General features: G+C 73.5%; 52 protein-coding genes (1 of these 52 running past the window's edge). 21 read left to right on the forward strand and 31 right to left on the reverse strand.

Going from position 1 to position 56,078, the window contains the following annotated elements:
* Window positions 1-114 precede the first annotated feature (114 nt).
* Complete coding sequence (locus HZS56_RS15865; RefSeq protein ID WP_216721330.1) at window positions 115-1,323, forward strand: S8 family peptidase; 1,209 nt, start codon at window positions 115-117, stop codon at window positions 1,321-1,323.
* 155 nt (window positions 1,324-1,478) lie between these two features.
* On the opposite strand, the gene HZS56_RS15870 is transcribed toward HZS56_RS15865, so the two are convergent.
* From HZS56_RS15870 to HZS56_RS15910, 9 genes are all read right to left on the reverse strand, one after another.
* Window positions 1,479-2,555 carry a polyprenyl synthetase family protein gene (locus HZS56_RS15870; protein WP_216721331.1) on the reverse strand — a complete coding sequence of 359 codons (1,077 nt, stop codon included), beginning with the start codon at window positions 2,553-2,555 and terminating at the stop codon, window positions 1,479-1,481.
* Between the two features lie 132 nt (window positions 2,556-2,687).
* Entirely contained in the window at window positions 2,688-2,810 is a 123-nt protein-coding gene (gene ykgO, locus HZS56_RS15875) for a type B 50S ribosomal protein L36 (RefSeq protein ID WP_064731309.1), read from the reverse strand.
* A gap of 68 nt (window positions 2,811-2,878) precedes the next feature.
* Window positions 2,879-3,043: a 50S ribosomal protein L33 gene (gene rpmG, locus HZS56_RS15880; RefSeq protein ID WP_216721332.1), complete on the reverse strand. Its 165-nt coding sequence runs from the start codon at window positions 3,041-3,043 to the stop codon at window positions 2,879-2,881.
* Window positions 3,044-3,159: 116 nt separating this feature from the next.
* A complete protein-coding gene (locus HZS56_RS15885; RefSeq protein WP_216721333.1) occupies window positions 3,160-4,035 on the reverse strand; it encodes a phosphogluconate dehydrogenase C-terminal domain-containing protein in 876 nt (291 codons plus the stop codon).
* Window positions 4,035-4,835 (reverse strand): sugar phosphate isomerase/epimerase family protein, encoded by an 801-nt coding sequence (locus tag HZS56_RS15890; RefSeq protein ID WP_216721334.1) that lies wholly within the window; start codon window positions 4,833-4,835, stop codon window positions 4,035-4,037. Before HZS56_RS15890 ends, HZS56_RS15885 begins: the two co-directional genes overlap by 1 nt.
* Window positions 4,835-5,620: a triose-phosphate isomerase gene (locus HZS56_RS15895; RefSeq protein WP_216721335.1), complete on the reverse strand. Its 786-nt coding sequence runs from the start codon at window positions 5,618-5,620 to the stop codon at window positions 4,835-4,837. The genes HZS56_RS15890 and HZS56_RS15895 overlap by 1 nt, the downstream gene beginning before the upstream one ends.
* On the reverse strand, window positions 5,620-6,126 hold the full coding sequence (locus tag HZS56_RS15900) for a ribose-5-phosphate isomerase (RefSeq protein WP_216721336.1): 507 nt from the start codon (window positions 6,124-6,126) through the stop codon (window positions 5,620-5,622). Before HZS56_RS15900 ends, HZS56_RS15895 begins: the two co-directional genes overlap by 1 nt.
* 11 nt (window positions 6,127-6,137) lie before the next feature.
* Window positions 6,138-7,871, reverse strand: a complete 1,734-nt coding sequence (locus HZS56_RS15905) for a dihydroxyacetone kinase family protein (protein ID WP_216721337.1) — start codon at window positions 7,869-7,871, stop codon at window positions 6,138-6,140.
* A complete protein-coding gene (locus tag HZS56_RS15910) occupies window positions 7,868-9,235 on the reverse strand; it encodes an MFS transporter (protein ID WP_216721338.1) in 1,368 nt (455 codons plus the stop codon). The genes HZS56_RS15905 and HZS56_RS15910 overlap by 4 nt, the downstream gene beginning before the upstream one ends.
* 236 nt (window positions 9,236-9,471) lie before the next feature.
* Between HZS56_RS15910 and HZS56_RS15915 the strand changes: the two genes are divergently transcribed.
* Together HZS56_RS15915 and HZS56_RS15920 are read left to right on the forward strand one after the other, a co-directional pair.
* The gene (locus HZS56_RS15915) at window positions 9,472-10,230 is read left to right on the forward strand and encodes a FadR/GntR family transcriptional regulator (RefSeq protein ID WP_216721339.1); all 759 of its coding nucleotides are present in this window, start codon (window positions 9,472-9,474) and stop codon (window positions 10,228-10,230) included.
* Window positions 10,231-10,604: 374 nt separating this feature from the next.
* Window positions 10,605-12,488, forward strand: a complete 1,884-nt coding sequence (locus HZS56_RS15920; RefSeq protein ID WP_216721340.1) for a LamG-like jellyroll fold domain-containing protein — start codon at window positions 10,605-10,607, stop codon at window positions 12,486-12,488.
* A gap of 49 nt (window positions 12,489-12,537) precedes the next feature.
* Here HZS56_RS15920 and HZS56_RS15925 read toward each other — a convergent pair whose 3' ends face one another.
* Complete coding sequence (locus tag HZS56_RS15925) at window positions 12,538-13,956, reverse strand: FAD-dependent monooxygenase (protein WP_216721341.1); 1,419 nt, start codon at window positions 13,954-13,956, stop codon at window positions 12,538-12,540.
* 90 nt (window positions 13,957-14,046) lie between these two features.
* Here HZS56_RS15925 and HZS56_RS15930 point away from each other — a divergent pair, with 90 nt between their 5' ends.
* Entirely contained in the window at window positions 14,047-14,679 is a 633-nt protein-coding gene (locus HZS56_RS15930) for a TetR/AcrR family transcriptional regulator C-terminal domain-containing protein (protein ID WP_216721342.1), read from the forward strand.
* Window positions 14,680-14,756: 77 nt separating this feature from the next.
* Window positions 14,757-15,980: a cytochrome P450 gene (locus HZS56_RS15935; protein WP_216721343.1), complete on the forward strand. Its 1,224-nt coding sequence runs from the start codon at window positions 14,757-14,759 to the stop codon at window positions 15,978-15,980.
* An 18-nt stretch (window positions 15,981-15,998) separates the two neighbouring features.
* Here HZS56_RS15935 and HZS56_RS15940 read toward each other — a convergent pair whose 3' ends face one another.
* The 5 genes from HZS56_RS15940 to HZS56_RS15960 all read right to left on the reverse strand — a co-directional run bounded on the left by HZS56_RS15940 (window position 15,999) and on the right by HZS56_RS15960 (window position 20,474).
* Window positions 15,999-17,264, reverse strand: a complete 1,266-nt coding sequence (locus HZS56_RS15940; protein WP_216721344.1) for a cytochrome P450 — start codon at window positions 17,262-17,264, stop codon at window positions 15,999-16,001.
* Window positions 17,261-17,896 (reverse strand): GTP-binding protein, encoded by a 636-nt coding sequence (locus HZS56_RS15945; RefSeq protein ID WP_216721345.1) that lies wholly within the window; start codon window positions 17,894-17,896, stop codon window positions 17,261-17,263. Before HZS56_RS15945 ends, HZS56_RS15940 begins: the two co-directional genes overlap by 4 nt.
* Window positions 17,877-18,233, reverse strand: a complete 357-nt coding sequence (locus HZS56_RS15950) for a DUF742 domain-containing protein (protein WP_216721346.1) — start codon at window positions 18,231-18,233, stop codon at window positions 17,877-17,879. Before HZS56_RS15950 ends, HZS56_RS15945 begins: the two co-directional genes overlap by 20 nt.
* On the reverse strand, window positions 18,230-18,649 hold the full coding sequence (locus HZS56_RS15955) for a roadblock/LC7 domain-containing protein (RefSeq protein WP_216721388.1): 420 nt from the start codon (window positions 18,647-18,649) through the stop codon (window positions 18,230-18,232). Before HZS56_RS15955 ends, HZS56_RS15950 begins: the two co-directional genes overlap by 4 nt.
* Window positions 18,650-18,764: 115 nt before the next feature.
* Entirely contained in the window at window positions 18,765-20,474 is a 1,710-nt protein-coding gene (locus HZS56_RS15960; RefSeq protein WP_216721347.1) for an ATP-binding protein, read from the reverse strand.
* A 371-nt stretch (window positions 20,475-20,845) separates the two neighbouring features.
* Here HZS56_RS15960 and HZS56_RS15965 point away from each other — a divergent pair, with 371 nt between their 5' ends.
* Window positions 20,846-21,679 (forward strand): lysozyme, encoded by an 834-nt coding sequence (locus HZS56_RS15965; protein ID WP_216721348.1) that lies wholly within the window; start codon window positions 20,846-20,848, stop codon window positions 21,677-21,679.
* A gap of 28 nt (window positions 21,680-21,707) precedes the next feature.
* Here HZS56_RS15965 and HZS56_RS15970 read toward each other — a convergent pair whose 3' ends face one another.
* Window positions 21,708-22,430, reverse strand: coding sequence for an FAD binding domain-containing protein (locus HZS56_RS15970; RefSeq protein ID WP_216721349.1), 723 nt, complete (start codon window positions 22,428-22,430; stop codon window positions 21,708-21,710).
* 184 nt (window positions 22,431-22,614) lie between these two features.
* Complete coding sequence (locus HZS56_RS15975) at window positions 22,615-23,349, reverse strand: class I SAM-dependent methyltransferase (RefSeq protein ID WP_216721350.1); 735 nt, start codon at window positions 23,347-23,349, stop codon at window positions 22,615-22,617.
* Window positions 23,350-23,457: 108 nt separating this feature from the next.
* On the opposite strand from HZS56_RS15975, the gene HZS56_RS15980 reads away from it, so the two are divergent.
* Complete coding sequence (locus tag HZS56_RS15980; protein WP_216721351.1) at window positions 23,458-24,063, forward strand: flavodoxin family protein; 606 nt, start codon at window positions 23,458-23,460, stop codon at window positions 24,061-24,063.
* A 128-nt stretch (window positions 24,064-24,191) separates the two neighbouring features.
* Complete coding sequence (locus tag HZS56_RS15985; protein ID WP_061440672.1) at window positions 24,192-24,755, forward strand: Dps family protein; 564 nt, start codon at window positions 24,192-24,194, stop codon at window positions 24,753-24,755.
* Window positions 24,756-24,824: 69 nt separating this feature from the next.
* Here HZS56_RS15985 and HZS56_RS15990 read toward each other — a convergent pair whose 3' ends face one another.
* A complete protein-coding gene (locus HZS56_RS15990; RefSeq protein WP_216721352.1) occupies window positions 24,825-25,181 on the reverse strand; it encodes a PRC-barrel domain-containing protein in 357 nt (118 codons plus the stop codon).
* Between the two features lie 219 nt (window positions 25,182-25,400).
* Between HZS56_RS15990 and HZS56_RS15995 the strand changes: the two genes are divergently transcribed.
* The gene (locus HZS56_RS15995; protein ID WP_216721389.1) at window positions 25,401-26,246 is read left to right on the forward strand and encodes an RNA polymerase sigma factor SigF; all 846 of its coding nucleotides are present in this window, start codon (window positions 25,401-25,403) and stop codon (window positions 26,244-26,246) included.
* 194 nt (window positions 26,247-26,440) lie between these two features.
* Here the strand turns inward: HZS56_RS15995 and ku are convergent, their stop codons facing one another.
* Window positions 26,441-27,505 (reverse strand): non-homologous end joining protein Ku, encoded by a 1,065-nt coding sequence (gene ku / locus HZS56_RS16000; protein WP_216721353.1) that lies wholly within the window; start codon window positions 27,503-27,505, stop codon window positions 26,441-26,443.
* A 268-nt stretch (window positions 27,506-27,773) separates the two neighbouring features.
* On the opposite strand from ku, the gene HZS56_RS16005 reads away from it, so the two are divergent.
* Entirely contained in the window at window positions 27,774-28,895 is a 1,122-nt protein-coding gene (locus HZS56_RS16005; protein WP_216721354.1) for a lipid II:glycine glycyltransferase FemX, read from the forward strand.
* A gap of 24 nt (window positions 28,896-28,919) precedes the next feature.
* On the forward strand, window positions 28,920-29,618 hold the full coding sequence (locus tag HZS56_RS16010; RefSeq protein ID WP_216721355.1) for a type 1 glutamine amidotransferase: 699 nt from the start codon (window positions 28,920-28,922) through the stop codon (window positions 29,616-29,618).
* A gap of 17 nt (window positions 29,619-29,635) precedes the next feature.
* Here HZS56_RS16010 and HZS56_RS16015 read toward each other — a convergent pair whose 3' ends face one another.
* A complete protein-coding gene (locus HZS56_RS16015) occupies window positions 29,636-30,838 on the reverse strand; it encodes a GDSL-type esterase/lipase family protein (RefSeq protein ID WP_216721356.1) in 1,203 nt (400 codons plus the stop codon).
* A gap of 256 nt (window positions 30,839-31,094) precedes the next feature.
* Between HZS56_RS16015 and HZS56_RS16020 the strand changes: the two genes are divergently transcribed.
* The 6 genes from HZS56_RS16020 to HZS56_RS16045 all read left to right on the forward strand — a co-directional run bounded on the left by HZS56_RS16020 (window position 31,095) and on the right by HZS56_RS16045 (window position 36,344).
* On the forward strand, window positions 31,095-32,033 hold the full coding sequence (locus HZS56_RS16020) for a GlxA family transcriptional regulator (protein ID WP_216721357.1): 939 nt from the start codon (window positions 31,095-31,097) through the stop codon (window positions 32,031-32,033).
* Between the two features lie 111 nt (window positions 32,034-32,144).
* Entirely contained in the window at window positions 32,145-32,732 is a 588-nt protein-coding gene (locus tag HZS56_RS16025; RefSeq protein WP_216721358.1) for a DUF488 domain-containing protein, read from the forward strand.
* A gap of 94 nt (window positions 32,733-32,826) precedes the next feature.
* On the forward strand, window positions 32,827-33,774 hold the full coding sequence (locus HZS56_RS16030; protein WP_216721359.1) for a coiled-coil domain-containing protein: 948 nt from the start codon (window positions 32,827-32,829) through the stop codon (window positions 33,772-33,774).
* A gap of 189 nt (window positions 33,775-33,963) precedes the next feature.
* A complete protein-coding gene (locus tag HZS56_RS16035) occupies window positions 33,964-34,821 on the forward strand; it encodes a hypothetical protein (protein ID WP_216721360.1) in 858 nt (285 codons plus the stop codon).
* Between the two features lie 67 nt (window positions 34,822-34,888).
* Window positions 34,889-35,752, forward strand: coding sequence for a DMT family transporter (locus tag HZS56_RS16040; protein WP_216721361.1), 864 nt, complete (start codon window positions 34,889-34,891; stop codon window positions 35,750-35,752).
* A gap of 133 nt (window positions 35,753-35,885) precedes the next feature.
* Window positions 35,886-36,344, forward strand: a complete 459-nt coding sequence (locus HZS56_RS16045) for a hypothetical protein (RefSeq protein WP_216721362.1) — start codon at window positions 35,886-35,888, stop codon at window positions 36,342-36,344.
* Here the strand turns inward: HZS56_RS16045 and HZS56_RS16050 are convergent.
* The gene (locus tag HZS56_RS16050; RefSeq protein ID WP_216721363.1) at window positions 36,326-38,740 is read right to left on the reverse strand and encodes a glycoside hydrolase family 65 protein; all 2,415 of its coding nucleotides are present in this window, start codon (window positions 38,738-38,740) and stop codon (window positions 36,326-36,328) included. The two genes, HZS56_RS16045 and HZS56_RS16050, sit on opposite strands and share 19 nt — an antisense overlap.
* Window positions 38,737-41,127 carry a phosphoketolase family protein gene (locus HZS56_RS16055; RefSeq protein WP_216721364.1) on the reverse strand — a complete coding sequence of 797 codons (2,391 nt, stop codon included), beginning with the start codon at window positions 41,125-41,127 and terminating at the stop codon, window positions 38,737-38,739. The genes HZS56_RS16050 and HZS56_RS16055 overlap by 4 nt, the downstream gene beginning before the upstream one ends.
* A 406-nt stretch (window positions 41,128-41,533) precedes the next feature.
* Between HZS56_RS16055 and HZS56_RS16060 the strand changes: the two genes are divergently transcribed.
* On the forward strand, window positions 41,534-42,187 hold the full coding sequence (locus HZS56_RS16060) for a TetR/AcrR family transcriptional regulator (protein WP_216721365.1): 654 nt from the start codon (window positions 41,534-41,536) through the stop codon (window positions 42,185-42,187).
* Window positions 42,188-42,279: 92 nt separating this feature from the next.
* The gene (locus HZS56_RS16065) at window positions 42,280-43,851 is read left to right on the forward strand and encodes an MDR family MFS transporter (RefSeq protein WP_216721390.1); all 1,572 of its coding nucleotides are present in this window, start codon (window positions 42,280-42,282) and stop codon (window positions 43,849-43,851) included.
* A gap of 83 nt (window positions 43,852-43,934) precedes the next feature.
* Here HZS56_RS16065 and HZS56_RS16070 read toward each other — a convergent pair whose 3' ends face one another.
* The 7 genes from HZS56_RS16070 to HZS56_RS16100 form a co-directional block, all read right to left on the reverse strand.
* A complete protein-coding gene (locus tag HZS56_RS16070) occupies window positions 43,935-44,939 on the reverse strand; it encodes a twin-arginine translocation signal domain-containing protein (RefSeq protein ID WP_216721366.1) in 1,005 nt (334 codons plus the stop codon).
* A 26-nt stretch (window positions 44,940-44,965) separates the two neighbouring features.
* Window positions 44,966-46,246: a TRAP transporter large permease subunit gene (locus tag HZS56_RS16075; RefSeq protein ID WP_216721367.1), complete on the reverse strand. Its 1,281-nt coding sequence runs from the start codon at window positions 46,244-46,246 to the stop codon at window positions 44,966-44,968.
* Between the two features lie 3 nt (window positions 46,247-46,249).
* Window positions 46,250-46,870: a hypothetical protein gene (locus HZS56_RS16080; protein WP_216721368.1), complete on the reverse strand. Its 621-nt coding sequence runs from the start codon at window positions 46,868-46,870 to the stop codon at window positions 46,250-46,252.
* Complete coding sequence (locus tag HZS56_RS16085) at window positions 46,867-48,996, reverse strand: hydantoinase/oxoprolinase family protein (RefSeq protein ID WP_216721369.1); 2,130 nt, start codon at window positions 48,994-48,996, stop codon at window positions 46,867-46,869. Before HZS56_RS16085 ends, HZS56_RS16080 begins: the two co-directional genes overlap by 4 nt.
* 181 nt (window positions 48,997-49,177) lie before the next feature.
* Window positions 49,178-50,776, reverse strand: a complete 1,599-nt coding sequence (locus tag HZS56_RS16090; RefSeq protein WP_216721370.1) for an FAD-dependent oxidoreductase — start codon at window positions 50,774-50,776, stop codon at window positions 49,178-49,180.
* A 92-nt stretch (window positions 50,777-50,868) separates the two neighbouring features.
* Window positions 50,869-51,975, reverse strand: a complete 1,107-nt coding sequence (locus HZS56_RS16095; RefSeq protein ID WP_216721371.1) for a LacI family DNA-binding transcriptional regulator — start codon at window positions 51,973-51,975, stop codon at window positions 50,869-50,871.
* Window positions 51,976-52,180: 205 nt separating this feature from the next.
* Window positions 52,181-52,693, reverse strand: coding sequence for a GNAT family N-acetyltransferase (locus tag HZS56_RS16100; RefSeq protein ID WP_216721372.1), 513 nt, complete (start codon window positions 52,691-52,693; stop codon window positions 52,181-52,183).
* Window positions 52,694-52,998: 305 nt separating this feature from the next.
* Between HZS56_RS16100 and HZS56_RS16105 the strand changes: the two genes are divergently transcribed.
* Window positions 52,999-53,583, forward strand: coding sequence for a sigma-70 family RNA polymerase sigma factor (locus HZS56_RS16105; RefSeq protein WP_216721373.1), 585 nt, complete (start codon window positions 52,999-53,001; stop codon window positions 53,581-53,583).
* Window positions 53,583-54,335: an anti-sigma factor gene (locus HZS56_RS16110; protein ID WP_216721374.1), complete on the forward strand. Its 753-nt coding sequence runs from the start codon at window positions 53,583-53,585 to the stop codon at window positions 54,333-54,335. Before HZS56_RS16105 ends, HZS56_RS16110 begins: the two co-directional genes overlap by 1 nt.
* 86 nt (window positions 54,336-54,421) lie before the next feature.
* Here the strand turns inward: HZS56_RS16110 and HZS56_RS16115 are convergent, their stop codons facing one another.
* Together HZS56_RS16115 and HZS56_RS16120 are read right to left on the reverse strand one after the other, a co-directional pair.
* Window positions 54,422-55,237, reverse strand: coding sequence for a DUF1295 domain-containing protein (locus tag HZS56_RS16115; RefSeq protein ID WP_216721375.1), 816 nt, complete (start codon window positions 55,235-55,237; stop codon window positions 54,422-54,424).
* Window positions 55,234-56,078: the 3' portion of an SAM-dependent methyltransferase gene (locus tag HZS56_RS16120; protein WP_216721376.1), read on the reverse strand. The gene runs 478 nt beyond the window's last position; the window shows 845 of its 1,323 coding nt (coding positions 479-1,323); its start codon lies beyond the right edge, outside the window; its stop codon occupies window positions 55,234-55,236. The genes HZS56_RS16115 and HZS56_RS16120 overlap by 4 nt, the downstream gene beginning before the upstream one ends.

The following is a 56,078-nucleotide window of genomic DNA, read 5'->3' on the forward strand; positions in this document are numbered from 1 at the left end:
CCCCCCCCCCCCCCCCCCCCCCCCCCCCCCCCCCGCCCCCCCCCCCCCCCCCCCCCCCCCCCCCCCCCCCCCCCCCCGCCCCCCCCCCCCCGCCTGGAGGAGGACTCCCTCGTCATGGCACGACTGCGTAGCAAGAGACTCCGGTTCGCCGCACTGACCGGTGCCGCGGCCCTCGCCCTCACCGGCACGCTCACCGCCCTGCCCGCCCAGGCCGCCCCGGCCGAGGGCACCGTCCTGGCCGCCGGGTCCCCCACGGCCGTCAAGGACAGCTACCTCGTCACACTCGAGAAGGACGCCGGGCTGAAGGCCTCCTCGGGCGCCGGGAAGGACCTCGTCGAGGAGTACGGCGGCACGGTCCGCCGGACGTTCGGCAGCGCCCTCAACGGCTACTCCGCCACCCTCTCCGCCACCGAGGCCCGACGGCTGGCCGCCGACCCCGCCGTGGCCTCCGTCGAGCAGGACCAGCGTGTCCGCCTGGCCGACACCACCCAGTCCGACGCCCCCTGGGGCCTGGACCGCGTCGACCAGGCCTCGCTCCCGCTCTCCGGCACGTACACCTACCCGGACAGCGCGGGCGAGGGTGTCACGGCGTACGTCATCGACACCGGCGTCCGCGTCACGCACCAGGAGATCAGCGGCCGTGCCTCCTACGGCTACGACGCCGTCGACGGCGACACCACCGCCTCCGACGGCAACGGCCACGGCACCCATGTGGCCACCACGATCGCGGGCACGACCTACGGCGTCGCCAAGAAGGCGGAGGTCGTGGCCGTGCGGGTGCTGGACAACAACGGCTCGGGCACCACGGCCGGGGTGATCGCCGGCATCGACTGGGTGACCGCCAACCACTCGGGCCCCTCGGTCGCCAACCTGTCGCTCGGCGGCGGCGCCTCCACCACCCTGGACAACGCCGTGCGCGCCTCCATAGCCAGCGGTGTCACCTACGCCGTCGCGGCCGGCAACAGCGCGGCCAACGCGTCGTCCTACTCCCCCGCCCGGGTCACCGAGGCCCTCACCGTCGGCGCCACCACCAACACCGACGCCAGGGCGAGCTACTCCAACTACGGCGCGGTGCTGGACCTGTTCGCACCCGGTTCCTCGATCACCGCGGGCTGGAACACCGGCGACACGGCGACCAACACCATCTCGGGCACGTCAATGGCGACCCCGCACGTGGCCGGGGCCGCGGCGGTCTACCTCGCCGGCCACTCCTCGGCGACCCCGGACCAGGTGGCCGACGCGCTGGTGGACGGCGCGGCCGCCGACAAGGTGACCGGCCCGGGTTCGGGCTCGCCCAACCGTCTGCTGCAGCTCGTGCCGTGACCGGTGCGTGCCCGGTGACACCCGCGAGGCGCTGAAGCGCGGCGCGGTGCCCCGGAAGGCTCCGGCCTTCCGGGGCACCGTCCGGTCCGCGGTCCGCCCGGTCCGCGGTCCGCCCGGCCGCGGTCCGCCCGGTCCGCTCGGTCCGCGCTCACCGGTCAGGCGGCCCGCTCGACGCTCCACGACGGCAGGGCCGCGAAGAAGTCGACCGCCTCCGTACGCCACCGGCCGTGCCAGCCCTCGGCGACCAGCCGGGCCTGCCGGGCACACCGCCGCATGTCCGCCTCCAACGCGTCGGCCACACCGTGGCGTTCACCGATCGCGCGGATCGCGGCGACGGTCTCCGGGGTGCAGGAGCGGTTCCCGAGTGCCTCCTCGACGGCCGCGCGCTCCGGACCGGTCACGGCGGCCAGCAGCCGCGCGACGGCGTAGCTGCGGCGGCCCTCGCGGAGGTCCGCGCCCGTCGGCTTGCCCATGGCGGCCGCGTCCCCGAACAGGTCCAGGTAGTCGTCGCGCAGCTGCCCGCAGATGCCGACCAGCCGCGCGTACCGGCGCAACTCGTCCTCGTGGGCGCCCGGTCGGGCACCCGCCGCCAGCAGTCCCAGCCGCATCGGCGCGAGCACCGAGTAGCGGGCCGACTTGCGGTCGGCCACGTCGTGGAGGATGCCGGTGTCCGGCACCGCGGCGGTGAAATCGCGTTCGAGGTCGGCGATCTGGCCCACGATCGTGTCGGCCGCGGCCCTCGTCTGGACCTCGGCCATGGCCTGGCGCACCTCCACCGGCAGCCCGGAGTCCAGAAGCACGCGCAGCGAGAGGGCGAGCGCCAGGTCACCGGCGAGCACGGTCAGGCCGAGCGCCGCCCGCGGGTGCTCGGGGAACCGCTCCCGGTAGGCGTAGTAGGTGGTGGGGCCGCCTCGGCGGGTGGCGCTGTCGTCGATGAGGTCGTCGTGCACCAGGCCGTGGGTCTGCAGCAGTTCGACGCTCAGCGCGGCGGCGTCGAGCCCTTCGACGGGCCCGTCGGTGACCAGTCGGGCGGCTTCGTGCAGCAGGACGACCCGCATCCGTTTGCCGCCGCGCAGGGACAGGTCGCGCAGCAGCTCCACGCACTCGGGTGCGAACCGGCTGAACGAGGGCGTGTCCAGAGTCCTGCCCAGCGTGTCGAAGTAGTCGGCGAACAGCCGGTCGAACCGCTGCTGGTGGCGGACGAGCCGGTCCGGCGGCCGTTCGGTCGTCACGGGTCCTCCTCGGTGGGGAGCGGATGGCACGCCCGCAAGTCTGTCAGCAGGCCGTTCGGCTCCGGACACCGCCGAGGCCCGGCCCCGCGCGCGGCGGGAACGGGCCTCGTGGAGAGGTGACCCTCGCGGTACTCAGCCCTGGCGGGCCTTGAAGCGCGGGTCCTTCTTGTTGATCACGTAGGTGACGCCCCGGCGCCGCACGACCTGGGCCCCGGGCCTCGCCTTCAGCGAGCGCAGGGACTTGCGTACCTTCATGTGCTCTCTCCTCGCTCCGTCGTGCCGTTCGGCGGTACGCGGTGCTCCTCGGTGCTCCTCGGTGCTCCTCAGCGTTCCTCGCGGAACGGCACGTGTTCCCGCGCCACCGGGTCGTACTTGCGCAGGACGAGCCGGTCGGGGTCGTTGAGCCGGTTCTTGCGCGTCACGTAGGTGACGCCGGTGCCGGCCGTGGACTTCAGCCGGACGACCGGACGGGTGGTGCTGCGTGCCATGGGGTGACTCCTTCCGACCGCCATGCGGTGTCACTCTGACCCGCGCATGTCAGTCACGGGGTCAACGCCGGAAGGGACCGGCGCATTCCCCCGGCGCCGGCCGCCTCCGGCACCGGTCAGCGGCGGATCTCCTTGATCTTCAGCATCCGCGTGATGACCTTGTCCAGTTCCTCGTCCTCGAAGACCTTCTTCCAGTCCTCGCGCACGATGGACTCGCGGCCGTAGTCCATGGCGATCAGGCAGGCGTCCGAGAAGGGGTTGGAGCCCTTGAGGGTGTTGGCCAGGGCGACCTGGGTGTGGCCGAGGAGCATGGCGCGGGCGGCCTTCTCCGGGACGCCGACGGTGTGCACGGTCTCGTGCAGGGCCTCGGTCAGCAGGGCACCGACCATGCAGGCGATGGTCTCCACCAGGGTCGGCTCCAGCACCGCGAGCTGCTTGACGGTGACCCAGTGCACGTCGACGACCGGCGCGTACATCACGCGGACGACGGAGTCGGCGAGTTCCTGCTTGGCGGCGTCCCCGCCCTCGTAGGCGGCGACGACCTCCTGCGGGGCGGCGATGCCGCCGAAGGTGTCCTGCCACTCCTCCTGGGTGGTGCGCTCCAGGAACACCGAGGGGTGGCAGGGGTGGGCGCAGGCGTAGTGGATGTCCTCGCGGGCGAAGAGCAGACCGGCGTAGGCGGCGGCCGGGTCGAGGGTGAGGACGACGGTCCCCGGCTTCATCAGCGGCACGAGTTCCTCGGAGACCTTGCCGAGCACCACGTCGGGCACGGCGAGGATCACGACGTCGGCCTCGGCCGCGGCGGCTGCGGACTCGGTCAGCTCGCGGCCCAGGCCGCGGATCAGCTCCTGGCCCTGGGGGGACGCCTCGCTGAAGAGCACCCGGAAGTCGCTCTCGACCAGGTTGTTGGAGACGCGCTGGCCCATCTTGCCGGCGGCCCCGATGACGGCGACGGTCGTGACGTCGGTCCGGGTCTGGATCTCGGTGGCCATTACTTGCTCCTCAGGAGGGTGTTGATGCTGTGCTGCGTCCACTGGTGTTCGAGCCGGGCGGTGGCGTCGTAGCCCTCGTCCTGCCACGGGAGCCAGTGCTCCACGATCTGGTTGATGCCGCGCTCCCCGGGGCGGGTGGCGGCGATCATGCCGTCGTAGTCGAGGAGGCCCTCGCCGAGCGGGCAGCCCGCGTAGGTGAAGCCGACCCAGCCGTCACGGCGGGTGAAGGCGAAGTCCTTGACGTGGATGTTGACCGTGTACGGCGCGGCGGCGGCCACCACGTCCGCGGGGCGTTCCAGCCGGGCGACGCTGTTGCCGGGGTCCAGGACGACGCCGAGGTGCGGGTCGTCCACGGCGCGGACGACGCTCACGAGGTCGTCGGTGGCGACCTGCTCGTAGGTCTCCAGACCGAGCGTGACGCCCGCGTCCGCGTAGCGCGGCACCGTTTCCCTCAGGAGGGCCACGGCCTCGGCGGTGTCCGGCCGGTGGCCGGCGGTGTGCAGCATGGAGCGGACCAGGGTGACGCCCAGGGCGTCCGCGAGGTCGAGGTAGCGCCCGAGGTGCCCGGAGCGGATGCCGCGGGTGCCCAGTTCCAGGGTCAGGCCCAGGCCGGCGGCGGTGTCCCGGAGGTCGGCGAGGCGCGCGCGGTCGTAGGACTCGATCGGCGCGTAGTCGCAGATCTGGAAGACCTGGCCGCCGAGGTCCGCCGTGTCGCGCAGCATCGCGGGCAGGGACATCGGCTCCGGTGCGCGGGAGGAGATGCGCCAGAAGTAGGCATAGGTGCTGATGCCGTACGCCATCACGCCACCGCCGCCGGGACCGGGGCCGGGGAGTTGATCTCGTCGAGGACGGCCTCGACGTTCGCCGGGTCGTGGGCGAAGCGGCCGAGGAACAGTCCCTCGGCGGTGCCGGCCAGACGGGTCAGCAGGCCGGGCCCGGCGCTGCCGCCGTAGATGACGGTGGAGCCGGTGTGCCGGGGGTTGTCGTCGAGCCACTCGCGCAGGGCGGTGCACACGGTGGCGATGTGGTCGGCGGAGGCGGGCTCGGGGGCGCCGATGGCCCACTGCGGCTCGTAGGCCAGGACGACCGCGCCCCGCGCGCCGCTGAGCAGGCGTTCCGCCTCGGCGACCGTGCGGGCCGCGGCGTCGGCCGGGTCGGCCTCGTCGCGTTCGCCGACGCACAGCACGGGCGTGAGGCCGTTGCGGAGCGCGGCGGCGGTCTTGGCGGCGACGACGGTGTCGCCCTCGCCGTACAGGCGGCGGCGCTCGGCGTGGCCGACCTCCGCGTAGCGGCAGCCGATCTCCTTGAGGACGGGGCCGCCGACCTCGCCGGTGTAGGGGCCGCTGTCCTCGGTGGCGATGTCCTGGGCGCCCAGGGCGACGCCGTAGGGGGCGAGGATGCCGGTGGCGGGGACCAGGGTCGGGAAGGCCGGCAGGACGAACAGGCGGGCGGCGCCGGAGGTGACGGCCGGGTGGCGCTCGGCCAGGGCGGCGATACGGCGGGCCCAGTTGAGCGTCTGGTGGTGACCGAAGTACATCTTCAGGCTCACCCCCAGCAGTACGGGGTCCGGGGCGGGGGCGGACATCAGGCGGCCGCCCCGTCGCCGGCCGCGCCCTCGTCGCCCTCGTCGTCGGCGCTCTCGTAGTCGCTCATCAGCTGGACCTTGGCCGCCGACGCCGAGGTCTCGTCGAAGCGGTAGGTGAGCCACTCGGCGGCCAGGCGGCGGGCGAGTTCGAGGCCGACGACGCGCTGGCCGAAGGTCAGGATCTGGGCGTTGTTGGAGAGGACCGCGCGCTCCACGGAGAAGGAGTCGTGGGCGGTGACGGCGCGGATGCCCCTGACCTTGTTGGCGGCGATCGCGACGCCGAGGCCCGTGCCGCACACCAGCAGGGCGCGGTCGGCGTCGCCGCGGGCGACCAGCTCGGCGGCGGCGATGGCGACCCTGGGGTAGGCGGTGTGGCCGTCGGCGTCGACGCCGACGTCGGTGACCTCGCTGACCAGGGCGCTGTTCTCCAGGTCCTGCTTGAGGGCTTCCTTGTACTGGTAACCGGCGTCGTCGGAGCCGACGACGATGCGGAGCTTGTCGGTCATGGCGGCTTTCCTCAGTGGTGGTTGAGCAGTGCGCCGTGGACGGCGCGGGTGATCAGGGAGAGAGAGTGGGCGCCCGCGTCGGGGGTCCCGAGGGACTTCTCGGCGTGCGGGCGGGCCCGGCCCTTGCGGGGCAGCAGCCGGGCGGTGGCGGCGGCCGCGTCGGCGGCGGTGCCCGCGGCGCGGTCCCAGGCCTCGGTCAGCGGCAGGCCCTCGGCGGTGGCGGCGGCCAGCGCGTCGGCGAAGGGCACAAGGACGTCGACCATGGTCTTGTCGCCGACCTCGGCACCGCCGAGGCGCCGTACGGCGGCCGACGCCTCCGTGACTCCTTCGGCGACGCGCGGGGCGTCGGGGGCGTCCCGGTCGCCGAGGGCGGTGCCCAGCGAGCGCAGGACGGTGCCCCACAGGGCGCCGGAGGTGCCGCCCGCCCGGTCGGCCCAGGCGTCGGCGGCCCGGTGCAGGACGGTTCCGGCGCCCGCGCCGCGTTCCCGGGCGTCGGCGGCGGCCGAGCGGGCGGCGGTGGAGCCGCGCCGCATGCCGATGCCGTGGTCGCCGTCGCCGGCCACGGCGTCGATGCGGCCGAGTTCGTCGACGTGCGCCTCGACGATCCCGGCCACAGCGTCCAGTGCGGCCAGCACGGTGCCGGCGGCCGCGCGGGAGGCGTCGGAGGCCGGGGGCACGGCGGTGTCCTGGGCGTCCTCGGCGGGTGCCCTCCCGTCGTCCTCCGGCTCGGGGGCGCCGAGGGCCCCCTTGCGGTAGGCGGGGGTGTCGGCCGGGGCCCGCCACAGCTCCTCCAGGCCCTCGTCCAGCCAGGTCAGGGTGAGGGAGACACCGGCCATGTCGAAGCTGGTGACGAGTTCGCCGACCTCGGGGTCCACGATCTCCACCCCGGCCTCGCCGAGGAGCGCGGCGACCTTGCGGTAGACGACGAAGAGCTCCTCGTACTTGACCGAGCCGAGCCCGTTGAGGACGACGGCCGCGCGCTGCCCGTCCGGGGCCGCGACGTCCTCGGGGAGTTCCTTCAGCAGGGTCTCGACCAGGAGCCGGGCCGCGTCGTCGGCGGTGGGCAGGGCCTCCTCTCCGATGCCGGGCTCCCCGTGGATGCCGAGGCCGACGGCCATGCGGGCCTCGGGGACGGTGAACAGGGGGTGGTCGGCGCCGGGCAGGGTGCAGCCGGAGAAGGCGACGCCGAAGGAGCGGGTGCGCTCGCCCGCCCGTTCGGCGACGCGCAGCACCTCGTCCAGGGAGCGGCCCTGCTCGGCCGCGGCGGCGGCCGCCTTGAAGACGGGCAGGTCGCCGGCTATGCCGCGCCGTTTGGCGGACTCGTCGGGCGCCGCGCTGGAGATGTCGTCGGCGACGGCGTACGTGCGGGCCTCGACGCCGTCGGCGGCCAGCCGTTCGGCGGCCTGTCCGAAGTGCAGGACGTCTCCGGCGTAGTTGCCGTACATGAGCAGTACTCCGGCGCCGCCGTGCGCGGCCGTGGCGACGGAGCGGATCTGCTGGGCGGAGGGCGAGGCGAAGACGTTGCCGACGGCCGCGCCGTGCGCCAGACCGCGGCCGACCAGGCCGGAGAAGGCCGGGTAGTGGCCGGAGCCGCCGCCGATCACCACGGCGACCTGGCCCGCCGGGGTGGCCGCGGAACGTACCACGCCGCCGGTGACCGGCCGCACCCAGCGCCGGTGCGCTGCGGCGAAGCCCTCCAGGGCCTCGTCGGCGAAGGCGGCGGGGTCGTTGAACAGGCGGGTCATCCTATGGCCTCCTTGGCCTGGTGCTCGGCGGCGGGGAGCGGCTCGTCGGTGCGGTGGCGCACGGCGAGAAGGATCATCAGTGCGGCGGACAGCAGCATGAAGAAGCCGACGAGGTAGAGCGGTACGTAGTAGGCGCCGGTCCAGTCCTTGAGCCAGCCGGTGATGTAGCTGGAGGCGAACCCGGCGATGTTGCCCGCGGTGTTGATCAGGGCGATGCCGGCCGCCGCGGCGGCGCCGGTCAGGAACCGGGAGGGCACCGACCAGAAGACCGGCAGGGCGGCGAAGATGGCGCAGGCGGTCACGGTGATGACGGCGACGGTGGCGGTCGGGGAGCCCATGTAGAGGGCGAGGGGGATGGACACGCCGCCGACGACGGCCGGTCCGGCCACGTGCCAGGTGCGGGTGCCGTGCCGGGTGGCGTGGCGGGTCCAGAAGAAGAGGACGACCGCGGCGGGCAGGTACGGGATGGCGGTGATCCAGGCCTTGTCCATCACGCTGAACGTGGTGTCGTACTGCTCCTGGAAGCCGTTGATGATCGTCGGCAGGAAGAAGGCGAGCGCGTACAGGCCGTAGACGAAGCCGAAGTAGACGGCGGCGAGGATCCACACGCGTGCGCTGCTGAAGGCCTTCTTGAGGTCGCCCTTGGCGTGCTTGCTCTCGTGGCCGGTCTTCTGGGCGTTCTCGGCGGCGAGTTCGGCGGTCAGCCAGTCGCGTTCGGCCGGCGTCAGCCACTTCGCGTCGGCGGGCCGGTCGATCAGGTAGAACCAGGCCACAACGCCGAGGACGATCGCGGGCAGCGACACGAACAGGAACATCACGCGCCAGCCCTCGAGGCCGAACAGGCCGTGGCGGCCGATCAGCCAGCCCGCCAGCGGGGCGCCGAAGACGGTGGTCAGCGGCTGGGCCAGGTAGAACAGGCCGAGGATCTTGGTGCGGTGACGGGACGGCACCCACTGGCTCAGGAAGAGGATCGCGCCGGGGAAGAAGCCGGCCTCGGCGACGCCGAGCAGGAAGCGCAGCGTGTAGAGCTGTTCGCTGCTGCTCACCCAGGTGAAGAGCAGGGAGACGATGCCCCAGGTCACCATGATCCGGGCGAGCCAGCGGCGGGCCCCGAAGCGGTGCAGGGCCATGTTGCTGGGGACCTCGAGCACGATGTAGCCGAGGAAGAAGATCCCGGACGCGAAGCCGAACTGGGCCGCGGTCAGAGCGAGGTCCTGTCCCATGCCGTTCGGTTCGGCGAACGAGACGGCCGTCCGGTCCAGGTAGTTCACGAAGAACATCAGGGCCACGAACGGTACGAGGCGGACTGAGACCTTCTTGATGGCAGTTCTCTCGACTGCCGCGGATGGCGCTTGGGCACTCATGGCGACTCCTCGGCTCGCCCGGACAGCTCCGTCCGGGGTGGGTCACACCAGGGGGTCCGCCACGGGGGCGGCCGACCGGTTCGCGTTCACGCTAAGCCTCCGACCCCAAATTGGTCACCAATTTACCAGTGTGGCGAGGGTCATAGATCGTTCCATGACCCAACTCTTGACAAACCACACCCGAAAAGGCGATGAACTGCCTGGTCAGCCGCGTGTGCGCGGCATCTGGTTGACTGGTGACCGTGACCAGTCAGCCTGATCAGCACTCCGCCGACGCGCCCGACCTCGCGCAGCTGTTGCGCCCCGTGGTGCGCGAGTCGTCCGTCAGCGAGGTCGCCAAGCGGCTCCTCGACCACCTCTCGGCCGGCGACATCCGCCCCGGCACCCGGCTGCCCGCCGAGCGGCAGCTGGCCGAGGCGCTCGGCGTCGCCCGGTCCAGCGTGCGCGGCGCGCTCTCCGCCCTGGACGTGCTCGGCATCATCGAGATCCGCCCGGGCTCCGGCTCCTACGTGCGCGAGGGAACCTCGGAGTTCCTGCCCCGGGCGATCAACTGGGGTCTGATGCTGGGCCAGCGTCGCACCCAGGACCTGGTCGAGGTCCGCACGTACATGGAGGGGGTCTCCGCCCGGCTGGCGGCCGAGCGCGCCAGCGACGAGGACGTGGCCCTGCTGGAGCGGCACCTCCGGCACATGCGGGACGCGGGCGGGGACGTCACGGCGTTCATCGACGCCGACATCGCCTTCCACCTGGAGACGGCCCGCATCGCCCGCAACACCGTTCTCAGCGACATCCTGCACAGCATCCGGGCGCTGCTCCAGGTCTGGATGGAGCGCGTCAGCGACATCGAGGGCACCGTCAGCGGGACGCTGTGCGAGCACGACGCGGTGCTCGCGGCGATCCGGGCGCGCGATCCGGAGGCCGCGGACCGGGCGATGGCCGAACACATGCGGATGGCCAGCGCCCGGCTGCGCGCCTCCGTCGACGGCGGACCCTGACCGCACACCGGCACCGCCGGCTCCGGCACGATCCGACCTGCACCGTCGGCTCCGGCACGGTCGGTTCCGGCACACTCGGGTCCACCACGATCGGCTCCGGCACACTCGGATCCGCCACGCTCGGATCCGGGCATCGCTGGCTCCGGCCCCCGGCACCGCTCCCGGCACCGGGGCGCCCGCGCCCGTCACCGCGGGGCCCGCGTCCTCGCAACCGGGCCACCCTGCCGCCCCACCGCTCCTCTTCAGTGGCCCGCGGCCCGTCCCTCCAGTGGCCCGCCGCCCACCATGCGGCGTTCAGCTCACCGTCAACGTCCGGCCACGGCCGCTGGCCAGCGTGAGCCGCGCACGGTGAACTGCACGCTCCTGGAGGTCGGATGAGCACGGCGGAAGAACAGAACGGCCCGGTCAGACGTACGCTGCTGAGAGCCGCGGTGGCCGGCGGCGCCGTCACGGCGGCCGCCGCGGCCACGGTCACGGCCACCGCGGCGACCCCCGCACAGGCCGCCGAGGCGGCCGGCGGCCGGCGCTTCGACTCCGGCAGTCCGCGTTTCGCGCTGGCCGTCCTGCCGGACACCCAGTACCTCTTCGACGCCGACAGCGCCGACCCGGCACCGCTGCGGGAGACCTTCCGCCACCTCGTCGCCGACCGGTCCGGGGCGAACATCGCCTTCATGACGCACCTCGGCGACGTCACCGAGCACGGCACCGAGGACGAGATCCGGCGGGCCGCCCAGACCTTCCGTACGCTGCACGGCAAAGTGCCGTACAGCGTGCTGGCCGGCAACCACGACATCGCGTCGTCGACGGACGACCAGCGCGGCGACTCCGCGTACCTGCGGGAGTTCGGGCCCCGGCGCTACGCCTCGATGCCCACCTTCAAGGGCGCCTCGCCCGACGGCTACAACAGCCACCACGTCGTGCGCGCCGCGGGCCGCGACTGGCTGATCCTCGCCCTGGACTGGCGGATCTCCGACAAGGGACTGGCCTGGGCACAGGGGGTGCTCGACGCCCACCCCACCCTGCCCGCCGTCCTGACCACGCACGACCTCGCCCTCCCCGAGGGCGACGGCTCGGCACGGCTCTCCGAGCACGGGCAACGCCTGTGGGACGGGCTGATCCGCGCCAACGACCAGATCTTCCTGGCGCTGGGCGGACACTACTGGCCGCCGGGGCGGACGGTGCTCACCAACGACGCCGACAACGATGTCCACATCCACATCACCAACTACCAGGACCGCTACTACGGCGGCGCCGGCATGATCCGGACGTACGGCTTCGACCTCGCCCGCCAGGTGATCGACGTCGAGACGTTCGCACCGTGGTTCCTCTCCCGGGACCCCGGGCGGCGCACCGCGCTGGAGGCCGAGACGGTCGAACTGACCGGCCCCGCCGACCGGTTCAGCCTGAGCATCGACTTCGACGAGCGCTTCGCCGGCTTCGCCCCCGTCGTGCCGCCGAAGCCGCGGCCCGCCTCCGCAGTGATGCCGCGCGGCACCCTCGCCTACTGGCGGTTCGACGCCTCCGGCACGGCCGCCGTCCCGGACGGCGGTCCGGTCGCCGACGGTGCCGTGGTGCGCGACCTCTCCGGCCACGGCAACGACCTCACCGTCGCCCGGCTGCACGACAGCGGGTCCGAGGCGCTCACCTGGTCGCCCGACCACCATCCGGGGCAGCCGGCCCACGCCAGTCTCCGCTTCGACGGCGGCAAGGACCCGGACCGCGGAGCCGTCCTGCGCACGGGCGCGCGGGCACCCCTGAACAGCGAGAAGTTCCAGCGCGGGTACACCGTCGAGACCTTCGTCAGGCTCCCCGAGCCCTTCACGGGCGACCACAGCTGGATGGGCATCCTGAGCTGGGAGGGACGCAACGGGGACGCGGGCAAGACCACCGGCTGGTCCCCGCTGGAGCCGACGTGCAGCCTCAACCTGTCCCCGGAGCGGTTCCTCCAGTTCGTCGTGTACCCCCACCGCCAGGACGCGGACCCCACGTCGTGGAGCCATGCCGTGCCGGTGGGGCGCTGGATGCACATCGCGGTCGTCAACGACGGGCACCGCACCACCCTGTACGTGGACGGCTCGAAGATCGCCCGCAACCCCACTCAGGCGTCGACCGGCATCGCCACGCTCGGCAAGCCCTTCGTCCTGGGCGCCACCCAGTTCGACGAGGCCTTCGGGCAGGGCTTCTACGGCTGGATCGGCGACACCCGCATCGTCGGCCGGGCGCTGCGGCCGAGGGACTTCCTCACCCCCTTCGGCTGAGGGGCCGTCCGGCCTGTGCCCCGGGTCCCGGCGCGGCACGGCCCGCGGGTCAGGCCACGTGACCGTCCGGCCGGATCAGCACCCTGCGCACCTCGCTCCACCGCGCACCGGCCGCCACGGGGCGGACGGTGTGCCGGCGGGTACCGTGCGGCAGGGGGCGCCCGGCCGGCACCGCGTCGCCGCCCCGGTGGCCGTCGAGGTCGAGCAGCAGGTGCCTGCCGTCCCGCAGCAGGGAGAACAGCCGGGTGCCGTCCGCGAAGGCCAGGTCCGGGGCGCGGCTGCCGGTCAGCGGGTGGGCGGCGGGGTCGGCCGCCGGGTGGCGGACGTCCAGGGCCGAGAGTCGCTCGGCGAGCGCGCGGGAGAACTCGGGGACGGTGTCGATGAGTTCGGACAGAATCCCGCGCAGCGCCTGTCCCTCGGGCGAGTAGCCGGTCATGAGGGCGGTCTGGGCCCGGGTGGAGGCCAGGAGATCGGCGCCCACGGGGTGGCGTTCGGCGTGGTAGGTGTCCAGCAGGCCCGCGGGGGCGGTGCCGAGGGCCGTCGCGGCCAGCTTCCAGCCGAGGTTGGTGGCGTCCTGGAGGCCGACGTTGAGGCCCACGCCGCCGGCGGGGAAGTGCATGTGCGCCGCGTCGCCCGCGAGCAGGACGCGTCCCTTGCGGTAGGCGGCGGCCTGCCGGGTGGCGTTGCCGAAGCGGGAGAGCCACCGGGGGTCGCGCATGCCGAAGTCGTCGCCCACGACGCGCCGGGTCCGCTCGCGTGCCTCCTCCAGAGTCAGCTCGCCGGGGTGTCCGGCGCGCCGGTCCTCGGGCGCGTGTCCCACGAACCGGGTGACCCCGCCGGGCAGGGGCACCGCCATCAGCCCTCCGTCCGGCCCGGAGGCGCTCAGGGGCAGCGCGGGCGTCCGGTCCAGGACGACGTCGGCGAGCCAGCCCCAGACGGTCGCGTCCGTGCCGGGGAAGTCGATGCCGGCGGCACGGCGGACCAGGCTGCGGGTGCCGTCGCAGCCCACGACGTAACGCGCCCGCAGCGCGTACGGCCCCTCGGGGCCCTCCGCCTCGATCCGTACGGCTTCCGGCCCCTGCTCCAGTCCCGTGACCCGGTGCCCGCGCAGGACGCGGGCGCCCCGGGAGCGTGCGTGCGCCTCGAGGACGGCCTCGGTGCGGGCCTGTGGCAGGAAGAGGGTGAACGGGTAGGGCGTGTCGAGGACCCGGAAGTCCATCCGCGACTCGAGGGAGCCGAAGTGCCCCGTGGGCACGGGCACGCCCTCGCCGAGGAAGGCGTCCGCGAGGCCGCGCATGCCCAGGATCTCCAGGGTCCGGGGGTGGAGGGTCAACGCCTTCGAGTGCGGGTCCCGCTCCGTACGCGTCTCCAGCACGGTCACCGGGACGCCCTGCAGCCGCAGTTCCGCAGCGAGCCACAGCCCGGTGGGGCCGGCTCCGGCCACGACGACCTCTTCGGTCCCGCTCATGGCCTCTGTCCCCCTCATGATCTCCGTCTCGCTCACACTCCACCTCTCTTGGTCAGCGACCAATCAACTGTCCTGCACTAAACTAGGTCAGTGACCAAAAAGCAAACGGATCCCGCTCCGCGTCCCCGGCTGACCCCCGCCGCCGTGGTGGCCGAGGCCCTGCGCCTGCTCGACGAGTCGGGCCTGGAGGCCGTCACGATGCGTGCGGTTGCCGACCGGATCGGTGTACGGATGAACACGGTGCTGTGGCACGCCAAGAGCAAGACGCGGCTGCTGGAGCTCATGGCGGACGCCGTCGCCGGCACGATCGGCTACGAGCGGCTGCCCGACGACGCGGGCGAGCGTGCCCGTGAGCTGATGCGCCGCTACCGCCGCTCGCTGCTCGCCCACCGCGACGGCGCGTTCCTGGTGGCCGGGACCTACGCCCCCGACCCGCACACCCTGCGCTTCGCCGACGCCCTCGTCGCCGCACTGAGCGACCACCACGACACGCCGGAGACGGCGGCCTGGACCGCCTACGCCCTGGTCTACTTCGCCCTCGGCCTCACCCAGGAGGAGCAGGCCGCGGACCAGACGGACGCCCACCGTCTGCGCGAGGCGGTCGCGGCCGGCCCGTACCCGGCGCTCGCCGACGCCCTGCCCGCCCTCACCCGGCACGACTTCGACGCCCGGTTCGAGGACGGCGTCGACCGCATCCTCGGCGGCGGGCACCGGAGCGGATAGCGGCACACGCGGTCTGTCGGGGGCGCCGCGCCGTCAATAGCCTGGAAGAGCCAGGCCGTTGTCGACCGAGGAGTCCCATGCCCACCGCGCAGCAGGTACCCGACATCCTCTCCCCCGAGTTCGCGGCGAACCCCTACCCGGCCTACCGGGCGATGCGGGACAGTGCGCCGCTGATCTGGCACGAGGCCACACAGAGCTGGATCGTCTCGCGCTACGAGGACGTGGAACGCGTCTTCAAGGACCGCGGGGGTCAGTTCACCACCGAGAACTACGACTGGCAGATCGAGCCGGTGCACGGCCGGACGATCCTCCAGCTGAGCGGCCGGGAGCACGCGGTCCGGCGGGCCCTGGTCGCGCCGGCCTTCCGCGGGGCCGAACTGCAGGACCACTTCCTGCCGGTGATCGAGCGCAACTCCCGTGAGCTGATCGACGCGTTCCGGCACACCGGGCGCGCCGACCTGGTCGCCGACTACGCGACCCGCTTCCCCGTCAACGTCATCGCGGACATGCTGGGCCTCGACAAGGCGGACCACGACCGGTTCCACCGCTGGTACACGTCGGTCATCGCCTTCCTCGGCAACCTCTCCGGCGACCAGGAGGTCGCCGCCGCCGGCGCCCGCACCCGTGTCGAGTTCGCCGAGTACATGATCCCGATCATCCGGGAACGCAGGGAGAACCCGGGCGACGACCTGCTGTCCACCCTGTGCGCCGCGGAGGTCGACGGGGTGCGGATGAGCGACGAGGACATCAAGGCGTTCTGCAGTCTGCTGCTCGCGGCGGGCGGCGAGACCACGGACAAGGCGATAGCCGGCGTCTTCGCCAACCTGCTGGCCCACCCGGAGCAGTATGCGGCCGTGCGGGAGGACCGGTCCCTGGTCCCCCGCGCCTTCGCCGAGACGCTGCGCTTCACCCCGCCGGTGCACATGATCATGCGCCAGTCGGCGACCGAGGTCGAGCTGAGCGGCGGCACCATACCCGCGGGCGCCACCGTCACCTGCCTCATCGGTGCGGCCAACCGGGACGGGAGCCGCTACCGCGACCCGGACCGTTTCGACATCCTCCGCGAGGACCTCACCACGACGACCGCGTTCTCCGCCGCCGCCGACCACCTCGCCTTCGCGCTGGGCCGGCACTTCTGCGTCGGGGCGCTGCTGGCGAAGGCCGAGGTCGAGACCGGAGTCAACCAACTCCTGGACGGTCTGCCGGACCTGCGGCCGGACGACGGGTTCGACATCGTCGAGCAGGGCGTGTTCACCCGGGGTCCGGCGTCGCTGCCGGTGCGGTTCACACCCGCGGCGTGAGCGGCCCCCCGAGGACCGTCAGACCACGACGGGGGTGAACACGGCCGGCAGGGCGGTCAGTCCGCGCATCCAGATCGACGGACGCCAGGTCAGTTCCTCGGGCTCGACCGCGAGGACGAGGTCCGGGAGGCGCTCCAGCAGGGTCTCGACCGCCGTGCGGGCCATGACGTCGGCGAGCAGCGGGGCCGGGTACGGGCAGCGGTGCTCACCGTTGCTGAAGGACAGGTGCGCCGAGTTCTCGGCACCGACGTGAGCCTCGGGCCACAGCTGCGGGTCGGTGTTGGCCGCGGCCAGGCCGAGGACGACGCAGTCACCGGCGCGGATGTGCCGGCCGCCGAGCTGGGTGTCGTTGACGGCCCAGCGGCCGATGAAGTTCTGCGTCGGCGTGTCCAGCCACAGCACCTCGTTGAGCGCCTCGCCGACGCTGAGCCGGCCGCCGGAGACGTTGAGGGCGAAGCGTTCGTCGGTGAGCAGCAGCCGCAGGGTGTTCCCGATCCAGTTGGCGGTGGGCTGCTGGGCGGCGGCGATGACCGAGATCAGGTCCTGCACGACCTGCTCGTCGGTGAGCCCGGCCGGATGGGTCAGCATCCGCGAGGTGACGTCCGGGCCGGGCCGCTCCCGCTTGTGCCGGACCAGCCGGTGCATGCGCTCGCCCACGCGGGCGTAGGCCGCCACCGGGTCGTCGCCCTCCGCCGCGTCGAGGGAGACCCGCAGGTCCTCGACGAGTTGCTGGGTGTCGGCGCCGCCGTGCGGCATCCCGCACATCCGCACCACGGCGAGCATGGGCAGGGCGTGCGCGTAGCCGCTCATCAGCTCGGCCCGGCCGCTGCCCGCGAAGGCCGCGATGAGCCCGTCGGCGAGGTGCCGGCAGTCCCGGGCCAGTTCGAACTGGTCGACGCCGCCGAGCGCCTGGGTGATCACGCCGGCCCGCCGCCGGTGTGCCTCGCCCTCGGTGAACAGCACCGACGGCTGGTGGCCGACGTAGGGCATGAGCGGCCAGTCGGGCGGAATGCGGCCCCACTGGTTCCAGCGGCGGGAGTCCCGTGCGAACAGTTCGTCGTGGCTGGTCACGTAGCTCACCTCGGGGTAGCCGAGGACCAGCCAGGCGGGGACGCCGCCGTCGAGGAGTACGGGCGCCACCGCGCCGTGTTCGGCGCGCAGTCCGCGGTACAGGTCGGAGGGCGTCTGCTGGTACTCCAAGCCCGCCAGCGGCACGGCGTCGGGGTGGGCTGCGGGGCAGCCCTGCACGGCGGTGGGCAGGGGTGCGGGGTCGATGTCGGTCACGGTGTGCTCTCCTGGGCCAGGGCCAGTTGGTAGAGGTGGTCCACGAGGGTGACCAGCACGTGCTTGCCCGACGTCCGCACCCGCGCGTCGCAGTCGATCAGCGGGACGTGCTCGGGCAGCGCGAGGGCCTGCCGGATCTCGTCCAGGGAGTGCCGGGCGCTGTCGTCGTCGAAGCGGTTGACGGCCACCACGAACGGGGTGCCGTGGTGTTCCAGCCGGTCTATCGCGTACCACGAGTCGTCCATGCGCCGGGTGTCGACGAGGACGACGGCGCCCAGGGTGCCGGAGAAGAGCCGGTCCCACAGGAACCAGAAGCGTTCCTGACCGGGGGCGCCGAACAGGTAGAGCACCATGCGGTCGTTGAGGCTGATGCGGCCGAAGTCGAAGGCCACGGTGGTGGTGGTCTTCCCCGCGACCTCGTCGGTCTCGTCGACGCCGACACCGGCCTGGGTCATCACCTCCTCCGTGTTGAGCGGCCGGATCTCGCTGACGGAGCGGACGAGGGTGGTCTTGCCGACGCCGAAACCGCCCACGACGACGATCTTCAGTCCGGTCTCCGCGGCGTCGGTGAGGGGCTTGCGGCCACGGGCGGTGGGCGCGGAGGCCGGTGTGTCAGAGGTTGCGGAGCCCATGGAGCACCTCCTGCAGAAGGGCGGTATCGGGGTGCGTCGCGGCGGACTGCGCGAGGCGCGGATGGCGGGCCGTGATGCGCCCGACGGCGAGCAGGTCGCCCAGCAGGATGCGGATCACCGTGATGGGCAGGGCCAGTTCGGCGGCGATCTCGACAACGGCCGTGGGGTGGCGGCACAGCTCGAGGATGCGGACGTGTTCCGACTGCATGCCGGCCGACGGTTGGCACTCCGCGACCACCAGGGTCACCAGGTCGAACGAGTCGTCGGCGCGGCTGCGTCCGCCCGTGACCGTGTACAGCCGGTCGGGCGCGCCGGTGTCCACGGGCCTGCGCGTCACGACGAACTGCTCCCGGGGGCGGCGTGGCGCGGCTCGGCCCGCAGGTGCTCGCCGATCTGCTCGACCATCTCGGTCATCCGGTGCCCGACCACGCCGGGGTCGGCGTCCTCCACCGCGACGACGGCCAGGTGGGCACCCTCGCCCGCCTCCACGATGAACAGCAGCCCGCCGTGGAACTCGGTCATGGAGTGCCGGACGCCGCCGGTGCCGTTGCCGAACTCCACGGACGCGCCCTGGGCGAGGGCCTGGATGCCGGAGCAGATGGCGGCGAGCTGGTCGGCCCGGTCGAGGGTGAGGTGTTCGGTCCAGCAGAGCTTGAGGCCGTCGCGGGACAGGACGAGGGCGTGGCGGGTGCCGGGTGTGTGGTCCAGGAGGTTCTGCAGGAGCCAGGTGAGGCTGTTGTCGGTGGTCTGCATGGTGGGTGCGGGGACGGTGGTTCCTGGTGCTGGGGTCACCGGCCCGTTCCTCCAATCTCACGAACTCGGGGGCGGGAGGGCGCCGATACGCGCCGTGCGGTGGGGCGCGCGCCGGCTATCCGGGGCCGGATGCCGGTGCCCCGCCGTTCGCCCCGGACCTGCGCCCGCGGTGGAAGGCGCCGAAACTGGATCCCGCGTTGCGGGAGGCCGCCGCGGGATCGGCGGGCGGCGGGGACTGGTCGCCCCGTTCCCGTTCGGCCTCGGCCATCGTGCGGCCCGGTGAGCGCACCGGCAGGCCGCCCGCGGTGGCGGACGCCTGGCGGGGCCGTACGGCCTGGTCGGGGAGTACGGCCGGCGGGGCGGTCGGCCGGACGTCCGGGACGCGCCGCGCGAGGGCCGGGGGCTCGGCTGCGGGGGCCGGGCCGGGCACGGGCACGGCGCCGCCGAAGGTACGGCCGGTCAGGGCGGGTCCGGGGTCGCGCTGCTGGGCGAGCAACTGCGGCGGTACGAGGACGACGACGCCCGTGCCGCCCCGCGAGGAGGGCCGGTAGCTCACGCCGACGCCGTACTTGGCGGCGAGCCGTCCGACGACGGCGAGGCCCAGCCGGGTGCCCTGGAGGGAGGCGAGGTCGGTGGTCCGTCCCGACACGGCCTCCTCGGCGTGGCGCATGGCCGCGTCGGCCATCTTCAGTCCGCTGTCCTCGATGGTGACGACGATTCCGGCGGTACGTTCCTCCACGTAGACGTGGACCTCGTCGATGGGCGGCGAGAAGTTGGCGGCGTTGTCCATGAGTTCGGCGAGCAGGTGCATGAGGCCCTCGGCCGCGTACCCGGAGATCGCGGCGTCGGTGGCGCAGTGCATGCGGACCCGCTGGTAGGCGGCGATGCGGCCGACGGCGCCGCGCAGGATGCTCTCCATCACGATCGGCCGGTTCCAGGCGCGGCTGGAGCGGCCGCCCATCAGGAGGGCCAGGCGGTCGGTGACGAGTCCGAGCTGCGAGGTGCTGTGGTCGAGCCGCAGCAGATCGCCGAGGAACTCCTCGCCGTGACGATCCTGCATCTCCCTGAGGTCGGCGAGCATGCTGACGGCCTTGGCCTGGACACGGCTGAGGGACTTGGCGGCGGCGGCCTGCGCGGCGGCGGTGCGCCGCTCGCTGTGGGCCAGTTCGCGCACGAAGAGCTCGGCGCAGGCACGCGCCTGCGGTCCCCGGGGCCAGTCCAGTTCGGCGAGGACGGCCTCCGCCGAGGCGCCCTCCCGCAGCTTCGGCACTGTGGCGGGCAGGGTGCTGCTCGTGAGGTGTTCGAGGTCCGCGGTGTTCCGTCGCCTCTCGCGCACCGCCTCCTGATGGGCCGACTCGGCGTCCGCGGCGCGCCGTACGGCGTCCTCCATCAGGGCGGCGCAGCTCTGGAGGACCTGCCGCAGGTGCGGTCCGGAGCCCGCGGCGGCGTTCGCCACCGCCTCGTCCGCGCCCGTGCCGTCGCGCACCTGTTGTGCGACGGCGGGCAGCGCGACGTTCACCAGGTGCACCAGGGCCGCGTTCTCCTGGGCGAGCCGGGCCTTGAGGGAGCCGGTCTCGGTCCTGCGGCCGGCCGCGGTCCGCCGCGCCCGCCCCACCAGGTGGGACGCGACGAGGACGGTCACGGCGAGGCAGAGCCACGCGGTCCCGGCGAGGGCCGCGGTCCAGCCCCGGGCGGCCTCGGGCGCGGCGGCCCAGGCGGCACCGGCGCCGGCGGCGGCCGCGGGCAGCACGACCAGGGGGACGGCGGGCGTGGAGCGGTGGGCCTTCTGCGTCCGGGGCGGGGTGGGGGGTGCAGACACTGACATTCCGCGGTCCCTTGGGTCCTTGAAAGCGGGGAAGGGCCGACGGCATGCGCCGGCCGCGAGTCGGAGCCGTACCGCCGGACGGTCGTCGATCACTCCGGCGGGCGTGCGATTCATGCTAGTCAGCGTCACCGGCGCGTACGCCGGACCGGCCGTGAACCCCACCGAGGAGCGAACTTCCACGGCATCCCACCAATCGAACGCACCGATGTGATACAGGCGTTCTGGGTGGGACCGGTGTGCCGTCGCGCGCGGGTCCGGGCAGTGCGCGGGGACCGGCGGCGGGGTGTGCGCCACCCGCCCGGCCCACACGGCGACACCGTCTGGCCGATCGTGAGGTGCGGCGGGCCGTGACCGCGGATCAGATGGGTGCCATGCGCAGACCCATAACCGTGGCCCAGAGCCACTCACGCCTGCTCACGTCGGGCGTCCTCCTCGCCGCCCAGTCGCTCCTCCTCACCCTGCCCGCTGTTCCGGCCTCGGCCGACGACACCGGACCGGCCGTCCGCGGCTCCGCCCACATGGGCGCGGGCGTCCTCGCCCACGAGGGTGTCCGGGGGCGCCCCGTCGACACCAGGGTCGCCCAGACCGAGGGGGTGGACGTCTCCAGCCATCAGGGCAACGTCGCCTGGTCCACCCTCTGGAAGAGCGGGGTCAAGTGGGCCTTCGTGAAGGCCACCGAGGGGACCTCCTACCGCAACCCGTACTTCGCCCAGCAGTACGGCGGTTCGTACGACGTCGGCATGATCCGTGGCGCGTACCACTTCGCGACCCCGGACACCGCCGGCGGTGCCGCCCAGGCCGACTACTTCGTCGACCACGGCGGCGCGTGGTCGAAGGACGGCAAGACGCTGCCGGGCGTCCTCGACATCGAGTACAACCCGTACGGGGCCACCTGCTACGGCCGGACGTCCAGTCAGATGGTGAGCTGGATCCGGGACTTCCTGAACCGGTACAAGCAGCGCACCGGCCGCCACGCCACCATCTACACCTCCACCAACTGGTGGAAGCAGTGCACGGGGAACTACAGCGGTTTTGGTGCCAGCAACCCGCTGTGGATCGCCCGGTACGCCTCGACCGTGGGTCCCCTTCCGGCCGGCTGGGGCTTCCACACCATGTGGCAGTACACCTCGTCCGGTCCGACGGTCGGGGACCACGACAAGTTCAACGGTGCGGTGGACCGCGTCAAGGCCCTGGCCAACGGCTGACCCGCCCGTGGCGGCGCCGGCCGCCGGATCAGCGGCCGGCGAGGGGGCCCAGGATGTCGGCGACCTGCTCGTGCACCACGTCCAGGGCACCGGCCGGCAGGGCGGCGACCTCCGTGCCCTCCAGGGCGCGGGCCGCCTCACCGGTGCCCCCGTCGCAGGCGACGGTCGCGCCGAGGACCTCGTAGCCGTCCCGGACGGCGACCCGCAGGTGGCGCCGGCCGTCGTCGTCGGCGTGCACGGCGGTGGCGACGACCAGGGGCGGCGGCCCGCCGGCCTCGGCGGGCTGCTTGCGGTAGCCGCTGGCGACCGGCGTGCGCCAGCGCAGGCCGAGCAGCAGATGACGCTTCGCCACCACCTCGGCCAGATCGGTCTCGTAGGTGCGGTCGGGCCCGAGCACCGTGGCCCGGGCGTCCAGCACGAGGGCCGCGGGCAGCAGGCAGCGCAGGCTGCTGCCGACGATGTTGCCGCCGACCGTGGCCGTCCGGCGCACGGCCCCGGTCCCCACGGAGCCCGCCGCCCGGCGCAGCACCTGGGGCACCCGGTCGTCGATGCGGTGCAGCACCACGGCCGCGCCCAGCGCCTCGGGTTCGAGGACGGTGGCCTCCGGGACGTTCCGCAGGGACATGGCCAGGTCCGGGAATCCGTCGCGTTGCCAGGTGGCCCACACGAGCGTGGCCCCGCCGACGGGCAACGCCCCCTCCGCCAGGCACTGCTGTGCCTCGGACACGGACGTGGGCAGACGCAAGAGCATGCTGATCGACCTGCTTCCCGGCAGTCGGCGGTCGGGCGACGCCACGTCTCCCCCGCCGCGTGATCACGGCCACTGCGATTCTCCGCATCGCCGAGGGGGCGCGTACAGGGCTCACCCGTTTCCACGGTGCGCCCTCCGTGCGCCGGTGCACGCTGCGTGCGAAGCGGTGTCGGCCCCGCCGGGGTCAGTCCGCCCCGGGGCGCCGCGCGACGAAGACGAACTCCCGGCCCTCGCGGTCGGGGGCGCCGCGCACCTCGAGCACCTCGTACCCCTGCCCCGTCAGGTCCGCCTCCACCTCGGCGCGCTCGCGGAAGCGCAACGTGGAGTCGGAGGTGAGGACCGCACCGTCCGCGGCGAAGACGTAGGTCCACCGGAAGGTGACCAGCGGCCCGCTCACGTCCAGGACGCGGCACCAGCTCTCGACGGCGCCGGTGCCGGGGATCTCCACGACCCGGTGGGTGTGCTCGCGGTCCCACTCCCGCCAGGCGCGCCGGGCCGGGTCCCGCGTCTCGAACACCAGGTGCCCGCCGGGCCGCAGGGCCTCGTGGGCGCCGCGCAGCGTGCGCCGCCACGCATCGGGGCCGGTGACGGCCTGGGCGACGTTCGCCGTCATGGTCGCCAGGTCGACGCGGAGCGGGGGCAGTGCGGTCGCGTCGCCCTCGATCCAGCGCACCCGGCCGGCTCCCGGCTTGCCCCGGGCCACGTCCAGGCTCGCCCGGGCGGGGTCGACGCCCACCACGTCCGTGCCGCGGCCGGCGAGAAGCAGGGCGAAGACCCCGGTGCCGCAGCCGATGTCCAGGACCCGCCGTGCGCCGAGTTCCCCGGCCGTGTCCAGGTACGGGGCGAGGTCGCCGCGGTCGGTGTCCAGCGCGTCGTAGATCCGGGCGAGCCGCGGCTCCCGGAAGCACTCGTCGGCCATGGGCAGGACGATAGCGGGGCCGCACCGCCGTGGGCCCGTCCGGGTGAACCGGGCGGCGCCCGCACCGCATCTCCGGTCGAAGGGCGGTGGCCGGGGAACACGGGAGGTATGCGCGCACTCGTCATCAACTGCACCCTCAAACCGTCCCCCGAGCCCTCCAACACCGAGGCCCTCGCCTCCACGGTCATCGCCGCCCTCAAGGGCCACGGGGCCGAGGTGGACGTCGTACGGGCCGTCGACCTGAACCTGAAGCCCGGCGTCGAGACCGACATGGGCGACGGCGACGACTGGCCGGCCGTGCACGAGAAGCTGCTGGCCTCCCAGATCCTCGTCATCGCCTCGCCCACCTGGCTCGGCCGTCCCTCCTCCGTCGCCCAGCGGGTCCTGGAACGCATGGACGCGATGCTGAGCGAGACCGACGACGAGGGCCGCCCGGTCGCCTACAACCGCGTCGCGGGCGTCCTGGTCACCGGGAACGAGGACGGTGCCCACCACGTCATCAGCGAGATCAGCGGCGGACTCGCCGACATCGGCTACACCGTCCCCGGTCAGGCCTGGACCTACTGGCACCTCGGCCCCGGGCCCGGTCCCGACTTCCTCGACGACGAGCGCGGCCACGACTGGGCGCTCTCCACCGGCCGTGCCATGGCGTCCAACCTGGCGCACGCGGCCCGGGCGCTCGACGCGATGCCGCTGCCGGCACCTCCCTCCTGACCCCGGCCGCGGTCACGGGCGGCCGGGCGGCGCCACGACGCCGCCCGGGCATGTCTGACGACGCCGATACGGGGCATTCGTGCACGGAGCAACGATGTACCAAGAGCAATGAGGAGCTGAGGTCCGCCATGACGCACGACCTGACCCCGAAGTACACGGTCCCCGGCATCGAGCGCGAGGCCGCCGGGCGGCTGATCGGTGTGCTGCGGCTGCGCCTGCACGCCCTCAACGATCTGCACCTGACCCTCAAGCACGTGCACTGGAACGTCGTGGGACCGCACTTCATCGCGGTCCACGAGATGATCGACCCGCAGGTCGACCAGGTCCGCGACATGGCCGACGACGTCGCGGAGCGCATCGCCGCGCTCGGCGGGGTGGCCCAGGGCACGCCCGGTGCGCTGGTGGCCGAGCGCAAGTGGGACGACTACTCCATCGGCCGGGCCGACGCCATCGCCCACCTCGGCGCGCTCGACGTCGTGTACACGGGCGTGGTCGAGGGCATGCGCGCGGCGGTCGAGGAGGCCGGCAAGATCGACACCGCGACGGAGGATCTCCTGATCGGGCAGCTCAGGGATCTGGAGCAGTTCCAGTGGTTCGTGCGGGCCCATCTGGAAAGCGCCGGAGGCACCCTGGCGACGGGCAGCGCCACCTCCGAGACGGAGGCGGCGGCCCGAGGCGCGGACGTCTCGTAGTACCTGGCCCGGAGTCCCGCCCGGGGGCCGCGGACCTGCCGCTCGGCGGGCCCGCGGCCCCCGGGCCGTTCAGCGGCGGCCGAGCCTGCGTTCGCCGCGGCTGCCCGGCTCGTAGGGCAGGTGGTAGTGGGCGAAGACCGCGCTCTCGTCCTCGGCCGCGAGTTCCCCGTCCGGGTCGATCCCGGGCGCGTCCTTGACGAGGGACCTGTCGTAGGTCACCTTCATGTGGCCCGGCGCGACGGTGGCCTTGTCCACCGGGACGAACACGAGGCGGCGACGGGTCGGCAGTCCGGTGGTGACCGTCGCGAACGCGGGGCGGTCGGTGAGGGTGTCGAAGTAGATGGACTCCAGGGTGCCGATCTTGCGGCCGTCGTGGTCGACGACGTCGTGGCCGCGCCAGTCACGGATGTTTTCGGCTTCGAACATGGTTGGTCTTCCCTTCCGAGGACGCTCACCCTGTCTTGTTCCCCGCTCGGCCCGGCTGTCGCCCGGCTGTCCCCTCACCGGCCTACCGCCGGCCTCCCGGTGACCGCCCGTTCACGATCCGCACCGATCCGGAAGGTGTGCGGGGCCTGACTCCGGGTAGGCGCCCATGCGTCGGCCGACAGGGTGACAACGACGGGGGCCGATCGATCGGGAGGGCACATCATGACGACGACCGCACAGGCGACCGCGCACACCACGACGGAGATGCCGGAGATCGCGGACCCGTCCAAGGTGGCGCCCAAGGACGCGCGGGAGTTGTCGCGGCTGTTCTTCGAGCAGCTTGCGGTACTGGAAGAGGGCACGCCCGCACACCAGTACGCTCGCAACACCCTCATCGAGATGAACATGTCCCTGGTGCGCTTCGCGGCCGGCCGCTTCCGCAGCCGCGGCCCGGAGGAGATGGAGGACATCGTCCAGGTCGGCATGATCGGCCTGATCAAGGCCATCGACCGGTTCGAGCTGACCCGCGAGGTGGAGTTCACCTCCTTCGCGGTGCCGTACATCGTCGGTGAGATCAAGCGGTTCTTCCGGGACACCTCGTGGGCGGTGCACGTCCCCCGGCGGCTTCAGGAGGCCCGTGTCCAGCTGGCCCGGGCCACCGAGGAGCTGCGCAGCCGGCTGGGCCGCAACCCCACCACGCAGGAGCTGTCGGAACTGATGAGCCTTCCGGAGGACGAGGTCGTCGAGGCCCGTCTGGCGGCCAACGGCTACAACTCCGCCTCCCTGGACGCCGCCGTGGGCGGCAGCGAGGAAGGCGAGTCGGCGCTCGCGGACTTCATCGGTGTCGACGACGCCGCCCTGGAACTCGTGGACGACTTCCACGCCCTGGCCCCGATGATCGCCGAGCTGGACGAGCGCGACCGGCAGATCATCCACTGGCGGTTCGTCGAGGAGCTGACGCAGAAGGACATCGGCGAGCGCCTCGGCGTCTCGCAGATGCATGTGTCGCGGCTGATCTCGCGACTGCTGAAGCGGCTGCGGGAGGGCATGCTCAGCACGGCCTGATCCCCGGCCTGGCCGCGGCGCGGGCTGTCCGGGCGGTCCGGGCGGTCCGGGCGGTAAGAGCGGTCAGGTTCGAGCGGCGGTCGGCCAGTGGGGGCGGCGTCCGGTCCGGTGCGGGCGCCGCTTCGTCCCGTGCAGGCGCTGCGTGATCCGGTGCGGGCGGCGCCCGGTCCGGTACGGACGACGCTTCGTCCGGCTCAGGCGGCGGTCGTCTTCTTCCGCCGGGCGCGGGTGCCGCTGAGCGCGTCGACGAGCTGCTCGCGGCTCATCCTGGAGCGGCCGGGGACGTCCTGCTCGGTGGCCCGCTGGTAGAGCTCGGCCTTGCTCAGCTCCCGCAGTTCGCTCCGCCCGGGCGGAGTCCTGTGGGCGGGGCCCGCTTTCCCCTTCCCCGCTGCCGTGGGCTTCTTCCGGGGCGCTCCCGCCTTCTTCCGCGGCTCGTCCGCTCCCCGGCCGCCCGAGTTCCGGGCCGCCCGTTCTCCGCCGCCCTTCGCCTGCTCCAGGCTGCCCCGCAGGACGTCCATCAGGTCGACGACATTGGTGGCGCCCGGCGCCTCCTCGGCGACGGCCACCTCCTCGCCCTCGGCCTTGGCCCGGACCAGCTCGCGGACCTTCTCCTGGTAGGTGTCGTGGTAGCGCTCGGGGTCCCAGTCGCCACTGAGGGCGTCGACGAGGCGCAGGGCCATGTCGAGTTCCTTGCCGCGGCCCGCACGGCTGGACGGCAGCTCGGGCAGTTCCCGTACCGGGTCGCGGACCTCGTCGGCCCAGTGCAGCGTCTGCAGCAGCAGGACCCTCTCCTCGGCGCGCAGGGCGGTCAGGTACTGGCGGTTGCGCATGACGAAGGTGGCGACGCCCGCCTTGCCGGTCTCGGCGAGGGCGGTGCGCAGGAGTTCGTAGACCTTCAGGTACTCCTCGCCGCGCGGGGCGAGGTAGTAGGTGCGGCCGAAGTAGACCGGGTCGATCCGGTCCAGGTCGACGAAGTCGGTGATGTCCAGGGTGCGGGAGCGGCCCGGCGCGATCTCGTCGAGTTCGTCGGGATCCACGACGACGTACTCGCCCTCGCCGACCTCGTAGCCCTTGACGATGTCGGCGGCCTCGACCTCCTTGCCGGTGCGTTCGTTGACGCGCCGGTTGCGGATGCGGTCCGAGGTGCCGCGCTGCAACTGGTGGAAGTGGACCGTGTGGTCCTCGGTCGCGGTGAACAGACCGACGGGCACCGAGACCAGCCCGAACGTGATCACGCCTGTCCAGATCGCCCGTGCCATGGCCGTCCGCTCCGTCCTGCCCGCACCGCCCAGTCCTTCCACGCTGCCATCCGGCCCTCGGCTCCGCCCGCCGGGCGCTGCACACGGGTGGGCGGCCGGTCGGCAGCGCGCGCACCGGCCGCCGCCGTTGTTCCCTGTGAGGTGCGGGGCGGCCACCGCGCGGACGCCGGCCGGTCCTTGCCACCGGCCGGCGTCCGCAGGACCGCCCGGCCGGAACCGAGCCGAACGGCGCCGGACAACAGAGCCGAACCACAGAGGGGCACCGCCCGTGAACTGTCACCTGAGACCGATCAGCCGCGAGGAGCACCTGCGCTTCGTCGCGGCCCGGCCCTCCGTGAGCCATCTGCAGACCCCCGCGTGGGGCGGCGTGAAGCCCGAGTGGCGGGCGGAGAGCCTGGGTTGGTTCGACGAGGGCGGTGACCTGGTGGGGGCCGGGCTGGTGCTCCTGCGTCCGCTGCCGGGGCTCAGGCGATACCTGGCCTACCTGCCCGAGGGCCCGGTCGTCGACTGGGGCGCCCGGGACCTGGAGCGGTGGCTGCGGCCCATGCTGGCGCACCTGAGGGAGCGGGGTGCGTTCTCGGTGCGGATGGGGCCGCCGGTGGTGGCACGGCGCTGGAGCCCGGAGGCCGTCAAGGCGGCCGTCGCCGACCCTGCGGCGCACCGGCTCGGCGACGTGCCGGCCACCGCCCGGGAGCCGGGGGCCGACGACGTCGCCGAGGAGCTGCGCCGGTTGGGCTGGCGGCGCACCGAGTCCGGCGGGGAGGACGGGTTCGCGGCGGGCCAGCCGCGCTACGTGTGCCAGGTGCCGCTCGCGGGCCGGTCGCTGGAGGAGATCCGGAGCGGCTTCAACCAGCAGTGGCGTCGCAACATCAAGAAGGCGGAGAAGGCCGGCGTCAAGGTCGTCCGCGGCGGCCACGAGGATCTCGGCGCGTTCTACGAGCTGTATGTGGAGACCGCCGAACGGGACCGGTTCGTTCCCCGCCCCCTCGGCTACTTCCAGCGCATGTGGGCCGCGCTGACGGCCGAGGACCCGGACCGGATGCGCCTGTACCTGGCGCATCACGACGGGGAGGTGCTCGCCGCGGCCACGATGCTGACCGTGGGCGACCACGTCTGGTACTCCTACGGCGCCTCGACGGCCCGGCGGCGCGAGGTCCAGCCGAACAACGCCCTGCAGTGGCGGATGATGTGCGACGCCCACGAACGGGGCGCGGCCGTCTACGACTTCCGCGGCATCACCGACACCCTCGACGAGGACAACCACCTGCTGGGGCTGCTCCGGTTCAAGACCGGGGCGGGGGGCGAGGCCGTCGAGTACCTCGGGGAGTGGGAGCATGCGCTGAGCAGGGTGCTGCACAGGGCACTGCGGTTCTACCTGGCGCGGCGCTGACGGACGTGAGGCAGGGGGTGGGCGGTGTCGCGGGTGCTGGTGGTGCAGAACCACGCGGGCGGCGGGCCGGGTCGGTTCGGTGCGTGGCTGGCGTCGGAGGGGGTGTCGCTGGACGTCCTGCACGCGTACGCCGGTGTTCCGTTTCCCGTCCGTCCGGAGTACGACGGGATCCTGGTGCTCGGCGGCGGTTTCCTGCCCGACGACGACGAGCGCGCCCCGTGGCTGGCACCCACCCGCGCGCTGGTCGCCGGGGCACTGGATCGGGAGGTGCCGGTGTTCGGCATCTGCCTCGGCGGCCAGCTCCTCGCCCGGGTGGCGGGCGGCACGGTCCACGGCGCCCACGGTGAGCCGGAGTTCGGCAGTACCCCGCTGAACGTGCGTCCCGAGGCCGGGGACGATCCGTTGTTCCGGGGGCTGCCGGAGCGGGTGACGGCGGTCGAGCACCACGTCGACGCCGTCACCGCCCTGCCGCCCGGCGCGGCCTGGCTGATGGCGAGCGAGCGCTGTCCGTACCAGGCGTTCCGGGTCGGTGAGCGGGCGTGGGGTGTGCAGTTCCATCCCGAGGCGGGGGCGGACCGCGTGAGGTCCTGGGACGCGGAACGGCTCCGGGCCCGGGGCCTGGACCCGGTGGAGCTGGCCGACCGGGCGGCACGCGACGAGCCGGCGGCCGAAGCGGTCTGGCGGCGGGTCGCCCGGCGCTTCGCCGCCGTGGTCACCGGCTGACGCCGGGCCGGCCCCCCTCAGGAGGCCCCGTCGGCGGCCCGCGCCCGTTCCGCGAACGCGCCGCCGTCGGTGAAGGCCAGTGCCGCGAAGCGTTCGCCCATACGGCGGTGGGTGGCGGCGTCCGGGTGGATGTCGTCGGGCAGCGGCAGCTCGGCGAAGTCGTCCTCCCCGTACAGCTCGCGGCCGTCGAGGTGGTACAGGTTCGGGTCGTCGGCCGCGCGCTGCGTCACGATCCGGGCCAGTTCGTTCCTGATGACGTCGAGGGTGAGCTTCCCACTCGCCGTTTCCGCCGGGTCGCCCGTGGCCACGAAACGCATCCGTCCCTCGGCCGCTCCGCTGAAGTCGGGCATCAGCGGCCCCGGGGTGTCCTCGTGGACGGGGCACAGGATCGGCGAGACGACCAGCAGCGGTGCCGTGGGGTGGCCCTCGCGGAGGGTGTCGAGGAAGCCGTGCACCGCGGGGCCGAAGGCACGCAGGCGCATCAGGTCGGCGTTGACCACGTTGATGCCGATCTTGACGCTGATCAGGTCGGCCGGTGTGTCGCGCATGGCCCGGGCGGTGAACGGATCGAGCAGGGCGCCGCCGCCCAGGCCCAGGTTGACGAGTTCGACTCCGCCGAGGGAGGCCGCGAGGGCGGGCCAGGTGGTGGTGGGGCTCGCGGCGTCCGAACCGTGGCTGATGGAGCTGCCGTGGTGCAGCCAGACCCTGCGGCCGGGATCCGGCGCGGGCCCTACGGGGGCGTCGGTGCGCAGGGCGACGAGTTCGGTGGTCTCGTTGTGGGGCAGCCAGATCTCGACGTCCTTGTCGCCCGCCGGGAGGCCGGCGAAGCGGACGGTGCCGACCGGGCCCTGCTCCAGCTCCGCGGTGCCGGTGGTCATGTCGATGGTCAGGACGCGCCCGCCCGTGACGCTGCCCCGTCCCGCCGGGCGGCCGTCGACGAGCAGGTCGTAGACGCCGTCCGGGCGGGGCGGGGCGCCGGTGTAGACGCGCTTGGTGGGCAGGGTGTCCAGTTCGACGACGGTGGCCCGGGTGCGCAGGGCCAGGCGTACGCCCGAGGGCTGGGACTCGGCCATGGCGAGCTGCCCGTCGGCGTTCTGGGCGCGGGCCCTGGCCGGCAGGCGGTGCGGCAGCACGCCGTGCCCGGTGCGCTCCAGGTCGAGGGCGCCCCGCAGGAGGTCCTGGGTGACGGGCGTGGTGATCCAGTCGTCCGTGGTGTGCATGTCGCCTCCGGAGGTGGGTGCGCCTCACTGAGGGCGCGGTGTACGTCGCCGATTATGCAATTGCCTAATTCGATTAGGCAAACTGTGTTGTCCGACCGTCCAGCGGTGTGCGTGCGCGCCTGCACGCATGGCAGTGGTGACGACTTTCAACGGGAAAGTGACACGGCCTACGATCATGTCCGCCACCTGCGGTTCACTGGTGCTCCAGGCGTCCGGTGCCGCGGCCGCCGTACCCGTGAGGAGGTGCCTTCCGGCCATGCACACCGTCGCCGTACTCGCCCTGGACCGGGTGATCCCGTTCGACCTGTCCACCCCGATCGAGGTCTTCGGCCGCACCCGGCTCCCCGACGGCCGGCCCGGCTACCAGATCCGCGTGTGCGCCGAGCGGTCCGAGGTCGACACGGGCGCCTTCACGCTGCGCGCGCCCTGGGGTCTGGACGGGCTGCGGGACGCGGACACGATCGTCGTGCCCGGCACGGCCACCCCCACCGACCCGCTCTCCCCCGCCGTGCGCGACGCGCTGCGCACGGCCGCCGCGAACGGCACGCGGATCGCCTCCATCTGCGCGGGCACCTTCCCGCTGGCCGCCACCGGACTGCTCGACGGGCTGCGGGCCACCACGCACTGGCTCGCCGCCGACGCGCTCGCCGGTGCCCACCCGGCCGTCGAGGTGGACCCGGAGGTGCTCTACGTCGACAACGGGCAGCTCCTCACCTCGGCCGGTGCCGCCGCGGGACTGGACCTGTGCCTGCACATGATCCGGCGGGACTACGGTTCCGCGGTCGCCGCGGACGCCGCCCGGCTGTCGGTCATGCCGCTGGAGCGGGAAGGCGGTCAGGCCCAGTTCATCGTCCACGACTACACGCCCGTCCCCCGGGGCTCCGCCCTGGAGCCCCTGCTCACCTGGCTGCGGGACAACCTGGCGCGCGACCTCACCCTCGCCGACATCGCCGCCCACGCCGGGATGAGCACACGGACGCTGATCCGCCGCTTCCGGGAGCAGACCGGCAGCACCCCGCTGCAGTGGCTCCACCGGGCCAGGGTCCGCCAGGCGCAGCACCTGCTGGAGACGACCCAGCACTCCGTGGAGCGCATCGCCGGTCAGGTCGGGTTCGGCTCGCCCACCGCCTTCCGGGACCGTTTCAAGCGCACCACCGGCGTCAGCCCCCAGGCCTACCGGCGCACCTTCGCCTGAGGCGGTGGGTGGTCACCGCCCGGCACGCCCCGGACCGGCTCCGCCCACCGGGCGTCCGGCGCGGGCGCCGACGGGAGGCATGAGCGCGGGCAGCGGGGGGACTCCGCCCCCATGTCCCAGCCGCACCTGGTCACCTTCGGACACGGCACGGCGGGCCGCACCGAGCTGGCCGGCCTGCTGCGGGGCGCCGGCGTCGCCGCCGTGGTCGACGTCCGGACGGCCCCCGGCAGCCGCCGCGACCCCGACCTGCTGCGGGAACGGCTCGCACGGTGGATGCCCGAGGAAGGCCTCGGCTACCGGTGGGAGCGCCGCCTGGGCGGCTTCCGCAAGCTGCCGCCGGACTCCCCGGACGTCGTCTGGCGCAACGCGTCCTTCCGGGGCTACGCCGCCCACACCCGCACTTCGGAGTTCGTCGCCGCCATGGACGAGCTGCTCGCGCAGACAGTGCGGGAACGCACCGCGGTCATGTGCGGCGAGGCCGTGTGGTGGCGCTGCCACCGGCGCCTCGTCGCGGACTTCGCCGTACTGGCCCGTGACACTCCCGTGGACCACCTCATGCACGACGGCCGCCTGACACCCCACTCCCCCACACCGGGGGCCCGGCTGCGGCCGGACGGGCTCCTCGTCTACGACGACGAGGAGGCGGCTCGGGCGGCCGCCTCCTCACCGCCGAAGCGGACGCGCCGCCCACCGAGGTGAGGACGACCGCGGTCAGGACGGAGCAGGTGCCGAGGCCACGGAGGAGAGCCGCGGAGGCGGAGGGGACCGGAGGGAGACGGAGGAGACGGTGGCCATGAACCACAAGGGGAGCGGCGGGACCGGCCGGGAGACCGGCGGCCACGGCACCGAGTCGGCCGAGTCGGTACTCGACGAGCTCTACTCGACACCGCCCGGCGACTTCGTCCCCCGCCGCGAGGAACGCGCGGCCGCCGCCCGGACCGCCGGCCGCAAGGAGGACGCCCGCCGGATCCACGCCGCCCGCAGGCCCACGCTCGCGGCCTGGGCGGCGAACCTCCTGGCCCGCTCGCGACCGGAAGAGGCCCGTCGTTTCCAGGAGTTGGGGCAGTCCCTGCGCGAGGCACACCGCACCCTGGACGCCGCGGAGCTCAGGGAACTCTCCGCGCAGCGCCGACGCGTCGTCTCCGCCCTGACCCAGCAGGCCGCACAGCTGGCCGGCGAGGCCGGGCACCGGTTGTCCCAGTCGGCGCAGCGGGAGGTCGAGTCGACCCTGCGCGCGGTGCTCGCGGATGCGCGAGCCGCCGACGAGTGGGCCGCCGGACGCCTGGCCGCGTCACTCGCCCCGCCCTCCGAATTCCCGCCGGACACCGCCCCGTTCGCCGCCGCACCCCGCGGGCCGGCGCCCCGGCCGAAGCCCGCCCGGCGCACCGCGGGCACCGGTGACGAACTCGCGGAGCGGCGCCGCAGACGGCAGGAGGAACTGGCGCGGGCCGAGGAGCAGGCGGAGCGGGCCGCGCGGCGGTTGCGCGACGGACGGGCAAAACGGTCGGCGGCGGACGCGTCGCTGCGCCGGGCGGACGAGGAACGCGAGCGGGCCCGTGCGGCGGTGAACACCGCCGAGGAACAGCTGCGCACGGCCCACGCGGACCTCGACCGCGCCGAGCGGCAGCACCGGGCAGCGGAAGAACGGGTCCACCGGGCCGGCGAGGAAGTGACCGGGGCCGAGCGGGAGGCGCGTACGGCGTCGCGCCGGGTGGACCGGTTGAACTCACGTGCCAGGTAGCCGGCACAGCCGCTGCGCGGATGACGCTCGCGGGTGACCGATGCCCGCCAAGTCCCGAACACATGCGCGGAGTTGCGGCGGCACATTCCACGTGAGTGACCATACGTGGTATACCGGCTCGGCAGCGAGCAGGCGAACACCACGCATGGTCCGTCTGCCTTCACGGCCGCGAATCGAGGAGAGTCACACATGTCCGAGAGCACGACGCAGAACGCCACCGAACTCGCCTCGCAGTACAGCGTCCAGGTGACCGACGACCTGGAGCGCAACGCCAAGGAGCAGGAACGTGTCAGCACGGAAATCACCGCTCTCCAGGAGCAGTTGGCCGCGCTGCAGCACGACCACGCCCTGTTGGTGAACATGCAGCAGGCGTTGGGCATCACCTCCCCGGCCCAGTCGGCGGACGCGCCCGGGGAGTCCGGTGCAGCGGCCGCCGTGCCCACGCCGCGTGCGGGCACGTCCGCCGGGCCGGGCGCGGGCAGGCGTGCGCGGGCCAAGAGGGCCACTTCGCCGGCCAAGCGCGCCACCACCGCCAAGCCGGGTGCCGGCAAGTCCGCGAAACCGGCCGCCGCGGCACCTGCGAAGGCTCCCAAGAAGGCCGGATCCGCCGCCAGGGCCGCCACCGGGGGCACGGCCAAGACGCCCGCCAAGGCCGACACGAAGTCCCCCAAGGCCGCCGCTAAGGGCACCAAGAGCGCCAAGGACGCCACCAGGGACACCAAGGCCGCGGCGAAGCCCGCCGCCGGGAAGGCACCGGCGCAGGCGCCGGCCCAGCCGACGCTGGTCGAGCTGGTGCGCCACCACCTCGCCGGGCAGAACGAGCCCCGCTCCGCGGCCGAGATCACCACGGCCCTGGGCGAGACCCACCCCGAACGCACCGTCAAGACCACGGTCGTGCGCACCACCCTCGAGGGGCTCGTCGCCAGGAACCAGGCCCAGCGCTCCAAGCAGGGCACGTCGGTGTACTACACCGCCGCCGACGCGGCCGCGGCGAAGCAGGAGCAGCAGGCCCCGGCCGGTGACGCGGCCGGGCAGGGCGACGCCTGAGCACACCTGCTCCCCTCTCGACGCGGCGCGGCGCGCGGCCCGGGGGAAACGGGGTGAGTATCGGTGGATGGGTTTCGTCCTGCCGGTGCTCTTCGCCCTCCTCGCCGCGTTCAGCAACGCGCTGGCGACCGTGCTCCAGCGCCGTGCCGCGCTGAGTGTGCCGCAGTCCCGGGGCTTCCGCCCGGGGCTCGTCCTGGACCTGTTGCGGCGGCCGGTGTGGCTCGGCGGCATGCTGGCCGTGGTGGTGGCCGGTGTGGGGCAGGCGGTGGCTCTGGCGACGGGGCCGTTGTCACTCGTCCAGCCCCTGTTCGTGCTGGAGCTTCCGCTGGCCCTGCTGCTGGCCTCGCTGCTGACCGGCACCCGGCTGCCGGAGGCGGTGTGGCTCGCCGTCGGCGGGGTGGTGGTGGGGCTCGGCGTGGCGCTGGCCTCGGCCGCGCCGGACGGCGGCGCGGAGGACGTGCCGCTGGACCGCTGGGTGCCCGCACTCGCGGCCTGTGCCGGAGCCGCGGTACTGCTGGCGGGAGCCGGTCTGCGGCGTCCCTTCGGCAAGGCGCGCGCCGGTTGTCTCGGCGCCGCCACCGCGGTGTGCTACGCGCTGACGGCCGGTCTGATGAAGGACTCCATGCGTGTCCTGGACTCCGGCGGCGTCGTCGGCTTCCTGACCGCGTGGCAGACCTACGGCTTCGCGCTGGCCGGTGTGTGCGCCGTGCTCCTGCTGGAGCACGCCATGCAGGGTGGCCCGCTCGTCGCCTCCCAGCCCGCCCTCACCCTGGGCGACGCGACGGTGAGCCTCCTGCTCGGCGTGGTCCTGTACCGCGAGGACGTACGGGGCCACTGGTGGGTCGTGCCGCAACTGCTGGGCGTGGCGCTGATCGTCGTGGGCGTCCTGCATCTGGCCCGGCGGGGCGTCGACCTGCGCACCGGGCAGTGAGCCCGGTGGGCGGGCCGGGGCGGCGCAGCGGGCGGTGCTCCGTACGAGTGGTGCGTTGGTCGACTCGGTCGTACGGTCGGTACGGGGAAACGGGAAGCGGAGACAAGCGACCCCGAGACGGCCGGGAGCAGACATGGGCAGGAACCCGATGAGGGCAGCGGTCACACTCTGTGCCGCCGCCGCGCTCGCAGCACCCCTGGGCACGGCCTTCGCCGCACCGTCCGCGTCACCCGCGGCGCGGACCCAGCAGACACCGCAACCGGTACTCGTCGACTGCTCGGGGCAGCCCCAGGTGCGGCCCGGGTCGTACCTGCTCGCCTGCGGGGACGGCAACAGCCGCCTCGTGTCCCTGCACTGGCTGAGCTGGGACTCGACCGGCGCGGTCGGCCGGGGCACCCACGCCGTCAACGACTGCGACCCCTACTGCGCGGCGGGTGCCTTCCACTCGTACCCCGTGACCGTCCGGCTCGACCGGTCCACGGGCGGGGAGGGAGGCACGGGTGCCCCGCACTTCACCCGGGTGACCCTCACCTACACCGACGGCAGGCCGGACGGGTCCGCGCGTACGGTGACCTATCCGCTCGCGGGCTGACGGGCCGGAGGCCCTGCCGGCCCGTCCGGCAGCACCAGCCGGCAGGTGTCGCCCGGCTGGAGGCGCACCTCGCGGTCCGGCAGCCTGACGTCGATCGGCAGCGGGCCGGCCGGGGGCACGGCGATCTCCAGCCGGCCGTGCTCCAGCCGGAACCGCACGCCCCAGTGGCCCTGGTAGCGCACGGAGAACCCGTACGACGACAGTTCCGGCAGTGGCACCGGGTCCAGCCACAGGGCGCCGCCGCGGGTCTCGAGACCGGTGAGACCGCGCTGGACGAGGTCGAGGGTGCCCGCCATGGCGCCGAGGTGGATGCCCTCGCCGGTGGTGCCGCCCTGGAGGTCGGCGACGTCGCCCTTGAGCGCCTCCTGGAAGTAGGACCAGGCCTCCGAGCGCCGGGCGCGGGCCAGGACCCAGCCGTGGACGAGTCCGCTGAGGGTCGATCCGTGGCTGGTGCGGGCGAGGTAGTGGTCGACGGTGCGCTGCCAGGTCCGCTCGTCCAGGCGGTAGCCCAACCGGTCGAAGAGTGAGCCGAGTTCGGCCGGGGAGAACAGGTGGCCGAGCATGAGGACGTCGGCCTGCTTGGATGCCTGGTAGTTGTTGACGCTGTCGTTCTCGGCCTCCAGGACGCGGTCGAGGCGCCGGATGTCGCCGTACCGCTCGCGGTAGCCCGCCCAGTCGAGCTCGGCCAGTTCGCCGTAACCCTCGAACTGGCTGACGACGCCTTCGTGGAAGGGGACGTGCAGGGTGCGGGAGACGCTGTCCCACTGTTCCAGTTCCTCCTCGCCCAGAGCGGTGCGCTCGACGAGTTCACGGCGGCGTGGTTCGGGCAGTTCGCCGAGGACTTCGAGGGTGCGGGCCAGGACCCAGGCGGCGGTGACGTTGGTGTAGGCGTTGTCGTCCAGGCCCGGCCGGTCGGCGCCGGGGTAGGCCTCGTGGTACTCGTCGGGGCCGACGACGCCGCGGATGCGGTACCGTCCCAGCCGCTCGTCCCAGGTGGCGGAGTCGGCCCAGAAGCGCGCGATCTGCAGCAGCATCTCGGCGCCCTTGGTGTGCAGGAACTCGGCGTCGCCGCTGGTCTCGCAGTACTGCCACACGTTGTACGCGATGGCCGAGCCCACGTGGTGCTGGAGGTGGGAGTGGTCCGGGAGCCAGCGGCCCGAGCGCGGGTTGAGGTGCAGCTGCTGGGTCTCCTCGCGGCCGTCGCTGCCGCTCTGCCAGGGGTACAGCGCGCCGCGCCTGCCGAGGGCACGGGCCGCCGCGCCGGCCCGTTCCAGGCGGCGGTGCCGGTAGTGGAGCAGGGCCCGGGAGACCTCGGGGAAGTGCAGGTTCAGGTAGGGCAGGACGAACAGCTCGTCCCAGAAGATGTGCCCGCGGTAGGCCTCCCCGTGCAGTCCGCGCGCCGGCACGCCCACGTCGAGGTCGGCGGTGTGCGGGGAGAGGGTCTGCAGGACGTGGAAGAGGTGCAGGCGCAGGATGCTGCCGGCCTCGCCGGGGACCTCCAGTTCGGCGCGGCGCCACAGCTGCCCCCAGGCGGTGCGGTGCCGCTCCAGCAGGTCGTCGAAGCCGGCGGCGTCGGTCACGCGGTCGACGGCGGCCTGGAGCGGGTCGCTGATCGCCGGGTCGCGGGAGGTGTGCAGGGCGACGGTCTTGTCGACGGTGACGGTGCGGCCCGGCTCGGCGCGCAGGACCGTGCGCTGGGTGACGCACAGGTGTTCGCGCGCCGTGGTGACCGGCGCGCCGGCGGTGGTGCGGGCCGCCATGCCGATCCGGATGTCCGAGGTACGGGTGCGGCAGCGCAGCCACACCGTGCCGTCGCCGGTGTCGCCGGTGTGGACGTGGGTGAGGTGACGGCCGTCGAGGTCCCGGTAGCGCGGCACCCCGGAGTTGGTGACCCCGCCGTCGAGGGACGAGGCCACCTCCAGGTCGGCCGGGCCGCCGTCGACGGTGAACTCCGTGCGCAGTGCGGCGAGGTGGGGGTCGGCCATGTGCACCAGGCGCAGCTGGCGCACGGCCAGTACGCGTTCGGCGTCGAGCCGGAAGCTGGTGCGTCGCTCCAGCAGTCCCGAGTCCAGGTGCACGGTCTGCCGGTGGTCGAGCACCTCGGCGGTGTCCGGCGTCAGCCAGTCCCCTGCGGCGGTCCTGAAGCGCAGTGGCAGCCAGTTGGGGAGGTTGACCATGTCCTCGTTCTCGACCTCGCGGCCGGCGACGGCGGAGGTGAGCCGGTTGTAGCACCCGGCCACGTAGGTGCCCGGATAGTGCGTGTCACCGGCGGGGCACTCGGGCAGGGCGCCGCGGGTGGCGAAGTAGCCGTTGCCGAGGGTGCACAGGGACTCCCTGAGCCGTTCCTCGGCCGGGTCGTAGTGTGCGTAGTCCCAGGTCGAGGGGGTCGCGGTCATCGCGAGCCGTCCCAGCTCCAGTCGGCGATCTGGGGCATGTCGACGCCGTGTTCGCGGATCCAGTCGTGGTGGCGCAGCCGGGCGTCCTCCATCCGCTGCCGCACGGCGGCCGCGCGCACCGCGAGTCCCGGCACCCGGTCGATGACGTCCATGACGAGGCGGAAGCGGTCCATGTCGTTGCCGAGCACCATGTCGAACGGGGTGGTGGTGGTCCCGATCTCCTTGTAGCCGCGCACGTGGAGGTGCGCGTGGCCGGTGCGCCGGTAGGCGAGCCGGTGGATCAGCCAGGGGTACCCGTGGTAGGCGAAGACGACCGGCTTGTCCGCGGTGAACAGGCCGTCGTACTCGAAGTCGGTCATGCCGTGCGGGTGTTCGCCGCTGGGCAGGAGCCGGGCGATGTCCACCACGTTCACCACGCGCACCGCGAGCCCGGGCAGGTGGTGGCGGATCAACTGCGCGGCGGCCAGCACCTCCTGGGTGGGGACGTCGCCCGCGCAGCCGAGCACCGCGTCGGGCTCGCGGCCGCCGTCCTCGGTCCCGGCCCAGTCCCAGATGCCGGCGCCCCGTGCGCAGTGCACCTTCGCCTGCTCCATGGAGAGCCAGTCGAAGCAGGGCTGTTTGCCGGCGACGATCACGTTGACGTAGTCGCGGCTGCGCAGCGCGTGGTCGGCGACGGAGAGCAGGGTGTTGGCGTCCGGCGGCAGGTAGACCCGGACGGCTTCGGGGCTCTTGTTGAGGATGTGGTCGACGAACCCGGGGTCCTGGTGGGAGAAGCCGTTGTGGTCCTGGCGCCACACGTGGGAGGTGAGCAGGTAGTTGAGGGAGGCGATGGGCGCCCGCCAGGGCAGTCGGCGGGTGACGCGCAGCCATTTGACGTGCTGGTTGACCATCGAGTCGACGATGTGGACGAAGGCCTCGTAGCAGGAGAACAGGCCGTGGCGGCCGGTGAGGAGGTAGCCCTCCAGCCAGCCCTGGCAGGTGTGTTCGGACAGGATCTCCATCACCCGGCCGTGCCGGTCGAGGTCCTCGTCGACGGGCAGCGTCCTCTCCTGCCAGGCCTTGCCGCTGGCGGTGTAGACGGCCTGGAGCCGGTTGGAGGCGGTCTCGTCGGGGCCTACGAGCCGGAAGTCCCGCCGGTCTGCGGTGGCGTCCATGACGTCGCGCAGCAGGTCTCCGAGGACCCGGGTGGGCTCGTGCATGCTCGCGCCGGGGCGGTCGACCGGCACGGCGTACTCGTCCGGGTCGGGCAGGGGCAGCTCGCGCAGGAGCAGGCCGCCGTTGGCGAAGGGGGTGGCGCCCAGGCGACGGGGTCCCTCAGGGACGGCGGCGAGGACGGCTGGGCGCGGTGCTCCGGTGTCGTCGAAGAGTTCCTCGGGCCGGTAGGAGCGCAGCCAGCGCTCCAGCTGCGCGAGGTGGTCCGGGTCGGTGCGTACGGCGGGCAGCGGGACCTGGTGGGCGCGCCAGGTGTTCTCCACGGGCACGCCGTCGACCTCCGCCGGGCCGGTCCAGCCCTTGGGGGTGCGCAGGACGATCACCGGCAGGCGGGCTCGGTCGGTGGCCCCGTCCTCGCGGGCGGCCCGTTGGAGGGCGGCGATGCGGTCCAGGGCGGTGTCCATGGCCTGGGCCATGGCGCGGTGGACGGCGGCCGGGTCGTCGCCGGTGACGTACAGCGGGTCGTGGCCGTAGCCGCGCAGGAGGGAGTCGAGTTCCGCCTCGGGGAGGCGGGCGAGGACGGTCGGGTTGGCGATCTTGTAGCCGTTGAGATGCAGGATCGGCAGGACCGCGCCGTCGTGGACGGGGTCGAGGAACTTGTTGGAGTGCCAGGACGTGGCCAGCGGGCCGGTCTCCGCCTCGCCGTCGCCGATCACGCAGGCGACCACGAGGCCGGGGTGGTCGAAGGCGGCGCCGTAGGCGTGCGAGAGCGCGTAGCCCAGCTCGCCGCCCTCGTGGATGGAGCCCGGCGTCTCGGGCGCGACGTGGCTCGGCACGCCGCCGGGGAAGGAGAACTGTCTGAACAGCCGGGCCATCCCCGCCGCGTCCCTCGTGACGTCCGGGTAGGTCTCGCTGTACGACCCCTCCAGCCACGCGTTGGCCAGGACGGCGGGCCCGCCGTGTCCTGGACCCCAGACGCACAGGGCGTCGAGACCGCGCGCCTTGATCACCCGGTTGAGGTGGGTGTGGACCAGGTTGAGACCGGGTGAGGTGCCCCAGTGGCCGAGCAGCCGGGGCTTGACGTGCTCGGGGCGCAGCGGTTCGGCCAGCAGGGGGTTGTCCATCAGGTAGATCTGGCCGACGGAGAGGTAGTTCGCGGCGCGCCAGTGGGCGTCCAGACCCGCGAGTTCCTCGTCGGTGAGCCCGGGCGGCGGCTGCTGCGTGTCGGCGGACATCGGGGGCCTTTCCGTTCGGGACAGCGGTCGGGGAGGGGCAAGGGTCCCGTGGACATCCCAACCCTGTGCGGACCGGGCGGGTACCCGAGAGGGCCGTTCGGGTCACGTCGGGATCCGGACGACCCGGGCGCTCTCGCGCGGACCCCGGGCGCCGCTCGCTCGGACTGCCGGGAATCCGGGACAGGGAGACCGGGGCAGGACGGCGAGGGCGAGGGCCGTGAGCAGCACGGCCGAACAGCACGGCCGCCACCGGCGCCGACCCCGGTGCCGGCCGTGCTGGCGCAGCGAGTACCCCAACTTCGCCGCGTTACACCGCGATTGGCCGAGTATTCGAGGATCCGCGAAGGGCGCACGGGGTCGGGTGGCCGCCGTTATCAATTTTGCATGTCATGCATCTTTGCATACCATGCAACTTATGTCGGAGAAGAGTGCCGCAGAGGGCGGGCTGCGGGAGCGGAAGAAGCGGGCCACGCGTGCCGCTCTCGCCGAGGCCGCGGTGCGTCTCGCCGCGGAGCACGGCGCGGAGAAGGTCACCGTCGAGGCGATCAGCGCCGCCGCCGGAGTGTCGGTGCGTACCTTCTTCAACTACTTCGACACCCGCGACGACGCCTTCGTGGTCATCGACGCGGAAGCGGGCGCGCGCATGCGGCGCGCCGTCGTCGAGGCACCGGCCGGCCTCTCCCCGCTGGAAGCCCTGCGCGAGGCCATGGCGGCGGAACTGGCCGAGGCGGAACAGCAGCACGAACTGTGGCGTCTGCAGGCCGAGGTCCTGCACGCCTCCCCGCACCTCCTGGCGCGCGGCGTCGGGGCCCACAGGGCGGCCGAGGAGGACCTGGCCGACGCCGTCGCCGAGCGCCTGCGCGGGGCCGGCGGCACGGGCGGCTCCGGACCCGGGTCCGAGCCCGGCCTCTATCCGCGGCTGCTGGCCGCGGTGGCGAGCGTCGCGGTGCGCACCAGCATGGACCACTGGTCCGCCCACCAGGAGGAAGCCGCCTTCCTGGACGTCTTCCGCGAGGTCTTCACGCTCCTCGCCGCCGGTCTCCCGGCACCCTCCGCGTAGCCTCCGCGCCGGGCTCGCGACCCACCGGACCACCACACGAAAGAGATGCCGTGACCGCTACCCAGGCGCCCGCCGACGCGCCTCCCACCTCCATGACCCACCGGCAGATACTCCAGGCCATGTCGGGCCTGATGGCCGGCATGTTCGTCGCCATCCTGGCCGGTACCGTCGTGGCCAACGCGCTGCCGACGATCATCGCCGACCTGGGCGCCAGCCAGTCGTCCTACACCTGGGTCGTGACCTCCGAGCTGCTGGCGATGACCGCGACGGTGCCCCTGTGGGGCAAGCTGTCCGACCTCTTCAACAAGAAGCTGCTGCTCCAGCTGTCGCTGAGCATGTTCGTGGTGGGCTCGCTGCTGGCCGGCTTCTCGCACGGCGTCGGGCTGCTGATCTTCAGCCGGGTCGTGCAGGGCATCGGTGCGGGCGGTCTGACCGCTCTCGCCCAGGTCGTGATGGCCTCCGTCATCCCGCCCCGCCAGCTGGGCAAGTACGCCGGCATCTTCGGTGCCGTCTTCGCCGTGGGCACCGTGGCCGGACCGCTGGTCGGCGGCGTCCTGGTGGACACCTCGTGGCTGGGCTGGCGCTGGTGCTTCTTCATCGGCGTGCCGTTCGCGCTGCTCGCCATCGCCCTGCTGCAGCGCACGCTGCGGCTGCCGACCACACGGCGCGAGGTGCGCATCGACTGGCTCGGCGCCTTCCTGATCGTCGCCGGTGTCTGCGCGCTGCTCATCTGGGTGTCCCTGGCGGGCAACGAGTTCGACTGGGCCTCCTGGCAGACCGGCGCGCTCACGGGCGGCGGCGTGCTGCTGCTGGTCGCGGCGGTGTTCGTCGAGGCCCGCACCGCGGAGCCGGTCATCCCGCTCGGCATCTTCAAGAACCGCACGGTCACCCTGACCACGGTCGCCAGCCTCCTGGTCGGTGTCGCCATGTTCGGCGGGACCGTCTTCCTCTCGCAGTACTTCCAGGTCTCGCTGGGCAAGTCGCCGACCGTCGCGGGTCTGATGAGCCTGCCGATGATCCTCGGCCTGCTGGTGTCCTCCACCGTGGCCGGACAGGTCATCAGCCGCACCGGCAAGTGGAAGCGGTACCTGGTGGCGGGCGCGGTGATCATGGCCGCCGGCCTCGCGCTGCTGGCCACGATCGACGCGAGCACCAGCTTCGGTCTGCTCAGCCTCTACATGGCGATCCTGGGTGTCGGCGTCGGCATGCTGATGCAGAACCTGGTGCTGGCCGCGCAGAACGACGTGGCCGCCTCCGACCTGGGCGCCGCGACCTCCGTGCTGTCCTTCTTCCGCAGCATGGGCGGCACCATCGGCGTCAGCGTCCTCGGCGCGATCCTCGCCAACCGGGTCGCCGACGAGATGGCCAAGGGTCTCAGCAACGCCGGCATCACCGTGCCCGGTGGCGAGGGATCGGGCGAGAGCAGCGTCCCGGACATGTCCGCGCTGCCCGCCCCGATGCGCACGATCGTCGAGCACGCCTACGGAGTGGCGACGGCCGATCTGTTCCTGATCGCCACGCCGTTCGCCGTGCTCGCGCTGGTCGCCGTCGTCTTCATCAAGGAGAAGCCCCTGAAGACCACCAGCGGCATGGAGCGCCTGGCCGAGGAGTCCGGCGAGGGTCTCGCCGGACCGGCCGGCAAGGACCCGGCACCCGTCGCCTGAGGCGCCCGGCGACAGCGGGGCTCGCCCGTCCGTGCGGACGGGCGAGCCCCGCTGTCGTGCACGGCGGCGGCCAGGGCCGCCGGTCAGCCCCGGGCCATCGCGATCGAACCGGCCAGGCGCTCCCCCGCCTCGTAGATCATGTAGGGGACGCCGTGGTCCGTGCCGAAGGACGGCGAGGCGGAACGTCCGTTCTCCGGTGCGGAATTCCGGGAGTCGTAGAACACTCCGAGGTGCTCGCGGCGGGAGAAGTCGTTGCCGACCTCGGTGATCATCAGGTCGCCGCCGCTCTCCTTGTCCTTGTTGTAGACGACGTACGTGCTGTTGTTCCGGTGCAGCAGGTGCGGGCCGCCCACGTTGACGGCGCCGACGTCGCCGTGGCGCACCAGCGGCTCCTGGGAGAAGGTCCAGTCGCGGCCGTCCGCGGACCAGCCCCAGCCGATGTCCCGGTGGTCCGACTTGTTGTTCATCATGAACACCATGACGTAGTGGGCGCCGCGCGAGGGCAGTTCGTGCGGGAAGACCCGCGCGTACGAGGTCTCGGTGGTGCCGGACGGCAGCATCGAGGTGCTCAGCACGACCTTGTCGTACGTGAAGTCGACGCCGTCGGCGGAACGGGCCAGCCTGGTCGTGGTGTTCTCGCCGTGGAAGTACAGCCACATCTCCTTGCGGCCCGCGTGCCACATCACGTGCGGCGAGGAGACGTGGCTGACGGAGTAGTGCGGCGACCACTTCTTGGAGACGATCGGGTTGTGCGGGTACTCCGTGAACGGGCCCTCCAGCGAGTCGCCGTAGGCCAGGCAGATGCCGCCGGGGGCGTCGTGCGGGGCGTAGTAGAGGTAGTAGCGGCCGAGCCGGCCGTTCGCGGGCAGCCGGTCGTAGACGCCCCGTACGGTCGGGAAGATGATCTCGCCGGTGGGGTTGTAGGCGAGCCGGGACGGGGTCAGCAGGGTGCGGACGTAGGTGTAGTCGGGGAACCCGCCGGGCGCGGCGGAGGCGGTGGGCACGGCGGTGGCGCCCAGCGCGAGGGCGGCGCCGGTGGCGGCCGTGCCCTTCAGGAACAGTCGGCGGTCGAGGTGCGGCTCGTGCATGTCGACTCCTGGAGAGAGGGGAAGGGTCACACGTACAGGGCGGCGGTGACGCACATGCCGCCCAGGGCGACCAGCCAGACGTAGGGCAGGGTGCGGAGCATGACCTGCTGCGGGCTGACGCCCGCGTACTGCGCGGCCCACACGGTCTGGGTGCTGGTCGGGTCGGCGACGCCGAAGACCTGGTTGTAGGAGGTGGCCATGCCCAGGACGGCGACGGCCGGGTAGATGCCGGTGGCGATGAGGACGCCCGCGATGCCCGCGCCGAGGCCGAACACGTTCAGCGGGCCGCGGTAGAGGCACAGCGGCACCAGCAGGGTGAAGACGATGACGAACAGCACCGGGTTCTGCGGGCTGACCGCCTTCATCAGCGGCTCCAGGGCGTCCACCGCGCCGGGCAGCTCGACGGCCGCCAGCAGGATGCCGATCGCCACGAACAGGGCGAGCGGCGGCGCGGCCACCTCGAAGCCGCCGTACAGGGTGCGCAGCAGCCGCTTGTTCATCTCGCCGGGCCGGGTGGTGGTGACCAGCGCGTAGAGCACGCCGGCCAGCATCGAGGGGATGATGGCGACGTCCAGGCCGAGGGCCAGGACCAGCGGGACCACGGGGGCGAGCAGCGCGTACCAGGGCGCGTCGCCGAGGCGTTCGCGGCGCGGGGCCGGGCGCGCGGAGACGGACTTGAGCGACCAGGCGTGCTCGGTGCCGCGCCGCCGGTTCTCGACGACGACGTAGGCGACCGCGGCGACCAGGGCGAACGGGAACAGCTTCACCATGAAGCCGCGCACGGTGTCGACCGGCAGGTCGAGGGCGGTGGAGAAGAACTGCCAGACGGGCAGCTCGAAGGGGACGCCGACCGCGATGCCCATCAGCACGGTGCCGGCGGCCGTCACCTTCGGCACGCCGACGGCGACCATGGCGGGGATGCCGATGATGCCGGCCAGCATCGCGGCGGGCGCCGAGCCGGTGACGGTGCCGACGAGCGCGGAGACGGCGAGCACCCCGAGGGCGACGACGGTGGGCCGGTCGCCGCCGAACTCGACGATCTTGCGGACGAGGGTGCCCGCGATGCCGGTCTCGTCGAGGAGCTTGCCCAGCCAGGAGCCGAGGATGATGGCGACCATCGTCGCCGCGAGCGCCGGGGCGCCCTCCTGGAGCACCGTGTCCAGGACGCTGTTCTCGCCGGTCAGGGGTGCGCCGGAGAGGAAGGCGATGACCACGGCGAGCAGGACCAGCGCGAAGGCGGTGGGGAGCTTGCGGGTGAGCATCGCGGCGACGCCGGCCGCCATGACGAGGAGGATGACGACACCCATGGGTCAGTTCTCTCTTCTTGCGTCACGTGCAGGTGGTGGGGTGGTCCCGCTCCCGGCCTCGGCCTCGGCGGCCAGGGCGGCGGTCAGCAGCAGGGGGCTGCGGCCGAGTCCGCAGACGGTACGGGCGTAGGCGTGCGCGGCCACCTCCTCCGCGCCGGCGACGTGGCCGGGTACGCGCAGCCGGCCCAGGCGCAGGGCGCTGTGCCCGAGGGCCTGCTTCAGGGCGGCCTTCGCGGGGCCGTGGTGGAGGTGGACGTGCACCGCCTCGTGGGCGAGGGCGGCGGCCCGCACCGAACCGGGCGGGTACCAGTGGCGCCAGCCGCGGGCGTCGACGGTCCGTTCCGCGAGGTCGATCGTGTCGGTGAACAGCTCGACCGTGGGAGGTCTGGAGCCGTAGCGGGCCAGTAGCCCGAGTTCGAGCCCGCCCTCGCTCTCCACGACCCGGGCGGTGCACGCGACGGGCGCGAGGGCGGCGCCGAACGCGTCAGCCGCCCGCGCCCACCGGCGCAGCAGTTCCGGGTCGCGGTGCTCGTGGGTCGGGGTGGCGGCCAGCAGCCGCACGGCCCAGCCGAGGTCGTCGGTGGCGGCGAGGTCGGCCGTCCCCGGGGCCTGTGACACGCTCATTCGCGCACCTCCAGTACGGCGACCACCGGCTCGTCGGCGGCACGGGAGCGCAGTTCGCTGCGGGCCAGGGCGAGCAGCGGCTGCGGGTCCAGTACGCCGGAGAGGTCGGCGATGCGGGAGCCGAGCAGCAGCCGCACGGCGGGGGCGCGGACGCCTCCGTCGCCGTAGGAGGTGTGCTCGGCGACCAGCTTGGCCAGCACCTCGGGGGCGCCGGCGACGGTGGTGGCCTCGACCCGGGCGTCGGTGGCGTGGTGCCGTACGACGCCGTCCGCGTCGACGACGCGCACCGGGTGCCGGACGGGCCGGAACCGGCGGCGGACCTCGACGCCGTACACGGTGTGCGCGGGGGTGCCGGCGATCACCTGCACGTCCGCCGGGTCGGTCTTCAGGCTGGCGGCGGCCAGGCGCAGGCGCTCGGCGTCGTCGGCCCGGTGGGAGCGGTCCTGGGTGCGCAGTTCGGTGGCGCCGGTGGCGACGGCGCGCACGACGTTGGTCTGCGGGTCGACGGTGACCTCGACCTCGACACCGTCGGCGGCGGCGCCCTGCTGGACCACGGCGCGTTCGGCCTCGGCGCGGACGGCGAGGATCTGCTCCTGGGTGGCTCCGGGCACGATCCGCTCGACCTGCTCGCGGACCAGGGCGAGGGCGACACCGATGGGGCTGATGACCTCGGCGTGCTGCGCGATGCGGCCGGTCATGCCGGTGCGGGCTGCCAGGTGCGGGGTGACGGAGGCCGCGCCGCCGCCCCCGCCGACGAGGACGGCGGTGTCGGTGTCGAGGCGGTACTCGCGCACGAGGTCGTCCACGACGGACTTCACCCGGTCGGTGCCGGCGTCCAGGAGCCGGGCGGCGGCGGTGGGCACGTCGGTGCCCAGGGCGGCGGCGAGCGGGGCCAGCGCGGCGCGGGCGGTCTCCGGGCCGGCGTGGGCGAAGTCGCCCTCGGGGGCCAGGCCGAGGGCGTTCGCGGCACAGGTCATGGTGAGCGCGAACCGGCCGCCGGCCGCATCCAGGACCGCGTAGTCGGCGGGGTCGCCGGGCAGCGGGCTGATCATGGTCAGCTTCGCGTCCCGCAGGTCGGCCGGGTCGGCGTAGCAGGCGTACGGCAGCCCGGCGATGTGCGCGCTGCGCGGTCCGGTGCCGGTGACCCGGCCGCCCGAGACGCGGACCATGGAGCCGCCGCCGACGCCGACGGTGCGGACGTCGAGGGCGTTGAGGTAGGAGCTCTGCCCGAGCAGGACCGCGTGCCGTACCGCGACCTTGCCGCGCCTGACGACGCTGATGTCGGTGGAGGTGCCGCCGGTCTCCAGGAACACGCCCTCGCTGACCCGCTCCTGCATCAGCGCGCCGGCGACTCCGGCGGCCGGCCCGGACAGCACCGTGAGCAGGGGCCTCCTGCGCATCTCGTCCAGGGACATCACTCCCCCGTCGCAGCGCATCACCATCAGCGGCGCGGTGACCCCGGCCTTGGTGATGGAGGCGTCGACGAGGTCGGCGGTGGCCAGCATCCGGGGCAGGATCGCCGCGTTGACGACGGCGGTGCGGGTGCGCTTGCGCAGCCCGTACAGGGAGGTGATCTCGTGCGCGGCGGTGGTCGGCAGGCCGGTGGCGCGGGCCGCGTCGGCGACCGCCTCCTCGCCCTCGGGCCGGTCGACGCCGAAGGGCTCGCTGGCCACCAGGGCCTGGGCGCCGGACTCCGTGAGCCGTCCGACGGCGGCCCGGACGGCGGGGGCGTCGTCGGGGTCGGCCACGTGCGCGTAGTGCAGCGGCAGCCGCTTGCCGGGGGTGAGTTCGAGCTTGGCCAGGGTGGCGAGCCGGCGGGTGAAGTACGTTCCGCCGCCGGTGCCGATGCCGAGCAGGCCGACGGTGGCGACGTCGCCCTCCAGCAGGGCGTTGGTAGCCTGTGTCGTGCCGTGCGCCAGGAACGCGACGTCGGCGGGTGCGTGTCCGGTCTGCTTCAGCAGCCGGTCGAGCGCCTCGACGATGCCGTGCGCGACGCCGTCCTCGTGATGGTGGCTCGTGGGTACCTTCACCTGGCCCACGAGCCTGAGCGTCGTGGCGTCGACCGCCACGGCGTCGGTGAAGGTTCCGCCCACGTCGATGCCGACGCGGATGCGGTGGGTGGTCATGTCCGGGCACCTCCTTGTGCTGGGTCGGTCCGCACGCGGGCGGTCACCGGGCGGGGCAGGTGGTGCTGCCCCGCCCGGACTCCCCTGGGGGCGTGGTCCGGATCCTGCCGGGGTCGGCGGCAACGCACCGTTGCCTGGAACCGGCCGGATCCGAACGACACCCCCTCGCGCGCGGGGTCGTTCAGTAGCCCCTGACGTCGGGCCAGTGACGCTCCACGCCGGCGCGGTCGAGCACCTTGGCGAACTCGTCGTACCGCTTGTCCTCGGCCTGCACCTGGTGCGGCTCCACGTTCTCGGCGAGGCAGTGGGCGGCGAGGGCTCCGGCGACCTCGCCGATGTTCCACTCCACCGGGTGCAGGCGGTAGCAGCCGTTGGTGATGTGCGTGGTGCCGAGGTTCTTGCCGGCCGGCAGCAGGTTGCGCACCCGGCGGGGCACGAGGGCGCCGAGCGGTATCTCGAAGGGCACGGAGCCGATGTCGACGTAGCCGTCGCCGCCGGTGGACGGGTGCAGGTCGATGCGGTAGTTGCCGACGCCCACGGAGTCCCGGTGGCGGGTGCGGCCGTACGGGCCGATCAGGTCGATGGCCACGTCGTGCTCGGTGACGGTGGTGACCGCCTTGATCCGGCGGGACTCGCGCACGTAGGCCGCCTTGGCGAGGCCGTCCTCGGTGCCGGTGACGTCGGGCCGCAACCTCAGCCCCGGGAATCCGGTGCCGCCGTCGCTGCGGGGCGCCTCGGTCTGCAGCCAGTAGAGCACCGACAGGGACAACTGCCGTGCCTCGCGCAGGGCTTCGGCCTCCTGGCCGATGTAGGGCTTCAGCCAGTAGTCGTTCAGGGGCCAGTTGACGAGGGTGATGTCGGAGTCGAAGGCGCCGTCGCTGTGCAGCTTGCGGGCGAGGATGCGGCGGAAGCCCCACAGTTCCTTGTCGCCCGCGTCGGCGCTCTGGTCGGCGTTGACGGCCAGCGGGTCGAGGTCGGGGTTGGGTTCGAAGGTGCGCGGCACCGGTTCCAGGGTGCGCGGGTCGGGGGCCTCGAAGCCGAGCAGCGGGCCGGGCCAGAACTCGGGCTTGTAGTCGCGCCAGAAGTCGTAGTCGGCGGGGCGGTCGACGGTGTGGTCCTCGCCCTCGTGGTGGGAGAGGGCGAAGCAGACGGTGATGCCCTGCTGGTTGCCCGGCTGGGCCTGCTCGGGTGCGTGGGGTTCGTCGAACTCGGCGCGGGACTCGGCGCCGTTGACGTGCTCGACGCCGGCGAGGTGGAGCAGTTCGCCGGTCTCGGTGGCGTCCAGGACGTACCGGGCGGGGACGGTGCGGCGGGTGCCGTCGCGGAGGTTCTCCAGGGTGACGGCACGTACGGCGTCGCCGTCGGCCTCGGCGGCCACCGGGCGGTGCTCGGTGAGGACCGTGAGCAGCCCGGCCGCCCGGTGCGGGGCGAGCATGCCCTCCAGGACGGCGAGGGCGGCGCGGGGCTCGTGGCAGAGCTTGCTGACCCGGCCCGCGCCGGGGTTGAGGTCGGTGAGCGCGGCGGCCTCGGCCCGCAGGGGGTACCACTGGCGGTAGTACTGGCGGATGCCCTCGCGCAGCCGCCGGTAGGTGGCGGTGGTGCCGAACTGCTCGACCCACGGGTGCTCGTCGGGCGGCACGGCCTGGCTGGTGAGCTGGCCGCCGATCCAGTCCGTCTCCTCGGTCAGGACGACGCTGCGGCCGGCCCGGCAGGCGGCGAGGGCGGCGGCGACGCCGCCGAGGCCGCCACCGACGACGAGGATGTCGGGTTCCGGTATCACGCTGCTCCTTCTGGTGGTGCGGTCGGTACGGGGGTGAGGTCGGTACGGGGGTGTGCGGTCCTGGAGTCGGTGTGGTCGGTACGGGGGTGTGTTCAGGGGGTGGCCGGTGGTCCCGCGGTGGTGCCCGGCCGGAAGGCGCAGGCGACGAACGTGCCCACGGCCGGGCCGCCGCCGATCCGGGCGGCGAGCAGGCGCACGGCCTCGGCGCCCAGGGCGGGGCGCGGGATGTCGAAGCCCATCGGCACCGGTCCGTCCGCGAGGTCGGCGGGCGGACTGCCGAGCAGCGCGAGGGACACCTGGCCGGGGCAGTCCAGGCCCGCCTCGTCGACGGCGGCGCGCAGGGCACGCCAGGCGGCTCCGGTGTCGGTCTCCTCGGCGACGAAGGCACTCACGCCGTCGGCGAGCCAGGCCCGGATGCGGTCGGCGGTCAGATCGCGACGCGGGTCGCCGCTGCGGAAGACGGCGCCGGGGCCGCCGGGCAGGCCGCTCGCCGCGAGACCGTCCAGGAAGCCGCGTTCACGGTCGGCGGACGCGGGCGCGTCGTCGTCCTCGCGGACCAGCAGGACCCGGCGGTGGCCGAGTCCGGCGAGCGCGGTGACGACCTCGCGGCTGGCGCTGACGTAGTCGGCACCCACCCAGGCGAGGCCCTCCGGTTCGTCGTGCCGGCCGACGTGGACGACGGGGAAGCCGTCGGCGACCAGCCGGCCCAGCTCGTCCGAGGGGGCGTGGCGGCCCAGGAAGAGGCAGCCGTCGGCCAGGCGCACGCGGTTGAGCGCGCCGGTGCCGCCGGCCCCCGCTCCCCCGGTGCTCGACCCGGTGAACAGCACCAGGTCGTACCCCTGGGCGGCGGCCTCCTGCTCCACGCCGACGAGGAACGGGTAGTACGAGTGCCGGACGTCGGTCGGGAAGGTCGCGGTGAAGCTGAAGACGCCGAGCAGGTTGTTGCGGGCGGCGGCGAGCCGGCTGGCGGCCGGGTCGGGGACGTAGCCGAGACTGCGGGCGGCGTCCAGGACTTTGGCCCGGGTCGGTGCCGAGATCGGCCGCCCGGTCGCGATGTCGCGGCCCGAGAGCACCAGGGACACCGTCGCCTGTGAGACCCCCGCGAGCCTGGCGACCTCGGCCTGCCTCGGCCGGCCCCGCCGGCCGGCCGGTGCGGGCGCCCTGCCCGGTCGCTCCCGCCCTGCGGCTTCCTTCGCCACCGCCGCCCCTCTCTGTCGCTTCTCTCGCGCCCGCTCTGTGGCGTCGCCGTGTCGCGCCGCTCTCCCGCACTGCGTGTTAATGCGCATTACCTAATGCGCATTAACCAGTAATGTGAAGCAGGGCGGGCACGGGGTCAAGGGGTTGCGCCGAAGAAAACGCGCCGTGGCGGCGGGACGGTCGCCCGCCGCCACGGTGCGTGTCGGATCAGATGCCGAACGGCGCCGCGTACCGGACGGTGCCCGCGGGCAGCGGGTGGGCGGCATCCAGGGTGAGGGCCATCAGAGCCTCGTCCGGGACGTCGACGGTCAGCCCGATGCCGTGGGCGGATGCCCGGGTGAAGCCGAAGCGCGGGTAGTACTCGGGGTGGCCGAGGACGACGACGTGGCGCTCGCCGAGCCGCCCGGCCGCGTCCAGCGCGGCCCGCACGGCGGCCGTGCCGGCGCCGCCGCGCTGCCGCTCGGGACGCACCGCGACGGGGGCCAGGCACAGCGCCGGACGGTCCCCGATGTGGCACCGGGTCAGCAGGGCATGGCCCACGGGACGGTCGGAGTCGTCCACCGCGACGAGGGACAGCCCCTCGATCCACGCCCCGGGGTCGGCGCGCAGCGCGTCGACGAGGGCGGCCTCCTCGGGGGTGGGGAAGGCGGCGGTGACGATGTCGCGGACGACGGGGATGTCGGCGCCGGTCTCGGCGCGGGTGTTCCAGGTGCGGGGCATGACGGGACGATGATCCCTTCCGGTGTGCGTTCTGCGGGAAGCGGGGTCAGGACGCCGCTCGGGACGCGAGGGAGACCCGGGCGCCACGAGGGGCTGCGCACACGGTCATCGACCTCACCTCCCTCTTGACTGATTCCCTGAACGCGAACGGTGGCCAGTGTACCGGCGGTCTTGCCCGGGAAGAAGGGCGTCCGGCGAGGTCGCCCCCGCGTATCGTGCCGTCCGGCGACCAATCCGCAGGCCGCGGGGCCCCGGATTACGCGGGGAAACCCACGCCCCGTCGCACTCGTCTTGGAGAAGCCACCGTGAAGGAAGCCGTACACATCGGCAGAAACCCGTCGTCCCAGCCAGATCTGCAGAAGCTGATGCGTGAGGTGGCCCTGGGCGATCAGGACTCGTTCGCCGCGGTCTACGACGCGGTGGCGGGGTCCGTGCTCGGGGTGGCCCGGGCGGTGCTGCGCGACCAGGCGCAGTCGGAGGAGGTCGCGCAGGAGGTGCTGGTGGAGGTGTGGCGCACGGCGCCCCGCTACCGGCCCGAGCGCGGCACGGTGGTCAACTGGATCCTGACCCTGGCCCACCGGCGGGCGGTCGACCGGGTGCGCTCGGTGGAGGCCGCGGCGGCCCGTGACCACAAGGCCGCCCTGCTCGACCGGACGCCCGAGTACGACGAGGTGACCGAGCAGGTCGAGACCCGGCTGGAGCGGGAGCAGGTGCGGCGCTGTCTGCGCACCCTGACCGACATACAGCGCCAGTCCGTCACCCTGGCCTACTACCGCGGCCTGACCTACCGGCAGGTGGCCGAGGCGCTCGCGCTGCCGCTCGGCACGGTCAAGACGCGACTGCGTGACGGTCTCATCCGGCTCCGTGACTGCCTGGGGGTGAGCGCGTGATGCGCACCGAGGACCTGCACAGCCTGACGGGCGCCTACGCCCTGCACGCGCTGCCCGACGACGAGCGGGACGCCTTCGAACGCCATCTGGCGGGCTGCGTCACCTGCGCCCAGGAGACCCGGGAGTTCGCCGCCGCCACGGCCCGGCTGGGACTGGCCGAGACCCTTGCGCCGGGTCCCGTGCTCAAGGAGCGCGTGCTGCACCGCATCACCACCGTGCGCCAGGTTCCGCCGGACGGCGGCACGGCGCAGAAGGCCCGCCGCGCCGCGCCCCGCGGACGGGGTCTCGCCCGGTGGGCGCTGGCCGCCTGTCTGGCCGCCGCCGCGGGCCTCGGCGGCACGGCGGTGTGGCAGTACGAACGCGCGCAGGACGCCGCGGAGCGCGCCGCACAGGCCGAGCAGCGGGCCGAGACCCTCGCCGGGGTGCTGGCCGCGCCGGACGCCGAGTCCCGTACGGCACGGCTGTCCGACGGGGCGCGCGGGACGCTGGTCGTCTCCGAGGACCGGGACCGCGCGGTCTTCCTGGCCTCGGGCATGGCCGAGCCGCCGCAGGGCAAGGTGTACCAGCTCTGGTTCGACGACCACGGCACGATGCGCTCGGCGGGCCTGATGGATTCCGGCAGCACCAGTCAGGCGGTGCTGATGGAGGGGGCCGTCGACGGTGCGGCGGGCGTGGGCATCACGGTCGAGCCGGCCGGCGGGTCGGAGCAGCCGACCTCCGACCCGGTCGCGCTGCTGAGCATGCCTGCCTGAACCTGAAAGGGGGTGAGGGCCGGGCCCTCACCCCCTTTCAGGTTCAGTTCTCGTTCAGGACCGGAGACGGTCCCGCACCGGGGGTCCTACGCGGACCCGCGCGGCGGACGCGGGAAGAAGCCGCCGGTGCGTGCCGCGTAGGCGCCCCACCCCGGCCGGTCGGCCATGTGCCGCTCGAGGAGCCGCTTCCCACTGCCACCGATCAGCAGGTACGACATCACCAGCGGGGAGACGACGGACACCGCGGCGGCGCCGGGGCCCGCGTCGCAGGCGATGAGGAACAGGCCCCACCAGACGCAGAAGTCGCCGAAGTAGTTGGGGTGCCGGGTCCAGCTCCACAGCCCGCGGTCCATGATGTGCCCCCGGTTGGCCGGGTCCGCCCTGAACCGGGCCAGCTGGGCGTCCCCCACGGACTCGAAGGCCAGGCCCACCGCCCACACCACGGCTCCGGCCCAGGCCAGGACCGACGGCGCCCCGGCCCCGTACGCGGCGGCCTGCACCGGCAGCGACACCAGCCACACCAGGGCGCCCTGGAGCAGGTAGACCATGCGCAGGGCGTAGAGGTTACGGCTGCCGGGGGCCTTGGCGAGCATCGCGTCGTAGCGCGGGTCCTCGCCGTGGCCCCGGCCGCGCCGGGCGATGTGCGCGGCCAGCCGCACCCCCCATACGACGGTCAGTACCCCGACGAGCACCTGGCGCCCGGTGCCGCCCTCCCCCGTCACCGCCGCGACCGAGCAGGTCACGGCGGCGACGGCGGCGAAGCCGAGGCCCCAGGCGACGTCCACGATCCGGTGGACGCCCTTGCGCAGGGCGACGGCGAAGGTGGCCAGCATGACGGCGAACGCGGCCGCCGCCGCCCAGCCGAGGCCCGCGGCGAACGCGCCCCACGGGAAGCCGTTCACGAACGGTCCAGCCGCTCGTACCACTCCCCCGGCGTCGCGGGCATCCCGCTGACGCCCTCGGCGGTGGGCCGGACGCTCAGGATCTGGTCGACGCCCATGCGCCGCTGCTCGAAGGCGAGCGCGCCGCCCACCAGGTACAGCCGCCACACCCGGGCCGTCTCCTCGCCGGCCAGCGCGACGAACGCGTCCCAGCGCTGCTCCAGGGTGCGGTGCCAGGCGGCGACCGTACGGACGTAGTGCTCGCGCAGCGACTCGACGTGGCGTACTTCCAGCCCCGCGTCCTCCAGGAGCTGGACGGTCTCGCCCAGGGGACGCATGTGCATGTCGGGGGCGATGTAGGCCTCGATGAAGGCGCCGCCGCCGGGTGCGTTGCGTCCGCGGGACATCTGCTGCACCAGGACGCGTCCCCCGGGGCGGACCATGCGGTGCAGCGCGGCGGCGAAGGCCGGGTACTCGGCGTCCCCGACGTGCTCGCCCATCTCGACGGTGGAGACGGCGTCGTAGTCGCCGCCGGTGATGTCGCGGTAGTCCTGGCAGATCACCTCCACCCGGTCCGCCAGGCCGCGCTCCCGCACCTGTCCGCGCACGTGGGCCGCCTGTTCCCCGGCGAGGGTGACCGCGGTGACCCGGGTCTTGTGCCGTTCGGCCGCGTACAGGGTCAGCGAGCCCCAGCCGCAGCCGATGTCGAGGAGGCGGGAGCCGTCGGTGAGGCCCAGCTTGCGGCAGATCAGCTCAAGCTTGGCGCGCTGGGCGCCGGCTGCGTCGGTCTCGGTGTCGGCGTCGCTGTACGTCTCCGGCCACAGCCCGCACGAGTAGGCCATGGTCTCGTCGAGGAGGAGCC

Origin of the sequence: Streptomyces mayonensis (assembly GCF_018982965.1) — a bacterium.
Lineage (GTDB): Bacteria > Actinomycetota > Actinomycetes > Streptomycetales > Streptomycetaceae > Streptomyces > Streptomyces mayonensis.

Coding starts and splice junctions, on each gene's coding strand:
- HZS56_RS15865 (WP_216721330.1), top strand. CDS start 115: ATGGCACGACTGCGTAGCAAGAGACTCCGGTTCGCCGCACTGACCGGT.
- ykgO (WP_064731309.1), bottom strand. CDS start 2,810: ATGAAGGTACGCAAGTCCCTGCGCTCGCTGAAGGCGAGGCCCGGGGCC.
- rpmG (WP_216721332.1), bottom strand. CDS start 3,043: ATGGCACGCAGCACCACCCGTCCGGTCGTCCGGCTGAAGTCCACGGCC.
- HZS56_RS15885 (WP_216721333.1), bottom strand. CDS start 4,035: ATGGCCACCGAGATCCAGACCCGGACCGACGTCACGACCGTCGCCGTC.
- HZS56_RS15890 (WP_216721334.1), bottom strand. CDS start 4,835: ATGGCGTACGGCATCAGCACCTATGCCTACTTCTGGCGCATCTCCTCC.
- HZS56_RS15895 (WP_216721335.1), bottom strand. CDS start 5,620: ATGTCCGCCCCCGCCCCGGACCCCGTACTGCTGGGGGTGAGCCTGAAG.
- HZS56_RS15900 (WP_216721336.1), bottom strand. CDS start 6,126: ATGACCGACAAGCTCCGCATCGTCGTCGGCTCCGACGACGCCGGTTAC.
- HZS56_RS15905 (WP_216721337.1), bottom strand. CDS start 7,871: ATGACCCGCCTGTTCAACGACCCCGCCGCCTTCGCCGACGAGGCCCTG.
- HZS56_RS15910 (WP_216721338.1), bottom strand. CDS start 9,235: ATGAGTGCCCAAGCGCCATCCGCGGCAGTCGAGAGAACTGCCATCAAG.
- HZS56_RS15920 (WP_216721340.1), top strand. CDS start 10,605: ATGAGCACGGCGGAAGAACAGAACGGCCCGGTCAGACGTACGCTGCTG.
- HZS56_RS15925 (WP_216721341.1), bottom strand. CDS start 13,956: ATGAGCGGGACCGAAGAGGTCGTCGTGGCCGGAGCCGGCCCCACCGGG.
- HZS56_RS15935 (WP_216721343.1), top strand. CDS start 14,757: ATGCCCACCGCGCAGCAGGTACCCGACATCCTCTCCCCCGAGTTCGCG.
- HZS56_RS15945 (WP_216721345.1), bottom strand. CDS start 17,896: ATGGGCTCCGCAACCTCTGACACACCGGCCTCCGCGCCCACCGCCCGT.
- HZS56_RS15955 (WP_216721388.1), bottom strand. CDS start 18,649: ATGCAGACCACCGACAACAGCCTCACCTGGCTCCTGCAGAACCTCCTG.
- HZS56_RS15960 (WP_216721347.1), bottom strand. CDS start 20,474: ATGTCAGTGTCTGCACCCCCCACCCCGCCCCGGACGCAGAAGGCCCAC.
- HZS56_RS15965 (WP_216721348.1), top strand. CDS start 20,846: ATGCGCAGACCCATAACCGTGGCCCAGAGCCACTCACGCCTGCTCACG.
- HZS56_RS15970 (WP_216721349.1), bottom strand. CDS start 22,430: ATGCTCTTGCGTCTGCCCACGTCCGTGTCCGAGGCACAGCAGTGCCTG.
- HZS56_RS15975 (WP_216721350.1), bottom strand. CDS start 23,349: ATGGCCGACGAGTGCTTCCGGGAGCCGCGGCTCGCCCGGATCTACGAC.
- HZS56_RS15980 (WP_216721351.1), top strand. CDS start 23,458: ATGCGCGCACTCGTCATCAACTGCACCCTCAAACCGTCCCCCGAGCCC.
- HZS56_RS15985 (WP_061440672.1), top strand. CDS start 24,192: ATGACGCACGACCTGACCCCGAAGTACACGGTCCCCGGCATCGAGCGC.
- HZS56_RS15990 (WP_216721352.1), bottom strand. CDS start 25,181: ATGTTCGAAGCCGAAAACATCCGTGACTGGCGCGGCCACGACGTCGTC.
- ku (WP_216721353.1), bottom strand. CDS start 27,505: ATGGCACGGGCGATCTGGACAGGCGTGATCACGTTCGGGCTGGTCTCG.
- HZS56_RS16015 (WP_216721356.1), bottom strand. CDS start 30,838: ATGCACACCACGGACGACTGGATCACCACGCCCGTCACCCAGGACCTC.
- HZS56_RS16020 (WP_216721357.1), top strand. CDS start 31,095: ATGCACACCGTCGCCGTACTCGCCCTGGACCGGGTGATCCCGTTCGAC.
- HZS56_RS16025 (WP_216721358.1), top strand. CDS start 32,145: ATGTCCCAGCCGCACCTGGTCACCTTCGGACACGGCACGGCGGGCCGC.
- HZS56_RS16030 (WP_216721359.1), top strand. CDS start 32,827: ATGAACCACAAGGGGAGCGGCGGGACCGGCCGGGAGACCGGCGGCCAC.
- HZS56_RS16035 (WP_216721360.1), top strand. CDS start 33,964: ATGTCCGAGAGCACGACGCAGAACGCCACCGAACTCGCCTCGCAGTAC.
- HZS56_RS16040 (WP_216721361.1), top strand. CDS start 34,889: ATGGGTTTCGTCCTGCCGGTGCTCTTCGCCCTCCTCGCCGCGTTCAGC.
- HZS56_RS16045 (WP_216721362.1), top strand. CDS start 35,886: ATGGGCAGGAACCCGATGAGGGCAGCGGTCACACTCTGTGCCGCCGCC.
- HZS56_RS16050 (WP_216721363.1), bottom strand. CDS start 38,740: ATGACCGCGACCCCCTCGACCTGGGACTACGCACACTACGACCCGGCC.
- HZS56_RS16055 (WP_216721364.1), bottom strand. CDS start 41,127: ATGTCCGCCGACACGCAGCAGCCGCCGCCCGGGCTCACCGACGAGGAA.
- HZS56_RS16060 (WP_216721365.1), top strand. CDS start 41,534: ATGCAACTTATGTCGGAGAAGAGTGCCGCAGAGGGCGGGCTGCGGGAG.
- HZS56_RS16065 (WP_216721390.1), top strand. CDS start 42,280: ATGACCCACCGGCAGATACTCCAGGCCATGTCGGGCCTGATGGCCGGC.
- HZS56_RS16070 (WP_216721366.1), bottom strand. CDS start 44,939: ATGCACGAGCCGCACCTCGACCGCCGACTGTTCCTGAAGGGCACGGCC.
- HZS56_RS16075 (WP_216721367.1), bottom strand. CDS start 46,246: ATGGGTGTCGTCATCCTCCTCGTCATGGCGGCCGGCGTCGCCGCGATG.
- HZS56_RS16080 (WP_216721368.1), bottom strand. CDS start 46,870: ATGAGCGTGTCACAGGCCCCGGGGACGGCCGACCTCGCCGCCACCGAC.
- HZS56_RS16085 (WP_216721369.1), bottom strand. CDS start 48,996: ATGACCACCCACCGCATCCGCGTCGGCATCGACGTGGGCGGAACCTTC.
- HZS56_RS16100 (WP_216721372.1), bottom strand. CDS start 52,693: ATGCCCCGCACCTGGAACACCCGCGCCGAGACCGGCGCCGACATCCCC.
- HZS56_RS16110 (WP_216721374.1), top strand. CDS start 53,583: ATGCGCACCGAGGACCTGCACAGCCTGACGGGCGCCTACGCCCTGCAC.